Genomic DNA, 57671 nt, shown 5'->3' on the forward strand with positions numbered 1-57671 from the left:
AACTTGTTTACAGTTTATTTTTGTAAACACCCTTTTCCACATCATTAATTTTGCAAAAAGTCAAGATTTACTAACATCTTGGCTTTTATTCACATCTTGTGGAAAACTTTTCTTAACAATGTGAATTTTAAATATTATCTGTGGAAAACTTTTGTTTTTTATGGTACACTATTCTAGTGAATACAAAGTGAGAGGAGGAAACTATGAACCAAGAGCAGTTATTTTGGCAACGCTTTATTGAACTAGCTAAAATAAGTTTTAAACCATCTATTTATGATTTCTATGTTGCAGGTGCAGAATTACTAAGTATTCACCAACAAATAGCAAAAATTTTCTTAAATCGCCCCTTTAAAAAAGATTTCTGGGAAAAAAACTTTGAAGAGCTAATGATCGCTGCTAGTTTTGAAATTTACGGTGAGCCTCTCACCATCCAATACCAGTTTACAGCGGATGAAAAAGAGACAAATAGCATTTCCAATGGAAGAAAGCAGGTAACTCAACAGACTGCTGAAATTTCTGATTCACAAGAAAAACTAAAACCCGTTCATTCTGATATAAAACCTCAATATACCTTTACAAATTTCGTACAAGGTGACAATAACCATTGGGCTAAAGCAGCAGCTTTAGCTGTATCGGATAATCTAGGTGAACTCTATAATCCATTGTTTATTTTTGGGGGACCAGGTCTTGGAAAGACGCATATTCTCAATGCGATTGGTAATAAGGTTTTAGCTGATAATCCTCAGGCTCGAATAAAATATGTTTCCTCAGAAACATTCATCAATGAATTTTTGGAACACCTCCGTCTTAATGACATGGAAAACTTCAAGAAAACCTATCGCAATCTTGATTTGCTTTTAATCGATGATATTCAATCTCTCCGTAGTAAAACTTCTACTCAGGAAGAATTTTTCCATACGTTTAATGCCTTGCATGGGAAAAATAAGCAGATTGTCCTCACCAGTGACCGCAATCCTGACTATTTAGATAATTTAGAAGAACGATTGGTTACACGCTTCAAATGGGGATTGACTAGTGAAATCACTCCTCCAGATTTTGAAACTAGGGTAGCTATTTTACGTAACAAATGTGAGACATTCCCTTATGATTTCACCAATGAGACTTTATCCTATCTAGCAGGACAATTTGATTCAAACGTTCGGGATCTTGAGGGAGCTTTAAAAGATATCAATTTGATTGCCACCATGCGCAACCTGTCCGAGATAACAGTAGAAGTTGCTGCCGAAGCCATCCGTTCCCGAAAACAAACAAATCCACAAAATATGGTTATTCCCATTGAGAAAATTCAAACAGAAGTTGGAAATTTCTATGGAGTTAGCCTAAAAGAATTAAAGGGAGCTAAGCGTGTCCAACATATTGTTCATGCACGACAAATTGCTATGTTTTTAGCACGTGAGATGACAGATAACTCACTGCCAAAAATTGGAAAAGAATTTGGTAATCGTGACCATACAACGGTTATGCATGCTTACAATAAAATAAAATCTTTACTGTTGGATGATGATAATTTAGAGATTGAGATTACCAGTATAAAAAACAAGCTCCGTTAACCTGTGTATAACTTTAAAAAAAGTTTACACTTTTTCCACAAATTGTGAACAAGTCAAGTTACGCTATTCTAAAAGGATTGCATTACTTTTCCACAGAATACACAGATACTACTATTACTATTAACCTTATAGATTAAAATAAAGGAGAATCCATGATTCAATTTTCAATCAACAAAACTGCATTCTTACAGGCGCTTAATATCACAAAACGGGCAATCAGTACTAAAAATGCAATTCCTATTCTTTCAACAGTAAGGATTTCCGTAACGAGTGAGGGAATTACTCTGACTGGTTCAAATGGCCAAATTTCCATTGAACATTTTATCTCAACTCAAGATGAAAATGCTGGTCTATTGATTAGTTCTTCTGGTTCGATTCTTTTAGAAGCTGGTTTCTTTATCAATGTGGTTTCTAGTATGCCTGATTTAGTAATTGATTTTAATGAAATTGAACAAAAACAGGTTGTTTTAACCAGTGGTAAGTCAGAAATTACCTTAAAAGGAAAAGAAGCTGATCAATATCCTCGTTTACAAGAAGTACCAGCTTCAAAGCCTTTGATACTAGAAACCAAAGTACTAAAACAAACTATTAACGAAACCGCTTTTGCTGCTTCCCAACAGGAAAGTCGTCCGATTTTAACCGGTGTTCACTTTGTTTTGACTGATAATAAAAATTTAAAGACAGTTGCGACGGATTCACACCGCATGAGTCAACGTAAATTAGTTTTAGATAAACCTGGTGATGACTTTAATGTCGTTATTCCTAGCCGTTCTTTAAAAGAATTTGCAGCTGTTTTTACAGATGATATTGAAACGGTGGAAGTATTCTTCTCAAACAATCAAATTCTTTTTAGAAGCGAGCATATCAGTTTCTATACACGTTTGTTAGAAGGAACTTACCCAGATACAGATCGCCTGATTCCAACCGATTTTAAAACAACTGCTATCTTTGATACAGCAAAACTTCGTCATTCTATGGAACGTGCTCGTCTACTTTCAAATGCGACACAAAATGGCACTGTTAAATTGGAAATTGCCAATCATGTTGTATCAGCTCATGTAAACTCTCCAGAGGTTGGACGTGTAAATGAGGAAATAGATACTTTGGAAGTTGCGGGCGAAGACTTAATCATTAGTTTTAACCCAACTTATTTGATTGAAGCTTTAAAAGCCATTAGTAGCGAGCAAGTTAAAATCAGCTTTATCTCTTCTGTTCGTCCATTTACTTTGGTTCCAAGCGGTGAAGATGAAGATTTTATACAGTTAGTTACACCAGTGCGTACTAACTAATGAATGTAAGTAAAAACGGCAAGTCTGCCGTTTTTTATGTTATACTTAACAGGAAAGGGAAAGATTTATTTTTGTAAAATGAATTAGTCTAGTAATAAACAAAATTTAGAAGATTTTTTTCTCTTAATCAGAGAAAAAAGAGATAGCAAAGCGCTCAATTAAGAGAATTTATAAGGAGTTAGTATGTATCAATTAGGATCTTTTGTGGAAATGAAAAAGCCTCATGCCTGCATCATTAAATCGACTGGCAAGAAGGCTAATAAATGGAAAATTATTCGTTTAGGAGCGGATATAAAAATTTGCTGTAGCAATTGCGAACACGTAGTTATGATGAGCCGACATGATTTTGAACGGAAGATGAAAAAAGTTTTGTAAAAAAATATGCAACCTGAAAAAATGGTTTTATTTGCTCTTGTTTTATGTCTGACTTGCAGGTTAATCTTGTTTATAGTAAGTATTAAAAAACTTCACATCTCAATGTTTTTCTCTTTGAGGTGTTTTTTTCTTTTCAGGAGACTAAGTATTAAGATTTTATATTTTTTACGAATAAATAGGTGAGGTCATAAGAAGGGAGGAATACAATGAAGCCAATAATTTTGTTTTTTACTCATCGAAGGCATTCTTGCCTGAGTCATTTTAATTAAACATATTTGTTAGATGGAGATAAAAAAAGAGAACTGATATGACAATATTTGAAAAACGGTGCCAAGGCTAAAAGGAAAGGATACTGAGGTGAAAAAGATGACAAATTTTATACAAACAATGGAAAATAAATATCAACAATTGGACTCTTTATATGTTTCTTCACCTCTACTAATAAAATTATTGATAGCAATTGGTGTAGCCGCTATTGTGTTAGCAATTGGTTCGATGATCCTTCCAATTGTATACAAATCAGGGCAAGATTTTGGTGAATTTTTATATAACAATTAAACCACTTAACGAAACATTAGATAGAAACTGAAATAAAAAAGGAGAACTAACATGACAACATTTGAAAAAATGGATAATAATTTTGTAATCCTAACTAATCAAGAATTGACGACAATCAAAGGTGGATCAAATTTGTTTAGCGATATTGGAGGATTTATTAACAAGACTTGGCAGACTTTATATAATTCTGGTCGTGATTTTGGTCGCAGTATTATCAATGGAATTATACGATAAAAAATTTTAATTTTAATAAGGAAGAAAATATGAAACATTTGAATAAATATGAAACACTTGAACAAAATGAACTTGAATATACTCAAGGTGGGGGAGCTGGACTCATTATTGTTGGAATAATCGCAACTCCATTTATCCTTGGTACTATTGCTGGAGGAGCTGATGAGTATGCTCGTAAGAAAGGACATAAATAATGTTACAAAATGCTATTCAATTTTATAATGAACATAGAACTGTCATTATTACAACCATTGCCATCATAGCCTTGTGTACAATCTATCCTCCAGTATTTCGTACCATCTATGAGACTGGTAGGGATTTTGGTAGTAGTGTAGTAAGAGCTTTATTAGCCAAATAATAAAATAAATCTATCATAAAACTGTTATATTGACGACAAAAAAATAACATAAAAATGACTTAGCAATATGACTTAAGTGTTGTATTGCTTTTCATATGCTGTTTTCAAGTAGTTAAAAGTATTCAAGAAGATATGAGCCAGAATAGAGAAAATACAACTAAAATAAAAAAATATAACTGACATGACAACATCTGAAAAAGGTAATATGACTGATTTTATAGAAGAACTGTACAAAAATCGGTTATATATAGTTTGGGGTACGAGTGCAATTGTAGGATTTATTGCAGGCATCGTAGTTGGTTTAAATAGTATTAAGTAGCTATGAGGAGAGCCATTTTCAGATTACTTTGTTTCTTTATATTGATGGCTGGAAATCAGATTATTTTGAAAAATTTTATGTAATTTGTGAAACATAGTTTTTTTAAAGATGTTTTAACTATACTTACTTTTTTGTATTAACCAAGGTAACTTTTTTTGTTGCGTCTTCTATTCTACTATGTTACAATACAGAATATAAACGTTTTATAACTTTAAAAGATATATCCTAATATAAACAATTTCTTAGTTATTTTTTCATGAAAGGAGTTGGTCTTACGAGAATATCTATAAAAAAAGCTATCATAGTGATAGCATTGTTGTTAGGGGTAGTTTCTCCGACTGTTTTATCAAGGGATATACTAGATTATTCCTTAGTTTCTCCACGCATAGGTTCTGTGGCAACAGGTCGCATGATCAAGCAGAATGCTTTAAGGGGTGTTAATCGGAACTACTCTACGGGTGGTGGAAAGACACTGAATACTTCTATCCGAAATGCCTATAGTAGAAATGATATAATACCGGCATATTCCCTGCCATCAGGTAGTAGGATTGTCATGTCTTGTAATGTCAGTGGTAGTAATTACGTAGACGAATCTACTACAGTAGCTATACCAACTCAATTTGGAAATCTAGTTAGAGTGGCAACCAATGGTAATTGGAGTCCAGATGAATATTAAATAATAGTTTTTATTAGGAAATTATTTATTGGGTCTATGGAGCTAGTAGGATTCGTTCTTCTAGCTCCTTATTGTTGTTAGGAGGTAAAAGTGAGATTTTTATTAAAAAATGTAAAAAGAACAGTTTTTTCTAAAAAAATGCTCTTGTCTTTGATGTTAGCTTTTTTTTGTATTCTAATCGGTAATACGATTGCTTTTAATGGCATCTACCAACTAGAAGGACTTTCATTATTTTTTGCAGGTTCCAGTATTAGAGGCTTTTCACCGATTAGTCTTGTGGCAGCAGTCATTAGCACCATTCCAATAGTAGGTCAAGTGATAGAAGATAGTAAGCACCATTTTCTGCGGTTACAATTACAGAGAATACCGTGTCGGAAGTATATGTACGTATTACTCGCAACTGCTGCTATTTCTGGATTTGTAGCGCTTTTTTTACCCTATATGTTATTGTTAGTATCTAATTTGTGTATAACTCCTTACAAAGAAATATATATTGGAGAATACCAAGGAGTTTTTAAGTCTATTTTTGACACCAATCAGCTGCTCTACTGTATGTTGTTAACTACTTGGTATGGAATTTTTGGGAGTGTCTTTTCGATATTTGGTGTGGCCAGTTCTCTTATTTTTCGTCAGAAAATTGTTGGCATATTTTTTCCATGTCTTTATATGATTTTAGGTGGTCTAGTTTTTACCTTATTAAACCTATCCTATTTGGAACCTGTCGGTATAATCTCTTGGGGCTATCAAGGACAATTGAATTTTAACCTTGTTTTTCTCCATCTTTTCTGTATTTTTATCATTAGTCTTGGAGCTATTGTATATCATTTTCATTTTCGGATGGAGGATGATGTATGAAATACTTCAGAATTTTGTTCTTTCAAAGAAAATCAACTATTATCAAATTATGTTCTTTGTTGTTGCTGATTAGTATTATTTTTTCAAATTCTGTATACCAGTCCTTTTCACACCGCTATCAGGTGACACCGAATAGTTTCACCTGGCTAATCATTCTTTTTCAAGATATAACAACTGGTATTTATCTCTTACCGATTATCTATAGTTCCATGTTATTGTTTTGTCTAGAAGCTTTTACAAAAGATACTGTTGTTAGCCTGCGTTTTTTCTCTCTTAAACATAAGCATTACTTTTTATTAAAATATAGCCTGTTACTTCCTTTCTTATTTCTATCGTTCCTCTTACTTTTATCGCTTGTCATGGGACTACTAAATGGTTTTTCCTTCTCTATTTCTTCAGTAATTCAACCAATTTTATCAGAAATTTATGAAGTGAATCATATATCAAGTTGTCGAAGTCTATTCTTGATTCTTTTTTGTTTCCTCTCCTATCTTCTTTTTTTATCCGAAATGACTGTATTCCTTTTTCTTTTCTTTAAAAAAAGAAATATTGTCATCGCAACTCTATTTTCTTTTTTAGTAATACAATCTGTTTTCTGGCTTTATCCCATCAATTTATCAGTTAATCAACTTTTTCCTATTCATCATTATATTTTAAAATCAGAAAATTATGGTGTTGAGATCATTTACTGGCTTAGTCTATTATCCATTTGTTTCTTACTGAACGTATATAAAATCCGAAGTACAAAATGGGAGGAATAGGAAATGAGATGGTCTGTTGATATTAAAAATTCCTTGTTATGGGAATGGCGATGTTTGATCTCTACGAATCAGTTTTATGTTTATCTATGGTTATCAGTTTTTTACTTTGTATTGTTGGCAATATTTAAGTTTCTCGATGCTGAGATGGTTGACTATATTTTAAAAGGTCCAGGTATTAGAGATTTAGAAACCATCAACCTGCTCTTTTATTTATTATTTCAGGCACAAAATGTTTTTCTACTTCATCAAATGTTTTTTGGCTTATCAACAGCTAATTTTAATTTATCTGTCTTGAGAATGGGAAGTATGAAGAATTGGTGTATGATACACATTTTATTTTTGCTTTTCGTATCATTTTCGTTAGGATTTTTACAGACAATTGCTGTATTTATTCTAGGAAATATGGAATGGATATTTTTAGTTCATTTTTTCATAGTCAATAGTGTTAATTTTATTTTATTCAGTTCTTTATTGTTTTTATTGTTTTGCTTAAATGTTTCTGAATTAGCTTCTTTTGGTATTACTTATTCTTTTCTTGTTTTTACTGTTTTTGCAGGTGAAATATTAGGTGAGCATACCAATTATATATTTACTATCTTAGCGAGGGTATACGAATACAATAAAACAGCAACAATGTCCATTTGGATTGGTGTCATCTTCGAGATGATAGTGAGTATATCAATACTCTTATTTGTAAGGCGTAAATGTTCTTGAAAGGGGAAAATATACATGACTGATAGTATCATTAAAATTGAAAATCTTAGTAAAAAATTTAATAACAACGATTTATTTGATCAGTTACATTTTGAATGTTCAAAAGGGAAAATAATAGGTATAACGGGTGTAAATGGTTCTGGAAAAAGTGTTCTGTTTAAACTGATTGCAGGTCTTATGAAACCTGATTCAGGAAGCATTAAAGTATATGGGGAGGATATAGTTGGTAACATTCCTTCTCATCTAGGTGCCTTGATTGAAGAACCGGGGTTTATTCCGAATTACACTGGTTTTGAAAATTTGGAATTTTTAGCAGCAATTCAACATGAAATAGGAAAAGAGGAAATTATTCAAGCTTTAAATCAGGTTGGTTTAGTTGAAGATAAGGACAAAAAAGTAAAAAACTACTCTCTCGGCATGAAGAAGAAACTAGGCATTGCTCAATCTATTATGGAAAAGCCAAAGATTCTCTTATTAGATGAGCCGACAAATGCATTGGACAGACAAAGTGTTTCCAAAATACACACATTATTAAAGGAATTATCAAAAGAAAAAGGTGTTACCATTTTATTAGCAAGTCATAATGAGATGGATATTCAGTGCTTATGTGATGAGGTATATATCATTGAAGATAAAAAATGTATTTTACTTGAATAGGATGTTATACGTTTCCAGAATACTCTTTGTGTTGATTGAAACATAAATAAGGTCTGTTGTAATAAGAAATTTTCTGCTATAATAGTCGTGATCGAATTTTTAGATGGAGAAATAAAATATGGCTTTAACAGCAGGTATCGTTGGTTTGCCAAATGTTGGTAAATCAACCTTATTCAATGCAATTACAAAAGCAGGAGCAGAAGCTGCCAACTATCCTTTTGCGACCATTGATCCAAATGTTGGGATGGTAGAAGTACCAGATGAACGTTTACAGAAGTTGACAGAGTTGATTACACCCAAAAAGACAGTACCGACAACTTTTGAGTTTACAGATATTGCTGGTATTGTAAAAGGAGCCTCTAAAGGGGAAGGTCTTGGAAACAAGTTTCTTGCGAATATCCGTGAGGTAGATGCGATTGTTCATGTCGTCCGTGCTTTTGATGATGAAAATGTCATGCGTGAGCAGGGACGTGAAGATGCTTTTGTAGATCCGATTGCCGATATTGATACGATTAACCTAGAGTTGATTTTGGCAGATTTAGAAAGCATCAACAAGCGCTATGCGCGTGTGGAGAAAATGGCTCGTACTCAGAAGGACAAGGATTCGGTTGCAGAGTTTGCAGTCCTTGAAAAAATCAAACCTGTTCTTGAAGATGGAAAATCAGCTCGAACAGTTGACTTTACAGATGAAGAGCAAAAAATTGTCAAGCAGCTTTTCCTATTGACAACAAAGCCAGTTCTTTATGTTGCTAATGTTGACGAAGATAAGGTTGCTGATCCAGATAGCATTGAGTATGTTAAACAGATTCGCGAATTTGCAGCTACAGAAAATGCAGAAGTAGTTGTTATTTCGGCGCGTGCGGAAGAAGAAATTTCTGAGCTTGACGATGAAGACAAGGGTGAGTTTTTAGAGGCGCTTGGTTTGACTGAGTCTGGTGTAGATAAATTGACTCGTGCAGCCTATCATTTGCTCGGTCTTGGAACTTATTTTACAGCAGGTGAAAAAGAAGTTCGTGCTTGGACATTCAAACGAGGAATCAAAGCACCGCAGGCAGCAGGCATTATTCATTCGGACTTTGAAAAAGGTTTTATTCGTGCTGTGACCATGTCCTATGATGATTTGATGAAATATGGAAGCGAAAAAGCAGTTAAGGAAGCTGGTCGCCTTCGTGAAGAAGGAAAAGAGTACATTGTTCAGGATGGAGACATCATGGAATTTCGTTTCAACGTTTGATGAGTCAAGCATTTTGGTTTTCTATGTATACCTTATGTCGCAGGTAATGTCTGTGGTTTTGAGGCTTAGATTAAGAATGTTTTATTCTATCAAATAACAGTTAGTATTCGGTTGGAAAATATTTTCCAGCCTTTTGGTATTTAAGGAGAAAGAATGACACGATTGATTATTGGACTGGGAAATCCTGGTGACCGCTATTTTGAGACCAAACACAATGTTGGCTTTATGTTGCTAGATAAGATTGCCAAACGTGAAAATGTAGCGTTTACTCACGATAAGATTTTTCAAGCAGACATTGCGATTACTTTTATAAATGGTGAAAAGATCTTCCTCGTCAAACCAACTACTTTTATGAATGAATCAGGCAAGGCTGTCCATGCACTAATGACCTACTATGGTTTAGATGAAAAAGACATTTTGGTTGTCTACGATGATTTAGATATGGCTGTTGGAAAAATTCGTTTTCGACAAAAGGGATCAGCGGGAGGACACAACGGTATCAAGTCTATTGTTAAGTATATAAAAACTCAAGAATTTGATCGGATTAAAATTGGTATTGGACGTCCTAAGGGGGAGATGAGTGTTGTTCATCATGTTCTATCAGGTTTTGATGTGGAAGACCGTATTGAAATTGATCTGGCACTGGATAAACTTGACAAAGCTGTCAATTTTTATTTACAGGAAGACGATTTTGATACTATTATGAGAAAGTTTAACGGATAATGAATTTATTAGATTTCCTTCACAATAATAAACAAATCAATCAATGGCAGGCAGGATTGAATAAATCGACACGACAGTTATTGCTAGGATTATCTGGGACCAGTAAGTCCTTGGTGATGGCAGCTGCTTATGATAATATAGCTGAGAAAATAGTGATCGTAACTGCAACACAAAATGAGGCCGAAAAGTTAGTTACGGATTTGGCAGTCATTGTAGGGAGTGATAAAGTTTACAATTTCTTTGCAGACGATAATCCAATTGCTGAATTTGTCTTTGCATCGAAAGAACGAATTCAATCTCGGATTGATAGTCTGAATTTTTTAACAGACAGATCATCCTCGGGAATTCTAGTTGTTAGTATAGCAGCCTGTCGAATACTATTACCAAGTCCAGCAGTTTATCAAAAAGCTAAACTTGATTTGGAAGTTGGTCAAGAATATGAAGTTGACACGCTTGTAAAGCATCTAATCAATGTAGGTTATAAAAAAGTTTCTCGAGTTGTAACCCAAGGAGAGTTCAATCAGCGTGGAGATATTTTAGATATTTTTGACATGCAATCAGAGGCGCCTTATCGACTTGAATTTTTTGGTGATGAAATTGATGGTATTCGTATCTTCGATGTTGATCATCAAACATCTTTGGAAAATTGTGAGCAGATTAGCTTGGCTCCTGCATCGGATATTATTTTATCAGCTAGTGATTATGAACGAGCTAGCCAAAAAATTGAAACAGCAATTACCAATTCAAAACAAGAAGAGCAGCGATCCTATCTGAAGGAAGTTTTAGCGGATTTGAATGCTTTTTATCGACATCCGGATATTCGTAAATTTTTGTCATTTTTATATGAAGATACTTGGACTTTGTTGGATTATCTGCCGAAAGGATCCCCATTATTTTTAGATGATTTTCATAAAATTGCAGATAAACAGGCATATTTTGAAAAAGAAGCAGCCGAGTTATTGACAGATGATTTACAAAGAAATAAATCAGTGTCAAGTCTTTGTTATTTTGCTTCAACATATTCTAAATTAAGAAAATACAAACCTGCGACCTTCTTTTCAAGTTTCCAAAAAGGTTTAGGAAATCTAAAATTTGATGCCCTTTATCAGTTTACACAACATCCTATGCAGGAATTTTTCCATCAAATTCCCCTTTTGAAGGAAGAATTGAACCGCTATGCTAAATCAAGCAGCACAGTTATCATTCAGGCGAGTTCTGAGAAAAGTTTACAGAGTTTACAAAAAACTTTACAGGAATATGATATTAACCTTCCGTACTATACACAGGATAAATTAGTTGCAGGTCAACAACAAATCACTGTCGGTCAGTTAGCTATAGGTTTTCATCTGATGGATGAGAAATTAGTGGTGATTACGGAAAAAGAAATTTTCAATAAGAAAATTAAGCGAAAGGTACGTAGATCTAATCTATCCAATGCTGAACGCATAAAAGACTATAGTGAACTATCCGTGGGAGATTATGTTGTTCATCATGCCCATGGCATCGGACGGTATCTAGGGATTGAAACGATTGAAATTTCTGGTATTCACCGGGATTATTTGACTGTCCAATACCAGAATGCAGACAGAATTTCAATCCCCGTGGAGCAGATTGATCTTCTATCCAAGTATCTGGCTTCCGATGGAAAAACGCCCAAGATAAATAAATTGAATGATGGACGCTTCCAGCGAACAAAACAGAAGGTTCAAAAACAGGTTGAAGATATTGCAGATGACCTGATTAAACTCTATGCTGAGCGTAGTCAATTAAAGGGATTTGCATTTTCAACGGATGATGAAAATCAGATAGAATTTGATAACTATTTTGCACATGTAGAAACAGACGATCAACTTCGCTCAATTGACGAAATTAAAAAAGATATGGAAAAAGATTCTCCTATGGATCGCCTGCTGGTGGGAGATGTTGGATTTGGGAAGACAGAAGTTGCGATGCGAGCAGCTTTCAAGGCAGTCAATGATGGAAAGCAAGTAGCTATTCTCGTTCCAACAACTGTCTTAGCTCAACAACATTATACTAATTTTCAAGAAAGATTTGCTGAATTTCCTGTAAACATAGATATTGTGAGTCGCTTTAAAACAAAAGCAGAACAGGAGAAGACACTGGAAAAATTGAAAAAAGGCCAAGTTGATATTTTGATTGGTACCCATCGTCTCTTATCAAAAGATGTTATTTTTGCAGATCTAGGTTTATTGGTTATTGACGAAGAGCAACGTTTTGGTGTTAAGCATAAAGAGCGTTTGAAGGAACTCAAGAAAAAAATAGATGTCCTAACATTGACTGCAACTCCCATTCCCCGTACTCTGCAAATGTCTATGTTGGGAATCCGTGATTTATCCATCATTGAAACACCACCGACAAATCGTTATCCTGTCCAAACTTATGTGATGGAAAAGAATCCTTCTATGATAAGAGAAGCTATTCTTCGTGAGATAGATAGAGATGGCCAGGTTTACTATCTTTACAACAAAGTTGACACAATTGAACAGAAAGTTTCCGAACTAAAAGAGTTGGTTCCAGAGGCTACTATCGGCTATATTCATGGACAAATGTCGGAAATTCAACTAGAAAATACTCTTTACTCGTTTGTAGAGGGAGAGTATGATATTCTGGTGACTACAACAATTATTGAAACAGGTGTGGATATTCCAAATGCCAATACTCTCTTTATCGAAAATGCAGACCACATGGGACTGTCAACTCTTTATCAACTTAGAGGGCGAGTAGGACGCTCCAATCGAATCGCTTATGCTTACCTAATGTATAGGCCAGATAAATCCTTGACAGAGGTTGCTGAAAAACGTTTGGAGGCGATAAAAGGCTTTACAGAATTAGGGTCAGGTTTCAAAATTGCCATGCAGGACTTGTCTATTCGCGGAGCGGGAAATATCTTGGGAGCTGCCCAGTCGGGATTCATTGATTCAGTGGGCTATGAAATGTATTCTCAATTACTAGAGCAAGCTATTTTGGAAAAACAAGGAAAGAATACTCAACGTCAGAAAAGCGATTCTGAGGTTAATTTACAGATAGATGCTTATTTGCCAAGTAACTATATTTCCGATCAGCGCCAAAAAATTGAGATTTACAAGCGTATCAAAAATATTGACAATCGTGTAAACTATCGAGAATTACAGGAAGAACTGATTGACCGTTTTGGAGAATATCCTGATGCAGTTGCTTATCTACTTGAAATAGGTCTTCTCAAGTCCTACCTAGATCAGGTTTTTTGTCATACAGCCATCAAACGGCAGCAACAGGTGACGATAACCTTTGAACCCATTGCTGGCCAAATATTTTTGGTACAAGATTATTTTGAAGCCTTGTCAGCAACGAATCTGAAAGCAAAAATTACTGAAAATAAGGGGAATTTGGAAGTCATCTTCACTTTGCATAGGGAAAAGGATTATGAATTACTAGAAGAGTTGATTCATTTTGCTGAAAAACTACAAGAAATTAAGGTAAGAAAAATAGAATAAATTTCTCAAATACGTTGAAAAATGGTAAAATACTTAGTTGAGGTGAGCTTATGAGACTAGATAAATATTTGAAAGTATCTCGCATTATCAAGCGTCGAACGGTTGCAAAGGAAGTTGCTGACAAAGGAAGAATTAAGGTAAATGGTATTTTAGCTAAATCTTCAACAGATCTAAAAGTGAATGACCATATTGAAATTCAGTTCGGCAATAAATTATTGACTGTAAAAGTACTTGAAATGAAGGATTCTACTAAAAAAGAAGATGCATTAAAAATGTATGAAATTATCAGTGAAAAAAAGGTAGAAACAGATGAAAAAATCTAATATCCTACAATTAAATAATGCCTTTATCCGGTCAGAACGCAAAAAAATCCAAAATAAGTTGGAAGAACGTCAACAGAAAAATCGCTTTATGGGAACTATTTTGATATTGGTCATTTTTCTTTTCATGTTACCAGCCTATAATCTTGTAGGAACATATACAAATTTGCAGCAACAAGAAAAGAAGCTTGTTGAGTTGGAAAAAAATTATGAAGCACTAACCAAAGAACATAAAAAAGAGGCTGAAATGGTCGCAAAATTGAAAGATGAAGAATATGCTGCCAAGTATGTTCGAGCCAAATATCAGTATTCTAAGGAGGGGGAATTTGTTTATAATATTCCCGGTTTGCTCAAATGACACAGACAATTTTTAACATTGTAGAGCAATTTTTACAACACTCTGATGAAAAGCTAGAAGAGTTAGCTCAAAAAAATAGGGATTTGAAACTAGAAGAAAAAGATTCGTAGAAAGGAGGGAATATGCAGAAAAAACTGTTCGTATGGTTACTGCCAGTCTTATTTGGATGGCAGATGGTTGATAGTACAGAGATACCATTTGAACTCACAACGCAAGAAAAATATGAATTGACACGGGCTATATATGATCAGTATTTTCATGAAATTCCCAAAAATCCAAATATTTTTAAGACGGAGATTCTATATGATGATGTGGAGCTAACAAAAGTGGTGGGAGAACTGCAGCCAAATCAGCATTTCACTATCACAGGTGTACTAGTAAATAATAGGGAAGAGCTTGTCTTTCAGATTGACAACAATCGCTATATCCTTGCTCATATAAGTCTTATTTTTGATGATGTCATAGTTAATGAAACAGATGTAGATCAGATTTATTGGATCAGAGAAAACTTCACACTATTATCGTCACCAATTGCAAATCAATCCAAGAAGAAAGAGACTGATTTACAAGCCTATCAGCCTGTTTTAGTTTCTAAAATCGTTAGGACCCCTAAGGGAGAATTTGCTTATCTTGCTGAGAAGGGGTGGATTGCTATGGAGGATTTATCCGAAGTGGACAATAGAATGGAAGCTGTTCAAAAATTACTGACTACCAAATATTTAAAAAATACTATTGGAATTTATGTCAAGCAATTGTCTACTGGCCAAACAGCAGGTTTGAATCAAGATAAGATTTTTTACTCTGCCAGTATTGCCAAACTACCTATCCTATACTATGTTCAGGAGAAAATGAATGCTGGACCAGAAAACTTGACTACCAAGGTAAGATATACAGCAGAATCTATTTCTTTCCCTGGAGCTTACGTGGTTAATGGAAGTGGTTCGTTACCAAAGATACCTGATAATAAAGAGTATTCATTGGAAGAGTTGATCAATAAAACGGCAAAAGAATCTGATAATGTGGCTAGCAACCTACTCTCCTATTACATTGCAAATAAATTTGATGATGATTTTTACAGGGTAATTTTAGATGTGACAGCAAGTAAGTGGGATATGGTTACACGTGAAACATCTGCTCAAGTAGCAGGGGTTATGATGGAAGCTTTGTATGAACAGAATGGATATGTTTTAGAAAGTCTTTCTTCTACACAGTTTGATAATCAACGAATTTCAAAAGATATTTCGGTTCCAGTTGCACATAAAATTGGCGATGCAGACGATGTAAAACACGATGTAGCTATTGTCTATGCAGAATCTCCATTTGTTTTATCCATTTTTACGGATAAATCAAGCTATGAGGAAATTACACAAATAGCAAACGATATTTATAGGATTTTGAGGTAAATGAAAGATAGATTTTTAAAAGTGACGCAGGATAGTCACTTTTTTGATAAACATAAAAATGTTTTAGTAGCCTTGTCGGGTGGTTTGGATTCTATGAATCTTTTTTATCTGCTTTATGAGTGTCGTCAACAATTAGAAATTGAGATTGGAATTGCCCACGTAAACCACAAGCAACGAAAAGAATCTATTGATGAGGAAAACTATCTAAAACAATTAGCGAAGAAATACCAAGTTCCTTTTTATATATCCCATTTTAGAGGAAAATTTTCAGAAAATGCTGCACGTCAATGGCGATATAATTTTTTTGAAAATGTGATGAAACAAGAAGGGTATACAGCATTAGTTACGGCCCATCACGCTGATGATCAGGCAGAAACAGTTTTTATGCGATTGATTCGTGGGAGTCGCTTTCGTCATCTATCAGGCATTCAGCCTGTCCAGCCTTTTGGAACTGGTGAGCTTATCCGACCGCTCCTATCTTTTAAAAAATCTGATTTTGATGAGTTGTATCATTTTGAAGACAAGAGCAACGCTGGTTTAGATTATTTTCGCAATCGAGTAAGAAATCAATATTTACCACAATTAAAAAAGGAAAATCCTAAAATTGAAGCAGCCTTCGTCCATCTTGCGGCTGAAAGCAGGAATCTGATTCAAGCTCTACGAGATTTAACAAAGGATTTACCAATCACTGATTTAATGACTTTTCAGCAACAGACAAAGGCAGTTCAAATTTACTTATTAGAGGAGTATCTAGAAAGGTTTCCTGACCTGCAATTGTCACGTCCTCAGTTTGATGAGCTTTTACATATTTTGCGCTCAAAGGCCAATTATCATCATTTGTTAAAGAATGGCTACATGCTTGAGAAAGATTATCACTGTTTTAGCATCTATAAAATACAACCAGAGACGGATGGGCAGCAAGCAAAAATTGTGATAGAATCAGAGGGTATTTTTTTATATGGTTCCTATATCTTTGCACTTAATCAACCATTGGAGAATGCAGATCAGATTTTGTATTTTTCATCGGATGAACCAATTACACTAAGAGGACGACAGGAAGGGGACACCATTTTGAGCAATGGTGTTCATAAAAAGCTTCGTCGATGGTTTATTGATCAGAAAGTATCCCAAAAAAGTCGTCAGAAAGCGATTATAATTGAGCAAGCTGGAGAAATTTATGGAATTGCTAATCTTGCTAGCAGTGATTTGAGTAAATCATTAAAAAATGGTATAATTAAAGCTACCTTATATATTAAAATGAAAGAGTAGAACAACTATGTTGGACAAAGATATTAAGAAAATTCTTGTTTCAGAGGATGAAATTGTTGCTAAAAGCAAGGAATTAGGCAAGCAATTGTCTGAGGATTATGCTGGTAAAAATCCACTTCTTGTGGGAATTTTAAAAGGTTCCATCCCATTCATGGCTGAATTGATGAAACACATTGATACGCATGTTGAAACGGATTATATGGTTGTTTCAAGCTATCATGGTGGTACAGAGAGTAGTGGAACAGTTAAGATTATTAAGGATTTGGATAATAGTGTAGCTGGGCGTCATATCATCTTTATAGAAGACATTATTGATACTGGCCGTACTTTGAAAGAACTAAAAGAACTTTTTGCTTTACGTCAGGCTGCTTCTATCAAGATTGCTACTTTACTTGATAAACCAGAAGGTCGTATTGTTGAAATCAAACCAGATTACACCTGTTTCACTATACCAAATGAGTTTGTAATTGGTTTTGGATTGGATTACAACGAAAATTATCGTAATCTTCCTTATGTAGGTGTACTCAAAGAGGAAGTTTATACAAAATAGAAAAAGGTCTCCTAATTATATATGAACAATCAACCAAATAAAGGATTTATAAAAAATCCTTTTCTCGTTATTCTCGTTATCGCAACTCTTGTTACAGCTTTCCAGTTTTTCAATGCCGGTCAGCAAATAGCTACTCAAGAAGTTAGTTATTCACAAGTTGTCACAGAACTGAAAAATGGTAATGTTTCAGAGATTACCTACCAGCCTAGTTCGCATGTAATTGAAATTACAGGAAAGTACAAAAAGGAACAAGAAGCGAACAATGAACTAGCTTCGTCTATCAAGTTGTTCCAAATTTCTAACAAGGTTAAGTATAAAAATTTCAAATCGCTTGCTCTGTCATCAGAAGCAAGTTTGTCAGAATTGCAAACCCTTGCAAATGAAAAAGGGGTTAAGGTAACTATCAAACCAGAAAGTTCAAACGGACTCTGGTTGAATATTATTTTTAACCTACTTCCTCTCATCATTGTTGGTGTATTCTTCATGATGATGATGAACCAAGGGAGCGGTGCTCGTGGTGCCATGAACTTTGGACGAAATAAGGCTAAGGCTTTAGAGCAAAATAATATTAAGGTACGCTTTTCAGATGTTGCTGGTGCCGAAGAAGAAAAGCAAGAACTAGTAGAAGTTGTTGAATTTTTGAAGGATCCAAAACGTTTTACAAAACTTGGAGCTCGTATTCCTGCAGGAGTACTTTTAGAAGGGCCTCCAGGAACAGGTAAAACTCTGCTTGCTAAAGCTGTTGCGGGCGAAGCAGGAGTACCTTTCTTCTCTATTTCGGGTTCTGATTTTGTCGAAATGTTTGTGGGTGTCGGTGCGAGTCGTGTTCGCTCTCTTTTTGAGGATGCTAAAAAAGCGGCGCCAGCCATCATTTTTATTGACGAAATTGATGCTGTTGGTCGCCAACGTGGTATTGGTATGGGAGGCGGAAATGATGAGCGTGAGCAAACTCTCAACCAATTATTGATCGAAATGGATGGTTTTGAAGGCAATGAAGGGATTATTGTTATTGCTGCAACGAACCGTAGTGATGTACTTGATCCAGCTCTCCTTCGTCCAGGACGTTTTGACCGTAAAGTGTTGGTGGGTCGACCAGACGTTAAAGGTCGTGAAGCTATTCTCAAGGTTCATGCTAAAAATAAACCACTTGCAGCTGATGTAGATTTGAAGTTAGTCGCTCAGCAAACACCTGGTTTTGTTGGAGCAGACTTAGAAAATGTTCTCAATGAAGCAGCTTTGGTTGCTGCTAGACGCAATAAGACTGTTATTGATTCATCTGATATTGATGAGGCAGAAGATCGTGTCATTGCTGGTCCCTCTAAGAAAGATCGGCAAGTGTCAGTTCGAGAACGTGAAATTGTTGCTTATCATGAAGCAGGACATACAATTGTTGGACTTGTTCTGTCAAACGCTCGCGAAGTTCATAAAGTGACGATTGTTCCACGTGGTAGAGCAGGTGGCTACATGATTGCTCTACCGAAAGAAGATCAAATGATTCTTTCCAAAGAAGACATGAAAGAGCAGTTGGCAGGACTCATGGGAGGGCGTGTTGCAGAAGAAATTATCTTCAACATACAAACTACTGGTGCTTCTAATGACTTTGAACAGGCAACACAAATGGCGCGTGCAATGGTTGCAGAATATGGTATGAGTGAAAAAATGGGACCAATGCAATATGAAGGTAGCCATGCAATGTTTGGAGGTCGTACGCTTGAGAAGTATATTTCAGACCAGACGGCATATGAACTGGATAATGAAGTGCGCAATCTTCTCAATGAGGCACGTGATAAAGCAGCTGAGATTATCCAGGACCATCGAGATACTCACAAGCTTATAGCCGAAGCTCTTTTAAAATACGAAACATTGGACAGTGTTCAAATCAAGTCACTTTATGAGACAGGTAAAATGCCAGCAAACTCAGAAACTGAAGAAGACGTGCATCCTCTTTCATTTGATGAAATAAAAGAAAAGATGAATACAACTCCTTAGTCACATTATTTATAAAACTATAGACACTTAGAGAGAACGAAAATAGACAATTCGTTCTCTTTTCTTGCTTATTATTCTCTTCTAAGTCTCTGAGGCAGTTTGTATAGTTTGTCACATAAGCAATTATTCCGATCTGACTGTGTAGTGCTTAAACAATAAACTGACAAAGATGTCCTGTTCATCGTATGTCTATTCCTGTTATAGTATCTACTAGTAGGAGGAACCAAAGAATAATGAAAAAAACGTCCCCAAAACAAGTCATTGAAGGCTATCATATTATGAAGAGCAGAAGAATTGTAGCTCTTCCCTCGTCACGAAAAGCTACAGATTCCAAGATACTCACAGATTCGAGCTTTATAAAATTGCGTCAAAAACTACGTCAATTTAGCGCCAATTTAAGTCCTGAAGAAGCAAAAGAATACAGCAAAATTATTAGCGGACAATCTTCACCAGCTCAAGCATCCATACTCCATTCACTTTATGAGTATCTTGAACAAGAAGATTAACACGCATACTGGACGAAATATAAAAAAACCAGGCGTAAGGTATTGACAGGAGCTTAATAAGGTGATAGAATGAATGAGTTGTCACGAGGAGTAATTCATAGTGTCAGATATCAAAATTGAAAAAAAGCAAAAAAAAGTAAAAAAAGATATTGACAAAGTTAAGTAGACGTGATAAACTAAGATAGTTGTCTCGTGAGAAGCGAGGACAAGTAATAAGACCTTTGAAAATTGAAGAAGACGAACCAAACGTGCAGGGTGGACTTTTAAAGATAGAAGTCCGTCAATGAACAAAAACAATAAGTCAGTCAAGACTGACCAGAAAAAAACTTTATATGAGAGTTTGATCCTGGCTCAGGACGAACGCTGGCGGCGTGCCTAATACATGCAAGTGGAACGCAACTTTTCATCCGTTTCTTCGGAAACATCTGAGAAGTTGAGTCGCGAACGGGTGAGTAACGCGTAGGTAACCTGCCTGATAGCGGGGGATAACTATTGGAAACGATAGCTAATACCGCATAAGAGCTTTAGTGGCATCATTGGAGCTTAAAAGGAGCAACTGCTTCACTATCAGATGGACCTGCGTTGTATTAGCTAGTTGGTGGGGTAAAGGCCTACCAAGGCAACGATACATAGCCGACCTGAGAGGGTGATCGGCCACACTGGGACTGAGACACGGCCCAGACTCCTACGGGAGGCAGCAGTAGGGAATCTTCGGCAATGGGGGGAACCCTGACCGAGCAACGCCGCGTGAGTGAAGAAGGTTTTCGGATCGTAAAGCTCTGTTGTAAGAGAAGAACGTGTGAGAGAGTGGAAAGTTCTCACAGTGACGGTATCTTACCAGAAAGGGACGGCTAACTACGTGCCAGCAGCCGCGGTAATACGTAGGTCCCGAGCGTTGTCCGGATTTATTGGGCGTAAAGCGAGCGCAGGCGGTTTCGTAAGTCTGAAGTAAAAGGCTGTGGCTTAACCATAGTACGCTTTGGAAACTGCGGAACTTGAGTGCAGAAGGGGAGAGTGGAATTCCATGTGTAGCGGTGAAATGCGTAGATATATGGAGGAACACCGGTGGCGAAAGCGGCTCTCTGGTCTGTAACTGACGCTGAGGCTCGAAAGCGTGGGTAGCGAACAGGATTAGATACCCTGGTAGTCCACGCCGTAAACGATGAGTGCTAGGTGTTGGGTCCTTTCCGGGACTCAGTGCCGCAGCTAACGCATTAAGCACTCCGCCTGGGGAGTACGGCCGCAAGGCTGAAACTCAAAGGAATTGACGGGGGCCCGCACAAGCGGTGGAGCATGTGGTTTAATTCGAAGCAACGCGAAGAACCTTACCAGGTCTTGACATCCCAGTGACCGCCCTAGAGATAGGGTTTCTCTTCGGAGCACTGGTGACAGGTGGTGCATGGTTGTCGTCAGCTCGTGTCGTGAGATGTTGGGTTAAGTCCCGCAACGAGCGCAACCCCTATTGTTAGTTGCCATCATTCAGTTGGGCACTCTAGCGAGACTGCCGGTAATAAACCGGAGGAAGGTGGGGATGACGTCAAATCATCATGCCCCTTATGACCTGGGCTACACACGTGCTACAATGGCTGGTACAACGAGTCGCAAGTCGGTGACGGCAAGCTAATCTCTTAAAGCCAGTCTCAGTTCGGATTGTAGGCTGCAACTCGCCTACATGAAGTCGGAATCGCTAGTAATCGCGGATCAGCACGCCGCGGTGAATACGTTCCCGGGCCTTGTACACACCGCCCGTCACACCACGAGAGTTTGTAACACCCGAAGTCGGTGAGGTAACCGTTAAGGAGCCAGCCGCCTAAGGTGGGATAGATGATTGGGGTGAAGTCGTAACAAGGTAGCCGTATCGGAAGGTGCGGCTGGATCACCTCCTTTCTAAGGATAAGCAAGTAATGAGAACGTTACGAAATCCGTATGAAGATGGGAAATTCGTGTAGAAGTCAGTAGACTTCAAGGGAATTTATCATTTTCACTAGGAATTTAGTTCGAATACACTTGCTCGGAATCCTGTACGTAGTCTTCTTCAATTTTGAGAGGTCTGTGGGGCCTTAGCTCAGCTGGGAGAGCGCCTGCTTTGCACGCAGGAGGTCAGCGGTTCGATCCCGCTAGGCTCCATCGGTAACGAAAGTTACCAAACAGAATACAAAGGTTCAAGTAGTTGAACACGACCTCATTTTCTAGGAAAAGAGATAAACTTCCTAGTGTGCAAGGCACACTTCGTCAGTTTCCTATTTTTCTACAAAAATGTCCCATTGTGGGAATGGTCTTTGTATCCTATCTTTGTCCATTGAAAATTGAATATCTATATCAAATTCCATTTATTTTAAGAAATAAATGAATAGTAACAAGAAAATAAACCGAAACGCTGTGAATTAATGAGAATTCTAGTTAAAAGAACTAGGTTAATAAGGTTAAGTTAATAAGGGCGCACGGTGGATGCCTTGGCACTAGAAGCCGAAGAAGGACGTGACAAACGACGAAATGCCTTGGGGAGCTGTAAGTAAGCATTGATCCATGGATATCCGAATGGGGGAACCCACTAGCTAGATGGCTAGTATCCACATCTGTTAAGGATGTAGGAGGGAAGACGCAGTGAACTGAAACATCTAAGTAGCTGCAGGAAGAGAAAGCAAAAGCGATTGCCTTAGTAGCGGCGAGCGAACCGGCAGGAGGGCAAACCAGAGAGTTTACTCTCTGGGGTTGTAGGACTGCGATGTGGACTTATGATTGATAGACGAATGACTTGGGAAGGTCAGCCAGAGGAGGTAATAGCCCTGTAGTCGAAATCGATGATATACCTAGCAGTATCCTGAGTACGGCGAGACACGCGAAATCTCGTCGGAATCCGGGAGGACCATCTCCCAACCCTAAATACTCTCTAGTGACCGATAGTGAACCAGTACCGTGAGGGAAAGGTGAAAAGTACCCCGGAAGGGGAGTGAAATAGAACCTGAAACCGTGTGCCTACAAGAAGTTCGAGCCCGTTAATGGGTGAGAGCGTGCCTTTTGTAGAATGAACCGGCGAGTTACGTTATGATGCGAGGTTAAGTTGAAGAGACGGAGCCGAAGGGAAACCGAGTCTGAAAAGGGCGCATTAGTATTATGACGTAGACCCGAAACCATGTGACCTACCCATGAGCAGGTTGAAGGTGCGGTAAGACGCACTGGAGGACCGAACCAGGGCACGTTGAAAAGTGCTTGGATGACTTGTGGGTAGCGGAGAAATTCCAAACGAACTTGGAGATAGCTGGTTCTCTCCGAAATAGCTTTAGGGCTAGCGTCGACATAAAGATTCTTGGAGGTAGAGCACTGTTTGGATGAGGGGGCCATCTCGGTTTACTGATTTCAGATAAACTCCGAATGCCAAGTAATTATGGTCGGCAGTCAGACTGCGAGTGCTAAGATCCGTAGTCGAAAGGGAAACAGCCCAGACCACCAGCTAAGGTCCCAAAATAACTATTAAGTGGAAAAGGATGTGGGGTTGCACAGACAACTAGGATGTTAGCTTAGAAGCAGCTATTCATTCAAAGAGTGCGTAATAGCTCACTAGTCGAGTGACCCTGCGCCGAAAATGTACCGGGGCTAAAATAGTTTACCGAAGCTGTGGATGACCTTTGAGGTCATGGTAGGAGAGCGTTCTATATGCGGTGAAGGCATACCGTGAGGAGTGCTGGAGCGTATAGAAGTGAGAATGCCGGTATGAGTAGCGAAAGACAGGTGAGAATCCTGTCCACCGTAAGACTAAGGTTTCCAGGGGAAGGCTCGTCCGCCCTGGGTTAGTCGGGACCTAAGGAGAGACCGAACGGTGTATCCGATGGCCAACAGGTTGATATTCCTGTACTAGAGTATGAAGTGATGGAGGGACGCAGTAGGCTAACTAAAGCGGGCGATTGGAAGTGCCCGTCTAAGCAGTGAGGCTTGGTATGAGTTAAATGCTTGTATCTTTAAGGTTGAGCTGTGATGGGGAGCGAAGTTTAGTAGCGAAGTTAGTGACGTCACACTGCCAAGAAAAGCTTCTAGCGATGTATCATACTCTACCCGTACCGCAAACCGACACAGGTAGTCGAGGCGAGTAGCCTCAGGTGATCGAGAGAACTCTCGTTAAGGAACTCGGCAAAATGACCCCGTAACTTCGGGAGAAGGGGTGCTGTCTTATGGACAGCCGCAGTGAATAGGCCCAAGCAACTGTTTATCAAAAACACAGCTCTCTGCTAAATCGTAAGATGATGTATAGGGGGTGACGCCTGCCCGGTGCTGGAAGGTTAAGAGGAGTGCTTAGCGTAAGCGAAGGTATGAATTGAAGCCCCAGTAAACGGCGGCCGTAACTATAACGGTCCTAAGGTAGCGAAATTCCTTGTCGGGTAAGTTCCGACCCGCACGAAAGGCGTAATGATTTGGGCACTGTCTCAACGAGAGACTCGGTGAAATTTTAGTACCTGTGAAGATGCAGGTTACCCGCGACAGGACGGAAAGACCCCATGGAGCTTTACTGCAGTTTGATATTGAGTATCTGTACCACATGTACAGGATAGGTAGGAGCCTAAGAGAACGGGACGCCAGTTTCGTTTGAGGCGCTGTTGGGATACTACCCTTGTGTTATGGCTACTCTAACCCAGATAGGTAATCCCTATCGGAGACAGTGTCTGACGGGCAGTTTGACTGGGGCGGTCGCCTCCTAAAAGGTAACGGAGGCGCCCAAAGGTTCCCTCAGATTGGTTGGAAATCAATCGCAGAGTGTAAAGGTATAAGGGAGCTTGACTGCGAGAGCAACAACTCGAGCAGGGACGAAAGTCGGGCTTAGTGATCCGGTGGTTCCGTATGGAAGGGCCATCGCTCAACGGATAAAAGCTACCCTGGGGATAACAGGCTTATCTCCCCCAAGAGTTCACATCGACGGGGAGGTTTGGCACCTCGATGTCGGCTCGTCGCATCCTGGGGCTGTAGTCGGTCCCAAGGGTTGGGCTGTTCGCCCATTAAAGCGGCACGCGAGCTGGGTTCAGAACGTCGTGAGACAGTTCGGTCCCTATCCGTCGCGGGCGTAGGAAATTTGAGAGGATCTGCTCCTAGTACGAGAGGACCAGAGTGGACTTACCGCTGGTGTACCAGTTGTCTTGCCAAAGGCATCGCTGGGTAGCTATGTAGGGACGGGATAAACGCTGAAAGCATCTAAGTGTGAAACCCACCTCAAGATGAGATTTCCCATGATTTTGAATCAGTAAGGACCCTTAGAGAAGATGAGGTAGATAGGTTGGGAGTGGAAGTGCTGTGAGGCATGTAGCGGACCAATACTAATCGTCCGAGGACTTATCCAAACTAAGTAACGAGGGCGTCAAATCCGCCTGAAAAATAGGAACCTAACGCAGTATGCTTGCATACAAGGCAGGTTATCTTTTTTCCAAGGATTTAGCCCGAGTACAATTACTCACGAGTCAATATTGACAAGCGATTGGTTTCTTGTTAGAATATAGATATTCAATTTTGAATGGACAATATGAGTAATGAGAAATTTTTTCTCATACGAATTCATTCACAGTTAAGTGACGATAGCCTAGGAGATACACCTGTACCCATGCCGAACACAGAAGTTAAGCCCTAGAACGCCTGAAGTAGTTGGGGGTTGCCCCCTGTGAGATACGGTAGTTGCTTAGCACTATTGGAGAGAGATCTCCAGAAGGGAGTTTAGCTCAGCTAAGGAGGATTTTATCCGACTTTGTCGAAGCGTTAGCGCACGACAGGGGAACCCACTGAGTTAAGCTGCCAGATATGGGAGTTTAGCTCAGCTGGGAGAGCATCTGCCTTACAAGCAGAGGGTCAGCGGTTCGATCCCGTTAACTCCCATTTTTGTAGAAATACAATAGGTCCCGTAGTGTAGCGGTTATCACGTCGCCCTGTCACGGCGAAGATCGCGGGTTCGATTCCCGTCGGGACCGTTTGTTCAAGGATGCAAGAGTTGTGTTTTTGGATTGAAGAATTAACAGACTCGTTAGCTCAGTTGGTAGAGCAATTGACTTTTAATCAATGGGTCGCTGGTTCGAGCCCAGCACGAGTCATATGCGGGTTTGGCGGAATTGGCAGACGCACCAGATTTAGGATCTGGCGCTTTCGGGCGTGGGGGTTCAAGTCCCTTAACCCGCATAGGAATATATTAGGCCGGCTTAGCTCAGTTGGTAGAGCATCTGATTTGTAATCAGAGGGTCGCGTGTTCAAGTCATGTAGCCGGCATAGTGAAAGGATGCGAACGTAGTTCAGTGGTAGAACACCACCTTGCCAAGGTGGGGGTCGCGGGTTCGAATCCCGTCGTTCGCTTAGGAGAGGCCGGGGTGGCGGAACAGGCAGACGCACAGGACTTAAAATCCTGCGATGGCAACATCGTACCGGTTCGATTCCGGTCCTCGGCATGTAGGATATGATAGAGCACCCTTAGCTCAACTGGATAGAGTACCTGACTACGAATCAGGCGGTTAGAGGTTCGAATCCTCTAGGGTGCATCACTCGCTTAATGGAGACGTTAGGGGAGCTTTATTTTTAATGATAACGGGAAGTAGCTCAGCTTGGTAGAGTACTTGGTTTGGGACCAAGGTGTCGCAGGTTCGAATCCTGTCTTCCCGATTATGATTTATTTTTATTTGGCGGTGTAGCTCAGCTGGCTAGAGCGTCCGGTTCATACCCGGGAGGTCGGGGGTTCGATCCCCTTCGCCGCTATATTCTTGTTTGCTGGACCTTTAGCTCAGCTGGTTAGAGCTCTCGGCTCATAACCGAGCGGTCGTAGGTTCAAGTCCTACAAGGTCCATATTGGAGGATTACCCAAGTCCGGCTGAAGGGAACGGTCTTGAAAACCGTCAGGCGTGTAAAAGCGTGCGTGGGTTCGAATCCCACATCCTCCTTGAGTTACGAAGACTTTAGGAAGTCCATCTTATTAGGCTTTTTGTCTGAGTACGATTATATTGTTGTCGCGGGATGGAGCAGCTAGGTAGCTCGTCGGGCTCATAACCCGAAGGTCGTAGGTTCAAATCCTGCTCCCGCAATTGTTTAAGAATTCGGCTCGGTAGCTCAGTTGGTAGAGCAATGGATTGAAGCTCCATGTGTCGGCGGTTCGATTCCGTCTCGCGCCATGTTTTGACTTTGTCCTTTGTCCAAGTTTTATTATCTTGGGCGCGTAGCTCAGATGGTTAGAGCGCACGCCTGATAAGCGTGAGGTCGGTGGTTCGATTCCACTCGTGCCCATATATAATAGTGGAGAATTACTCAAGAGGCTGAAGAGGACGGTTTGCTAAATCGTTAGGTCGGGTAACTGGCGCAAGGGTTCGAATCCCTTATTCTCCGTAATGAACGAGATTATCACTTGATATTCTCGTTTTATTGTATCTTAGTGAAGAGGCTATTATGAATAAATTTTCAAAATTAGTTGTTGTTATTTCAGTTTTTATACTACTTTCTTTTTCCCTTTTGTTTGTGACTTTTTCAAAGGGAGTACAAATTCCTTTGTTGAATAATGTTATAAATGCAGTTGTTGCCCCTATACAGTCTGCTATTTCTATTCCGACTAGATTTTTTTCTGAACAAAAGGAAGTTCTGAATGATTTGTTGGACACTTATAAAGAAAATAAACAATTAAAAATAGCGGTCATGAATTTAGAAAGAATGGCGGCTGAAAATGCTAATTTAAAAGCAGAGAATGAATCATTGAGGAACAACTTAGGAATTACATCATCTTTTCCTGAGAAAAAATTTATTTCGGGTTCTGTCTTGGTGCGAACACCCTCATCTTGGTCTGAGCATGTTACGATCAATGTTGGTAAGGTTGACAGTGTAATGGAGAATGCTCTTGTAATTGCCAATGGAGGATTGATTGGTGTGATTAGTTCAGTAAATACTAATTCTTCTGTCGTAAAATTATTTACGAACTCCGATGAGTTTTCAAAGTTACCCGTTAAAATTTCAGCTGGTTCTAAAGAGCTATATGGTATTTTAGCAAGATATGATATGGATTCTAATAGTTTTGTTATCAATCAATTAAACTCTGCAGATGAAATTGCGGTGGGAAGTAACGTTGTTACAAGTGATTTAGCTGGTGATACTCCTGCTAATATTCAGATTGGTAAGGTTTTATCAGTTAAATCAAGTAGTAATAATTTTAATAGGGAAGTTTATGTAAAACCAACAGCTAGTTTTTCATCTATCTATTCAGTTTTAGTGGTAGGGCAGTAAAATGCGCAATAAATTAGTAGAAGTATTTATGTTCCCTGTTTTATTTGTGTTGCTACTAGTTGATGGGCAACTATCGACATTGGTAACAAATTGGTCGGTGGACTTATTTTCTGTTTCAAGTCATTTGGTGTTTATGTTGGCTATCTTCTACGCTAACTATGTTTCAGTCAGATTTTCATTGTTGGTATTTACTCTATTGGGGTTGATATATGATATTAGCTATCTTGGGTTAATTGGTATTGCCATAACAACTTTTCCTCTAGTTGGTTACTGCATCTACTTTTTCTTTCAAGGGTCTGATAGGAAGCGTGGACTTAACGCTCTGATTTTATTGGTGGTAGTTTTTCAATTTGAATTTATTAGCTACTTGTTTGCTCGTATTTTTCATATGACGAACTTATCAGTATTTATTTTTGTTTTCAACAAGCTGCTCCCAAGTTTAGTATTTAATTTGTTGTTATTTTTAGTTTTACAACCTTTACTAGAACGCTTATTTGGGATAACAAACAAGACATAAAAATGTAATAATTGCGTAATATACTTACCTAATTATTTTGATAAAATGAGAGAGTCAGAAAGTATAGAGGGGTTGCGTTTGTTTATGAAGAAAAAAATCTTAGCTACATTGATGTTAAGTTCAGTCGTTCTGTCAAATGTGAATGGTGTGGCTGTGATTGGTGCAAACGATGTAGACAGTCAAATTGCAGCGAAAAATCAACAGATTAACGAACTTACGGCTCAGCAAGCTGCAGCCCAGCAACAAGTTGATGATATTCAAGGGAAAGTTGATGCAATTGTTGCTGAACAGGCAAAATTGACAGAAGAAAATGCCCGTTTAGAGGCAGAGTCAAGAACCTTGGCTGCCGATATTGAGCGACTATCTGCTGATATTGTGTCGCGTGATGATGCTTTGAAAAAGCAGGCTCGGAGCGCTCAGATTGATGGTTCTGCTTCAAGTTATATCAACACTATTTTAGATTCAAAGTCAATCGTTGATGCTGTTTCTCGTGTCAATGCGATGCGTGAAATTGTTTCTGCTAATAACCGTATGTTAGAACAGCAGAAGGCTGATAAAGAAGCGATTATTGTAAAACAAAAAGCCAATCAAGAAGCGATTACTACATTAGCTGCTAATCGTCAAAAATTAGCAGATGATGCTCAAACACTTCAAGTTCGTCAGGCAGAGTTAGAAGCAGCAAAGTTAAATTTGGCAGCTGAAAAAGCGACTGCTGAAGGTGAAAAGAATGCATTGCTTGAGAAAAAGGCAATTGCAGAGGAGGCTGCTCGTCAGGCTGCTGCTCGTCAAGCAGAGTATCAGGCGCAACAAGCTGCCTTAGCTCAGCAACAAGCTGTTTCAGTAGTAGCACCGGTTGCATCAGCTCCTGCAGCTGCTATGTTAGCTCAAACTATTGCTACATCTGCTCAGTCGGTATCAGCACCAACTGCTTCTGCATCAACTGGTGTTAGTCGTTCAGCAGCTGTAAGTAATGCGCGTTATGATGCTTCTTCTTATCCAGTTGGTGAGTGTACATGGGGAGTTAAGTCACAACTTTCATGGGTTGGTCCATTTTGGGGTGATGCCCAGAACTGGGCAGCTAGTGCACGTGCGGAAGGTTTCCGTGTAGACACAACTCCGGCCGTTGGTGCAATAGCTGTTTGGTCAGGTGCTAATGGTTATGGTGGTGGTTACGGGCACGTAGCAGTTGTAACTGCTGTAGAAAGCTCAACCAATATTCAAGTTACAGAGTCAAATTATATGGGTAACCGCTATGTCGGGAACTTCCGTGGGTGGTTCAATCCAGTAGCCGATGGTGTGACTTGGTATATTCACGCAAGATAATGAAGACCCTAGGAAAAATCTTAGAATAAAAATAGGAAGTAAACAATTATAGTTTTCTGGGAACCAGATTTCTATGTTTGTTTGCTTTTTTATTTTTATGTGCTAAGATATGAAGCTACTGATGAAGAATTTATAAAAATAAAACTATTCCTGTTTCAAGATTTTTGATGTGTCAGTATTTTCTTATCTGATTTCGTTTGAAAAATGGAGTAAAAAGCGTTAAAATAATAGAGGTAGAAATATAGAGGAGGCTGTCATGGCGTTTACTGACTTAAAATTGTTCGCTCTTTCGTCAAATCAGAAATTAGCTGAACAAGTGTCGAAAAAAATAGGAATTCCTTTGGGAAAATCAAGTGTTCGTCAATTTTCAGATGGTGAGATTCAGGTAAATATTGAAGAATCTATTCGTGGAACTCAGGTATATATTCTTCAGTCGACTAGTTCACCAGTTAATGACAATTTAATGGAAATTTTGATTATGGTTGATGCTCTTAAACGTGCATCAGCAGAATCAGTAAACGTAGTAATGCCTTATTATGGTTATGCACGTCAGGATCGTAAAGCTCGTGCTCGTGAGCCTATTACTTCAAAACTAGTGGCTAATATGCTGGAAACTGCAGGAGTTGATCGTCTGTTGACGATTGATTTACACGCTGCTCAAATTCAAGGCTTTTTTGATATTCCTGTAGATCATTTGATGGGAGCTCCGCTGATTGCTGATTACTTTGAACGTCGTGGCATGATGGGTGATGGTTACGTGGTTGTGTCACCGGACCATGGTGGTGTTACTCGTGCTCGTAAATTAGCTCAATTTTTAAAGACTTCCATCGCAATTATTGATAAACGCCGGAGTGTTGATAAGATGAACACCTCAGAAGTTATGAACATTATCGGAGACATTAAGGGCAAAACGTGTATCCTAATTGATGATATGATTGATACTGCGGGTACGATTTGTCATGCTGCCGATGCTTTAGCGGAAGCAGGTGCAACAGCTGTCTATGCTTCATGTACTCACCCAGTATTATCAGGACCTGCTATGGATAATATTAGCAAATCAGCTATTAAGAAATTGGTGGTATTGGATACGATTGAAATCGCTGAGGAGCGCTTGATTGATAAAATTGAGCATATTTCGACTGCAGAATTATTGGCAGAAGCAATCATTCGTATTCATGAAAAGCGTCCATTATCGCCTTTATTTGAAACAAGTTGTGTCAAATAAGTATAGGGAAGGGTCGGGTGGCTCTTCTTTTTTACATTTATTTTTAAAATATATTATAATAGTTTTATATATTTTTGAGGTGTAGGATGAATTTATTGAATCGTTTTAATAAAAATTTAAATCGGATTGAGGTTTCAATGATTCGTCAATTTGATCAGTCAATTTCAGATATACCTGGTATTTTAAAATTGACCCTGGGAGAACCTGATTTTACAACGCCAGATCATGTAAAGGCTGCTGCTAGAGCTGCTATTGAGGCCAATCAAAGTTATTATACGGGAATGGCTGGACTTTGGGAACTGCGTCAGGCTGCTGCCGAATTTGTAGCAGAAAAATATGGGTTGTTCTATAAGCCTGAGAGTGAGATTTTGTCCACAATTGGAGCAACGGAGGCTCTATCAGCTAGCTTACTTGCTATTTTAGAGCCTGGGGATACTGTCCTTTTGCCTGCTCCTGCTTATCCAGGCTATGAGCCGATTGTTAATATGGTAGGAGCCGATGTTGTTGAAATGGATACAACGTCAAATAATTTCGTCTTGACACCTGAGACGTTGGAAGAGGCAATTATTGAACAAGGAGATAAACTCAAAGCAGTTATTCTTAACTATCCTGCCAATCCAACTGGTATAACCTATTCGCGTGAACAGATTAAAGCTTTGGCAGATGTATTGAGTAGGTATCCTGTGTTTGTTTTATCTGATGAAGTTTATGCTGAGTTGACTTATACAGGTCAGGCACATACATCAATAGCTGAGTTTTTACCAGAGCAGACTATTTTAATTCAGGGTCTATCCAAATCTCATGCTATGACAGGCTGGCGGATTGGTTTGATTATGAGTCAGGCTCCAATAATTGCTCAGATTATTAAAAGTCATCAGTATCTTGTAACAGCAGCGGCAACAGCTATGCAATATGGTGCGGTTGAAGCTTTAAAAAATGGTAAGGATGATGCTCTACCGATGCGGGCGGAATATATTAAGCGCAGGGATTATATCATTGAGAAAATGACAGAGATGGGCTTTGGAATTATTAAGCCTGATGGGGCGTTTTATATCTTTGCTAAAATTCCTACGGGTTACAACCAAGATTCTTTTAGTTTTTTACAAGATTTTGCGAGAAAGAAAGCGGTAGCCTTTATTCCAGGTGCAGCCTTTGGCCAGTATGGTGAAGGTTATATACGGATTTCTTATGCGGCAAGTATGGAGAATATTCAAGTAGCCATGATCCGTTTGAAAGAATATTTGGAAGAAAATGGAACGAATTGAAACGAGAGGCTTGGTCCTTTACAATCGGAATTTCCGAGAAGATGATAAGCTAGTTAAGATTTTTACGGAGAAGTCTGGCAAGCGAATGTTTTTCGTAAAACATGCTTCTAGGTCTAAGTTGATGGCTTCTATACAACCCTTGACTTGTGCGGATTTTATTGTCAAAATCAATGATGATGGGCTATCTTATATCGAAGATTTTCATCAAGTGCAGCCTTTTAAATCTATCAATGGAGATATTTTCAAGCTTAGCTATGCAACCTATATTTTGGCTCTAGCGGATGCTGCTTTGCAGGATAAGGTTTATGATCCAGCTCTCTTTGTTTTTTTAGTCAAGACCTTGGACTTGATGGAGTTGGGATTGGACCATGAGGTGCTGACCAATATTTTTGAGATTCAGATTCTAGGGAGATTTGGGATTCATTTAAATTTTCATGAATGTGTCTTTTGTCATCGGATTGGTTTACCCTTTGACTATTCCTACAAGTATAGTGGTGTCCTATGTCCACAGCATTATCAAGAGGACGAGCGACGGGCCTATCTGGATCCAAATGTTCTTTACCTGCTTAATCAATTTCAGGCTATTTCCTTTGACGATTTGGAAACAATCTCGATTAAGCCTGACATGAAGCGGAAGTTACGACTTTTTATTGACCAATTGTATGAGGAGTATGTGGGACTCCATTTGAAATCCAAGAAATTTATTGATAATTTGCCTGCTTGGGGACAAATTATGAAAACAAGAAGAGAGAATGAGGAAGTAGAATGAAACGTATTGCAGTAGATGCCATGGGTGGGGATCATGCCCCTCAGTCTGTTGTCGAAGGTGTCAATCAGGCTTTAGTTGCTTTTCCAGATATTGAAGTTCAACTCTATGGAGATGAGACAAAAATTAAACAGTATTTGACAGCGACAGAACGGGTAAGTATCATCCATACAGATGAGAAAATTAGCTCGGATGATGAGCCAGTAAGGGCCATTCGTCGAAAGAAAAATGCTTCTATGGTGCTAGCAACTAAGGCTGTAAAAGAGGGTACGGCAGATGCGGTTTTATCAGCTGGTAATACTGGTGCTCTTTTGGCAGCAGGTGTCTTTGTGGTTGGACGTGTTAAAAATATTGATCGTCCTGGTCTTATGTCTACTTTACCGACCATGGATGGTCAGTGTTTTGATATGATGGATTTGGGGGCAAATGCTGAAAACACAGCTCATCACCTTTATCAATATGGTATTCTTGGGTCATTTTATGCAGAACATGTTCGGGGTGTTAAAAATCCTCGTGTTGGTCTTTTAAACAATGGAACAGAGAATACCAAGGGAACACCTATTCATCAACAAGCTTATACCCTCTTGTCTGAGGATCCCTCTATTCATTTTATCGGTAATGTAGAGGCGCGTGAGCTGTTAAACAGTGTGGCAGATGTCGTTGTAACGGATGGTTTCACGGGAAACGCTGTGCTGAAAACTATTGAGGGAACTGCGAAGTCGATTGTTGGTCAGCTAACAGGCTCCATAAAAAATGGTGGCTTTCTGGCAAAATTGGGGGGGCTCTTGGTTAAGCCAACTTTGAAAAAAGCACTAAGTGCTATGGACTATAAGAAGGCTGGTGGTGCAGTCTTGCTTGGGCTGAAGGCACCGGTCATTAAAGCTCACGGTTCCAGCGATGCCCAGTCCATTTTCTATACAATCCAGCAGACTCGTTCTATTTTGGAGGCTGATATTGTAGAAAAATCTGTTAAGAAGTTTTCGGTAGTGGAGGAAAAACATGACTAAAGAGCAAGTTTATCAGCGAATTGTTGATTTAATTCAAGATGAAAAGGGGGATGATTTTATTGTTGAGCCCAGTTCTTCTTTAAATGATACTATTGCGCAGGATTCGGTTGAAGTCATGGAATTTGTTCTCGATTTGGAAGATGAGTTTAGCGTAGCTGTTCCAGATGAGGCTATTGAGCACTTTGAAATCTTATCTGATATTGTTGATTTTATTTATGATAAAATAGAAAAACGTTCGTAAATTACGGACGTTTTTCGTTATTTTCACAATAGTTACAACAAGTTTGTTGTAAACGCGAATTATATATGTTAAAATAAACGAAAAAATTAGAATTTTTAACGAAAGACGAACATTCTTATGAAAACAAACTGCATCTATTCAGGAAAAGCTAAAGATATTTATGCCACGATTGATGAACGGAAAATTGTGGCAGTTTACAAAGATCAAGCAACAGCCTTTAATGGAGAGAAAAAGGAACGGATCATTGGAAAGGGGAGACTCAATAATCTGATTTCTTCTTTGATTTTTGAAAAGATGAATGCTGCTGGTATTAAAACTCATTTTATTAAGCGCCTTTCTGATACTGAACAGCTCAATCAGAAAGTGGATATTATTCCTCTGGAAGTTGTTTTGAGAAATGTGGCGGCAGGGTCATTTTCTAAGCGATTTGGGATAGCGGAAGGAATGGAGCTGGTTAGTCCTATTGTGGAGTTTTATTATAAAAAAGATGAGCTAAACGATCCTTTTATCAACGATGAACATGTAGCTTTTCTAAAGTTGGCCAGTCAGGAAGAAGTTGCTTATATTAAAGAAGAGACGCGACGTATCAATCGCTTTTTGCAAGATTTATTTGCGCAGATTGGTCTGAAATTGGTGGATTTTAAGTTAGAATTTGGGATTAATCAGACTGGGCAAATCTTATTGGCAGATGAGTTTTCTCCTGACAACTGTCGCTTGTGGGATGCGGATGGTAATCATCTAGATAAAGATGTTTTTCGTAGGGGGCTCGGACAATTGACTGATGTTTATGAGGTTGTATTGGAAAAGTTAGAAGAATTGAAATAGGGAGTGATATCTTGTATGGCTAAGCGGATTTTTGTTGAGAAGAAGGCAGATTTTCAGATTAAGTCGAAGGTTTTACTGAAGGAACTGATAGATAGTTTGCAACTGACTAGTCTATCTAGTCTGCGCTTGGTGCAGGTTTATGATGTTTTTAATCTTGAGGATGACTTGCTTGAAGAGGCTGTTAAGCATATTTTTACTGAACAAGTAACAGACAAGGTCCTAACTGAGACGGAATTGGACCTAGATAATGCAATTTATTTTGCAATTGAAGCTCTTCCGGGGCAATTTGACCAGCGCGCGGCAAGCAGTCAAGAAGCTCTACGCTTATTGGGCAGTCGTCAGAATGTGCGTGTTCATACAGGTCAGCTCTACATCTTGAATGAAAGTGTGCAAGAAGAAGAGCTAGTTGCCATTAAGAAATATCTTCTCAATCCTGTAGACTCTCGTTTCAAGGATATGGATTCTTCCTTAGTAGCCCAGGAATTTTCAGCATCAGATACCATCATTCCAGATTTAGACTTTTTTACAAGCTATACGGCAGAAGATTTTGTAGTCTACAAGCGTGAGGTTGGCTTAGCTATGGAAGTGGAAGACCTGCTCTTTATTCAGGATTATTTTAAGTCCATTGGTCGGGTACCGACAGAAACGGAGCTTAAGGTTCTAGATACGTATTGGTCAGATCATTGCCGCCACACTACTTTTGAAACAGAGCTAAAATCCATTGATTTTTCTGCTTCAAAATTCCAGAAGCAGTTGCAGGCAACTTATGACAAGTATTTAGCGATGCGGGAAGAATTAGACCGTATAGATAAGCCACAAACTCTCATGGATATGGCAACGATTTTTGCCCGTTATGAGCGAGCAAATGGTCGTTTGGATGATATGGAAGTTTCAGATGAAATCAATGCTTGTTCCATTGAAATTGAAGTAGATGTGGATGGTGTTAGGGAACCTTGGCTTCTTATGTTCAAGAATGAGACTCATAACCATCCAACAGAAATTGAACCTTTTGGTGGTGCAGCGACCTGTATCGGTGGTGCTATCCGTGATCCGCTTTCTGGTCGTTCTTATGTCTATCAGGCTATGCGAATTTCTGGAGCGGGTGATATTACTCAGCCTCTATCGGCTACCCGTGAAGGGAAGTTGCCGCAGCAAATCATTTCAAAGACAGCGGCTCAAGGATACTCGTCTTATGGGAACCAGATTGGACTTGCAACAACTTATGTACGTGAATACTTCCATCCGGGCTTTGTTGCTAAGCGAATGGAATTAGGAGCTGTAGTAGGCGCCGCTCCAAAAGAAAATGTAGTCCGTGAAAAACCGGTAGCTGGTGATATGGTTATCTTACTTGGCGGGAAGACAGGACGAGATGGCATTGGTGGAGCAACGGGTTCATCAAAAGTTCAGACGATTGAGTCAGTAGAAACAGCTGGAGCAGAAGTTCAAAAAGGAAATGCCATTGAAGAACGTAAGATTCAACGCCTTTTTCGTAAAGGGGAGGTGACTCGTCTCATTAAAAAATCGAATGACTTCGGCGCAGGTGGTGTTTGTGTTGCAATTGGTGAACTGGCAGATGGTTTGGAAATTGATTTGAACAAGATTCCACTTAAATATTCAGGATTGAATGGAACAGAGATTGCTATTTCTGAATCTCAGGAACGAATGAGCGTAGTGGTTGCTCCAGAAAATGTAGAAACATTTATTGCAGCTTGTCAAGAAGAAAATATCTATGCAGTAGTAGTGGCAAAGGTTACCGAAAAACCGAATTTGGTCATGATTTGGAATGGACAAGTTATTGTTGATATCGAACGTTCTTTTCTAAATAGTAATGGCGTCCGTGTAGAGGTTGAAGTCAAGGTGATTGACAAGAGTGTCAACCTTCCAGAAGTACGTAGAACTTCGGTCAAAACCTTACAAGTTGATGTAGAGGATCTTCTTTCTGATCTCAATCATACTAGTCAAAAGGGGTTGCAAACGATTTTTGATAGTTCTGTTGGTCGATCAACTATCAATCATCCAATCGGTGGTCGCTATCAGTTGACACCGACGGAAAGTTCTGTTCAGAAGTTACCAGTAGAACACGGTGTGACAACAACCGCTTCAGTTATTGCTCAGGGCTATCATCCTTATTTAGCCGAGTGGTCTCCATACCATGGTGCAGCTTATGCGGTCGTTGAAGCGACAGCTCGCTTGGTAGCAACAGGAGCTGAATGGTCTAAGGCACGTTTTTCTTATCAGGAATATTTTGAACGTATGGACAAGCAAGCAGAGCGTTTTGGTCAACCGGTGGCAGCTCTTCTTGGTTCTATTGAGGCTCAGATTCAGCTTGGCTTGCCGTCTATTGGTGGTAAGGATTCAATGTCTGGTACTTTTGAGGAGTTGACCGTTCCACCAACCTTGGTTGCATTTGGTGTGACAACAGCAGATAGTAGCAAGGTCCTTTCACCGGAATTTAAAGCAACGCAAGAATATGTCTATTACCTTCCAGGCCAAGTTTTATCAGAAAATATTGATTTTAACCTTATCAAATCAAATTTTGAGACTTTTGAAAAATGGCAGAGCGCTTATCGGATTACGGCTGCGAGTGCAGTTAAATATGGTGGAGTTCTAGAAAGTTTAGCCCTCATGTCTTTTGGGAACCGAATTGGTGCAGAAGTTGAATTGGATTCTTTAGAAAATTGTTTAACAGGTCAATTGGGAGGTTTCGTTTTTACATCGTCGGAAGACATTCCAGAGGCAGTGAAAATTGGACAGACAACAGCAGACTTTACATTGCTTGTCAATGGTGTCAAGTTAGAAGGAAGTCGCTTACAGGCAGCTTTTGAAGGTAGGTTAGAAAATATTTATCCAACAGAGTTTCAACAGGCTGAAAAGCTACAGGCAGTTCCTACAGTAGCAGTAAGTACAGTGAGTAAAGCCAAGGAAAAAGTTGAGCAACCTCTGGTTTATATTCCAGTCTTCCCAGGAACAAACTCGGAATATGATTCAGCCAAGGCCTTTGAACAGGCCGGTGCTAGGGTCAAATTAGTGCCATTTTTAACTTTAAATATGGAAAGTATTGAACAATCAGTTGACAGGATGGTTGACAATATTGACAAGGCAAATATTCTCTTCTTTGCAGGTGGATTCTCGGCTGCGGATGAACCAGATGGATCTGCTAAGTTTATCGTGACCATCTTACGAAACAGTAAAGTCCGCTCTGCTATTGACCGCTTCATCGAAAAAGGTGGACTTATCATCGGTATCTGTAATGGTTTTCAAGCTCTTGTTAAATCAGGCCTACTGCCGTATGGCAACTTTGAGGAGATAGGGGAAACGAGTCCTACTCTCTTCTACAATGATGCCAATCAGCATGTAGCTAAAATGGTGGAGACAAGAATTTCAAACATCAATTCACCATGGTTGGCAGGTGTGCAGGTGGGAGATATTCATACCATTCCCGTTTCTCATGGGGAGGGGAAATTTGTCGTAAGCGATGAAGAATTTGAGATATTACGAGACAATGGACAAATCTTTAGTCAATATGTTGACTTTACAGGGCGACCTAGCATGGACTCTAAGTACAATCCAAACGGTTCCAGTCATGCGATTGAAGGAATCACTAGCCGAAACGGTCAAATAATAGGGAAAATGGGACACTCAGAACGTTATGAAGAAGGACTATTTCAAAATATTCCAGGGAACAAAGACCAAGGATTATTTGTTTCAGCAGTACGCTACTTTACAGGGAAATTAAGATGACATACGAAGTAAAATCACTCAATGAAGAATGTGGAATTTTCGGTATTTGGGGACATCCTCAGGCCGCACAAGTTGCTTATTTTGGTTTGCATAGTTTGCAACATCGTGGACAAGAAGGGGCAGGAATTCTGTCTAATGATGCAGGATATTTGAGACACCATCGTGATATGGGCTTGATTGCAGAAGTTTTTAAGAACTCTGAGGACTTGGAACGTTTGACAGGAAGAGCAGCTATTGGTCATACTCGCTATGCAACGTCAGGGTCGGCTTCTATCCGTAATATTCAGCCCTTTCTCTTTGATTTTTCAGATATGCAAGTCGGGTTGGCTCATAATGGAAACTTAACCAATGCTGTGAGCTTGAAGGCTGAGCTAGAAAAGACTGGTTCGATTTTCTCCAGTTCATCAGATACGGAAATTCTTATGCATTTGATTCGTCGTAGTCGTAATACAGATGTGATGGGGAAAATTAAGGAAGCATTGAATACAGTCAAGGGGGGCTTTGCTTACTTGATTATGCTAGAAGATCGGCTGGTTGCAGCCTTGGATCCAAATGGTTTTCGTCCTCTTTCTATTGGTAAAATGAAAAACGGGGCTTGGGTAGTTGCCAGTGAAACCTGTGCCTTTGAAGTCATTGGAGCTGAGTGGGTTCGAGATGTGGAACCGGGTGAAATTGTTATTATTGATGATAGTGGTGTCCATTATGATACCTATACAACAGATACTCAGCTTGCAGTCTGTTCTATGGAGTATGTTTACTTTGCCCGCCCAGATTCTGTTATTCATGGTGTCAATGTCCATACGGCAAGAAAAAAGATGGGACGTCGTTTGGCGCAGGAATTTCAACATGAGGCAGATATTGTTATCGGTGTTCCAAATTCTTCTTTATCTGTTGCTATGGGTTTTGCGGAAGAATCCGGTTTGCCAAATGAAATGGGACTAATTAAAAATCAGTATATTCAACGAACCTTTATTCAACCAACTCAAGAACTACGAGAACAGGGGGTCCGGATGAAATTATCGGCTGTTTCCAGTGTGATCAAAGACAAACGAGTGGTGATGATTGATGATTCTATCGTTCGTGGAACGACCAGTCGTCGGATTGTTCAACTCTTGCGTGATGCAGGGGCAAAGGAAATCCATGTAGCAATTGGAAGTCCAGAACTCAAGTATCCATGCTTTTATGGAATTGATATTCAGACACGCAGAGAGTTGATTTCTGCTAATCACAGTGTAGATGAGGTCTGTGAGATTATTGGGGCGGATAGTTTGACTTACCTTTCCTTAGAAGGTCTGATTGACTCTATCGGCATTGATACGAAGGATCCGAAAGGGGGACTATGTGTAGCTTACTTTGATGGAGAGTTTCCTACCCCACTCTACGATTATGAAGAAGAATATCTTCGTAGCTTAGAAGAAAAAACAAGTTTTTATATTGAAAATGTTAAATAAGATATGGGGTTGTCAATCCAACTTGACAGAGTTGTCAACTTTGTCAAGTATCTGTAAAGTGGCGCAGGGAGGAAATGAAATGACAGAAAAAAATGCTTACGCAAAATCAGGTGTTGATGTAGAAGCTGGTTATGAGGTTGTCAAACGTATTAGGAAACATGTTGCACGGACAGAGCGTCTGGGAGTCATGGGAGCTCTTGGTGGTTTTGGAGGGATGTTTGATCTCACCAATTTAGCTATTACGGAACCTGTCTTGGTATCTGGGACAGATGGTGTTGGCACCAAGCTCACGTTGGCGATCAAGTATGATAAGCACGATACAATCGGTCAAGATTGTGTTGCCATGTGTGTCAACGACATCATTGCAGCTGGCGCAGAGCCCCTTTATTTCCTTGATTACATTGCGACAGGAAAAAATGAGCCTGCCAAGCTTGAACAAGTGGTTGCTGGTGTGGCAGAAGGATGTGTTCAGGCAGGTTGTAGTTTAATTGGTGGGGAGACAGCTGAAATGCCTGGCATGTATGGCGAGGACGACTATGATCTAGCTGGTTTTGCTGTCGGTATCGTTGAAAAATCCCAAATCATTGATGGTTCCAAAGTGACTGAAGGAGACATTCTTCTTGGTCTTGCTTCAAGTGGCGTTCACTCAAATGGTTACTCCTTGGTTCGCCGTATTTTCTCCGATTATACAGGTGAGGAGAGCTTACCAGAGTTGGAAGGAAAAAAACTCAAGGAAGTTCTCCTTGAGCCTACTCGTATCTATGTCAAAGCAGTGCTTCCTTTGGTTAAGGAGGGTTTGATTAACGGTATCGCCCATATCACAGGTGGGGGCTTCATTGAGAATGTCCCCCGTATGTTTACAGATGACCTAGCTGCTGAAATTGATGAGAGCAGGCTTCCAGTTCTGCCAATCTTCAAAGTCATCGAAAAATATGGACAAATCAAGCATGAGGAAATGTTTGAAATCTTCAACATGGGAATCGGTTTAATTTTAGCAGTCAGTCCGGAAAATGTTTCTAAGGTTGCCGAGCTAGCAGATGAAGAAGTTTTTGAAATCGGTCGTATTATTTTTAAAGAAGACAAAAGTGTGATTATCAAATGAAGAAGATAGCAGTGTTTGCTTCAGGAAGAGGCTCTAATTTTCAGGTGATTGCAGAACAATTTGAAGTGGAATTTGTCTTCTCAGACCGTCGAGCAGCTTATGTTTTGGAAAGAGCCAAAAATTTGGGAGTTCCAGATTATGCCTTTGAACTCAAAGAGTTTGAGGACAAAGCGGCCTATGAACAAGCTATCGTCAACTTGCTGGACCAGCACCAGATTGACCTAGTCTGTCTGGCAGGCTATATGAAGATTGTTGGAACGACTTTATTAGCTAAGTATGAAGGTCGGATTATCAATATTCATCCAGCCTATTTGCCAGAATTTCCAGGGGCTCATGGGATTGAAGATGCTTGGAATGCTGGCGTGGCAGAAAGCGGTGTAACCGTTCACTGGGTTGATAGTGGTGTGGATACGGGGGAGATTATCAAGCAGGTGCGAGTTCCTCGTTTACCAGATGATATTCTTGAAACGTTTGAGGAGCGGATTCACGAGGCGGAATATAAACTTTATCCAACGGTATTAGACGATTTGGGAGTGAAGAGGAAAGAATGATGGTTCAAAAAATCATTTTGTTTGTATTGGTATTCATTTTAGTGGCTCTGCTCTTTAATAGCTTTATTTTTGCAAACTTAGAAAATCCTGCACGTTTGATTTTGGCATACGGATTATCTTTGATTTTATCAGGATTTCTTATGACTCAAATCAAGTAATTTGTGAAAAAAAGGGGAAAATATGATAAAACGCGCATTGATTAGTGTATCAGATAAGACTGGTATTGTAGAATTTGCTAAAGAACTAAGAAGTTTAGGATGGGAGATTATTTCAACCGGTGGCACAAAGATTGCCCTTGATGGTGCTGGAGTTGATACCATTGCTATTGATGATGTGACTGGATTCCCAGAAATGATGGACGGTCGTGTCAAGACTTTGCATCCAAATATCCACGGCGGACTCTTGGCTCGTCGTGACTTGGACAGTCACCTGCAGGCTGCTAAGGACAATAAGATTGAGCTTATCGACCTAGTGGTGGTTAACCTTTACCCATTCAAAGAAACCATCCTGTGTCCAGATGTGACCTATGATTTAGCTGTAGAAAATATTGATATTGGTGGTCCTTCTATGCTTCGCTCAGCGGCGAAAAACCATGCCAGTGTGACTGTTGTGGTAGATCCGGCTGACTATTCTATGATTTTAAAAGAAATGGCAGAGCAGGGTGAGACTAGCTATCCAACGCGCCAAAAATTGGCCGCCAAGGTTTTCCGTCATACAGCAGCATATGATGCCTTGATTGCGGACTATTTTACCAAGCAAGTTGGTGAAGAAAAACCTGAAAAATTAACTCTTACTTACGACCTTCATCAGCCTATGCGCTATGGAGAAAACCCACAACAAGATGCTGATTTCTATAAAAATGCCCTTCCAACAGCATATTCCATTGCTTCTGCCAAGCAGTTAAACGGTAAGGAATTGTCTTTCAATAATATTCGCGATGCCGATGCAGCTATTCGTATTATTCGTGATTTCAAGGATCGTCCAACAGTTGTTGCCCTTAAGCACATGAATCCATGCGGTATCGGACAGGCTGACGCTATCGAAACAGCTTGGGATTACGCCTATGAGGCAGATCCGGTGTCTATTTTCGGTGGGATTGTCGTGTTGAACAGAGAGGTGGATGCAGCGACGGCTGAAAAGATGCATCCGATTTTCTTAGAAATTATTATCGCACCATCTTACACGGAAGAAGCGCTAGCTATTTTGACAAACAAAAAGAAAAATCTTCGGATTTTAGAGTTGGCTTTTGATGAGCAAGACATTAGCGAAGTGGAAAAAGAGTTCACAGGTGTAGTTGGTGGTCTTTTGGTGCAGGATCAAGACGTGGTGGTGGAAAGTCCAGTGGACTGGCAGGTCGTGACGGAACGTCAGCCTTCAGAACAAGAGTGGGCAGCTATGGAGTTTGCATGGAAGTCTTCCAAGTACGTCAAGTCAAATGGTATCATCATCACAAATGACAAGATGACCCTAGGTGTAGGGCCAGGACAAACCAATCGTGTGGCTTCTGTCCGCATTGCAATCGAACAGGCCAAGGAGCGTTTGGATGGAGCAGTCTTAGCTTCAGATGCTTTCTTTCCATTTGCAGATAATGTGGAGGAGATTGCTGCGTCTGGTATTAAAGCTATTATCCAACCGGGAGGGTCAGTTCGAGATCAAGATTCCATCGACATGGCTAATAGATATGGACTAACGATGGTCTTTACAGGCATGCGACATTTTAGACATTGAGATATAGTGAGGCGCCTGACAGATGCCGGGTGTATACCTATTCATATTATTGTATTTTTTAACATAATATAGTATACTATAAAAGTAAATATATGATTGGAATAGGTGATGATATGTTTAGATATTTTAAGAAAAACTGGTATGTAATTTTGCTATTAGTTACCCTTATTTTTATATCTGGTCCAATATTTTCACTTTTATTAACTTATGTTCAACAATTTTTAAATAAAAATTTAGGAGATTGGTTGAGTTTTTATGGAGCGATTATTGGTATTGCTATTTCATTTATCGTTTTCCATTTTCAATTATTTATTGATACAGAGAAATTTAGAATAAATCAACGTCCTGAGTTGTTTTTGGATTATAGTTACCAAGTTTTGAAAAGTTCTAGCTATGTCTATTATCTTGATAAATATTGGTACGGTTTAATACAAAGCAATAAGAACACCAAGAATGCTCGGAAATTGGAAGTCGATTCATTCCAGCTTTCATATGCTGCTAGTAACAAACGAGATAAAGCTCTTTCAATTGAAATTGTAAACAACCAACCTTTGTTTAATCTTCAAGTCCAATTTGGAGATTCTCTTGACTATGCTATCATCCCTAAATTATCAGAGGCACAAAAAATTTATATCATTTCGAAAAAACATCAGGATGCAATTTTTAATCATCTTTTGTTAAACAATACAGATTTTAAGCATATTCCTCCAAAATTGACTCTTTTTTATACGACACTTTCAGGTGAAAAGCTTAAAAGAATATATCAAACTGATAATAAGGGACAGTGTTCCATGATAAAAGAAGAGCAAATTGACAGTTATCCTCCGCTTCCTAAAGAAAACTATGTATGCGATTATTTTCTCAAGCAATAGCTCACCTAGTGTGGGCTTTTTCCATTCCCGAACGTTTCTTTGTTTTTTCTATCAAAATCCGTCCATTTCTGCTATACTGTTTGTATAAAATTCGTTTTTGAGGTGTTGAACGTGAAACTATTGGTTGTTGGGTCTGGTGGTCGTGAGCATGCCATTGCAAAGAAATTATTAGAGTCCGAACAGATAAATGAGGTCTTTGTTGCTCCTGGAAATGATGGAATGACTTTAGACGGAATCAAGTTAGTAAATATCGGAATATCCGAACATTCTGCCCTCATAGATTTTGCTAAAGAGAATGATATTGCTTGGACTTTTGTTGGTCCAGACGATGCTCTTGCAGCGGGGATTGTTGATGATTTTGAACAGGCTGGACTCAAGGCTTTTGGTCCCAGTCGTCTCGCTGCGGAGCTGGAGTGGTCAAAAGACTTTGCCAAGCAAATCATGGTCAAATATGGTATTCCAACAGCTGCCTTTGGTACATTTTCTAATTTTGAGGAAGCTAAGACCTATATAGAAAAGCAGGGGGCACCTATTGTGGTCAAGGCGGATGGCTTGGCGTTAGGAAAGGGCGTGGTCGTAGCAGAAACTGTTGAGCAGGCAGTTGATGCAGCGCGTGAGATGCTCTTGGATAACAAGTTTGGTGATTCTGGTGCTCGTGTTGTTATTGAAGAGTTTTTATCTGGTGAGGAATTTTCACTCTTTGCTTTGGTTAATGGAAATCAGTTCTACATTTTGCCAGCAGCTCAGGATCACAAACGTGCTTTTGATGGGGATCAAGGTCCTAATACGGGTGGTATGGGAGCCTATGCACCAGTGCCGCATCTGTCTCAGAGTATGGTAGACACAGCAGTTGAGACTATTGTTAAGCCTATTCTTGAAGGTATGATCACAGAAGGGCGGCCCTATCTCGGCGTGCTCTATGCTGGCTTGATTTTGACCGACCAAGGTCCTAAAGTAATCGAGTTCAACGCCCGTTTTGGTGACCCAGAGACACAGATTATCCTGCCTCGTCTGACTTCTAATTTTGCTCAAAATATTGACGATATTCTCCACAAACGTCCGACAGAGCTGCACTGGTTAGAAAGTGGCGTGACACTCGGTGTAGTTGTAGCCTCAAATGGCTACCCTCTGGACTACGAAAAAGGCGTCAAGTTGCCAGCAAAGACCGAGGGAGACATCACGACCTACTATGCAGGTGCTCGTTTTTCGGAAAATGGCAGAGCACTGCTCTCAAATGGTGGTCGAGTATACATGCTTGTCACCACAGCGGACACTGTCTCAGATGCGCAGGAAAAAATTTATGCCGAACTTGCTAACCAAAATACCGAAGGCTTGTTCTACCGTACTGACATCGGAAGCAAAGCAGTAAAATAAAAACATATTTAGAAGCACAATGAGAGCGAGCTAAAACCATCAGTTGTCACCGTGCTGAAAACCACCAAGCCGGTTTAGACTTGGTGGTAGGGGGGAGAGACTTTGAGCTTGAAAATAAGCAATGGAACGCCAACGGCGGTCGCTTGCGTCCCTCAGCACTTAAGACAACTGACAAAAAGAAAAAAGGGAAAGGAACTGAACACGGGACTAAATTTCTAGGAAAAAGATAAAACTGCCTAGACGCAAGCGTCGTCGTTAGTTTTCCTATTTTTCTACGGAATTTTTCGCAAGCGAAACGTCCCTTTGTATCTTAATTATGAAACCAATTATTTCCATCATCATGGGCTCAAAATCCGACTGGGCAACCATGAAAAAAGCAGCAGATATGCTGGATAAATTCGGCGTAGCCTACGAAAAGAAAGTGGTATCTGCTCACCGTACGCCAGACCTCATGTTCAAGCATGCTGAAGAAGCACGTGGACGTGGCATCAAGGTCATCATTGCTGGAGCTGGTGGAGCAGCCCATCTCCCTGGGATGGTCGCAGCCAAGACTACTCTTCCTGTTATTGGTGTGCCTGTCAAATCCCGAGCTCTTAGTGGACTTGATTCTCTCTATTCCATTGTGCAGATGCCGGGCGGTGTACCTGTGGCAACCATGGCAATTGGCGAAGCGGGCGCAACCAATGCGGCCTTGACTGCCCTTCGTATCCTCTCCATTGAAGACCAAACCATTGTAGCTCAGCTGGCAAACTTTGCCAAGGAACAGGAAAAAATTGCGGAGGCGATGACAGATGACCTCATCTAAGACAATCGGAATTATCGGCGGCGGTCAGCTAGGGCAGATGATGGCTATTTCTGCTATTTACATGGGGCACAAGGTCGTCACGCTGGATCCTGCAGCGGACTGCCCAGCCTCCAAGGTCAGCGAGGTTATCGTCGCTCCCTATCACGATGTGAAGGCTTTGCAACAACTAGCAGACCGCTGTGATGTCTTGACCTATGAGTTTGAAAATGTGGATGCAGACGGTCTTGATGCCGTGATAAAAGAAGGTCAACTTCCGCAGGGGACTGACCTTCTTCGTATTTCTCAGAATCGCATTTTTGAGAAGGATTTTTTGGTAGAAAAAGCTGGTGTGACTGTGGCACCTTACAAGGTGGTGACCTCTACCCTTGATTTGGAACATCTTGACCTGTCAAAAAACTATGTCCTCAAAACAGCAACAGGCGGCTATGATGGACATGGTCAGGTCGTCATTCGCTCGGAAGCAGACCTTGAAGCGGCTAATAAATTAGCCAACTCTGCCGAGTGCGTCTTGGAAGAATTTGTGACCTTTGACTTGGAGATTTCTGTCATCGTGTCAGGCAATGGGCGTGATGTCACCGTTTTTCCTGTGCAGGAAAATATCCACCGCAACAATATCCTGTCTAAAACCATCGTCCCAGCCCGTATTTCAGAGGATTTAAGCGCTAAAGCGCAAGCTATGGCGGTAAAAATAGCAGAGCAGCTAAACTTATCTGGCACCCTCTGTGTGGAAATGTTTGTGGCAGGCGATGAGATTCTAGTCAATGAAATCGCTCCACGCCCCCACAACTCAGGACATTACTCTATCGAAGCCTGTGATTTTTCACAATTTGATACCCATATCTTGGGTGTGTTAGGACAGCCATTACCAGCCATCAAACTCCATGCCCCAGCCGTCATGCTCAACGTCCTCGGCCAACACATGGAACAAGCCCCCGCCTACATCACAGAAAACCCTAGCGCCCACCTCCACCTTTATGGTAAACTAGAAGCAAAGCACAACCGCAAAATGGGGCATGTGACGGTGTTGGGGGAAGATGCGGATAGTGTGGAGGAGTTATAAGAAAAGAGGGTAATTATGGAGATTGGTAAAAAGGTTGATGATACAATTTATGCCGATTTTTCAATTGAAGAATTATTAAAGTTAGTGTTTCAAAAGGGAGATAAGCGGGTTGAAATAAAAAATATTGAAGTTTCTTTAAAACCAATCCGTACAGAAGGAACAATATCATCTCAATACAACTATAGGTATTCTTATAGTACATTTTTTGAAATAAAATTCGACGGTAAATTTGGTGAAAATCCAGAAGTATTACTTGTTTATTCAAAGGATGATACTCCGATAAATTTTGATGAGAGAGAGTCTATAGAGGTAGTTAGTCTTAAAAAGAATACCTTTTTAGGTAATACATATACTTACTTTATGCCTAAAGAATATATTTACTATTCAAATAATAGTCAAGTATTGAAGGAGTATGTGTTTATAATATTTTCAAAACAGGATCCTTCTAGAATTGGTTTTGTAGTCGCGTTGGTTGCAGATAAGAGAGTAGCCCAAGTAGATTCTTATGGGGAAGGACTTGGTGGAGCAATTTCTACGTCTTTTAATCCCTTGGATTTACTAACATCAATTCCCAATGTAAAATACAAAGGTTCTTGGCCTAAAAAGTTATCCTTATCATCAACTTACTTACAGAATGGACAACAAATCAAATTAAAAGAATCAAATATAGAAGCTATAATTGATTTAGAAAATAGAATTACTGGTAATAATTTTCTTTAAATTTAAAAGATTATAAAATAGTTGTTTTTGTGAATTTAGTAAAATAACAAAGGAGTAAAAAATGCTAACACGTTATTCCCGCCCTGAGATGGCGAACATTTGGAGTGAAGAGAACAAGTACCGTGCTTGGTTGGAGGTGGAAATTCTCGCTGATGAGGCATGGGCTGAGTTGGGTGAGATTCCCAAGGAAGATGTGGCCTTGATTCGTGAGAAGGCGACTTTTGACATCGACCGCATTTTAGAGATTGAAGAGGAAACCCGTCACGATGTGGTGGCTTTCACCCGTGCGGTTTCGGAAAGTCTTGGTGAGGAACGCAAGTGGGTGCATTATGGCTTGACTTCAACGGACGTAGTGGACACGGCTTACGGCTACCTCTACAAGCAGGCCAACGACATTATCCGTCGTGATCTTGAAAACTTTACTAATATCATCGCCGACAAGGCTCGTGAGCACAAGTACACCATCATGATGGGGCGGACCCACGGTGTCCATGCGGAGCCAACGACCTTCGGTCTCAAACTCGCGACTTGGTACAGCGAAATGAAACGCAACATGGAGCGTTTTGATGTGGCAGCCAAGGGCGTTGAGGCTGGTAAAATTTCAGGTGCGGTTGGAAACTTTGCCAACATTCCTCCATTTGTGGAAGAGTATGTTTGTGGCAAATTAGGTATCCGTCCGCAGGAAATTTCGACTCAGGTACTTCCTCGTGACCTCCACGCAGAATATTTCTCAGCTTTAGCCTTGATTGCAACGTCCATTGAGCGTATGGCGACCGAAATCCGTGGACTTCAAAAATCTGAGCAACGCGAAGTCGAAGAGTATTTTGCCAAAGGCCAAAAAGGCAGCTCTGCTATGCCCCACAAGCGTAATCCTATCGGTTCTGAGAATATGACTGGTCTGGCGCGTGTGGTTCGTGGCCACTTGGTGACGGCTTTTGAAAATGTGGCACTTTGGCATGAACGTGATATTTCTCACTCGTCAGCGGAGCGGATTATCACGCCGGACACGACCATTCTCATCAACTACATGCTCAACCGTTTTGGTAATATCGTCAAGAACTTGACGGTCTTCCCTGAAAACATGAAGCGTAATATGGAGTCAACTTTTGGTTTGATTTACAGCCAACGTGTCATGCTTAAACTCATTGAAAAAGGCATGACCCGTGAAGAGGCCTATGATTTGGTGCAACCAAAAACAGCTCATTCATGGGATAACCAAGTGGACTTTAAGCCCCTTCTCGAAGCAGATGAGCGCGTGACAGCCAAACTTAACCAGGAAGAACTCGATGAACTCTTCAATCCAGACTACTATGCCAAGAGGGTCGATAATATATTTGCACGACTTGGTTTATAAAGAAATAAAATTCTTTGGGAATTCCAGAGAATTTTTTCTTTTGTTTGAGGGGGTTACCGGTGAAGGATTGTCATCTTTTGGGTACTCGTTCTTTTTTAAAATCGACTAGTTTTACTACAAATTTACGAATAGATAAATGTAGGGGAAGAAAACTCGCCAACTTATTTAAGAAAGGTAAACATTTAAAAATTGAAAATAGTTTACGAATAAGTCAGTGAGAGGGAAAATTCCCCTCAAGGAGATACAAGTTTGTCAAATCGTCCATTTTCAAGAAATGTACGGTTGAACAAGTATCAGAAAAAGAAAGGAGAGAAAAGATGAAAGATTTAGGTTATCTATCACTGACTCAGGAAGAGTTGGCTGAACATCATGGTGGTGCGATTTTTCTACCTGTTTGGTTATTAGGAAAATCAAAACCAGTAGCACCAGGTAAACATCGTATTCCAATTATTCTACTATAGTGGGAAATACGGTTGGTATCAACAATCATAAAAAGACTAAAGGAGAAAAACTATGACAACACTTGAAGCATTGGAAAACAATTATGTAACCCTGACAGAAGCGGAACTGGTGGATACTGAGGGTGGGATTGCACCGGTAATAGTAGCGTTTGGAGTGGCTGCTTTTAAAGGTTTTTCTGTAACTGGAGGAGCAATTATACTGGGGACTAGCTTGTACAAAGCAGGACAAGGTTTAAAATAGCATTTAAGGTTAGGTTCATGAAAAAATTTTTTAAAGGATTATTTGCTGGCAGCCTTTATACATCTTATATCTTGTTGTTAGCCTGGTCACTCTTGCACTTAGAAAAATTACCAGTGGAAAATGGTATTTTACTAATAGTGTTGACCTACTATATTAACAAACAAAACTTATTTAAGAGATTAAAAAATTAAAATACGAAGGAGTAATAAATGAAAACATTGACAATTGAAAATGGATTTGTCGCTTTGAATGAGGAAGAATTGACAGCAGTTGAGGGAGGAATCGGTCCAGCTGTTGTAGCGATTCCGGCTGGAGTTAAAATTGCAGGATATGTTGTTGGAGGTCTCACTGCTGCAGGTATTGCTGCGTGGGGTTACTTTAGTTCACGCTAGAGAAAAATCGTATTCCAATTATTCTACTATAGTGGGAAATCCGGTTAGTACCAACAATAATCAAAAACTAAAGGAGAAAAACTATGACAGCATTTGAAACATTGGAAAACAATTATGTAACCCTGACAGAAGCGGAACTGGGGGATACTGAGGGTGGGATTGACTCGGTAATAGCAGCGTTTGGAGTGATTGCTTTTAAAAGTTTTTCTGTAACTGGAGGAGCAATTATACTGGGGACTAGCTTGTACAAAGCAGGACAAGGTTTAAAATAGCATTTAAGGTTAGGTTCATGAAAAAATTTTTTAAAGGATTATTTGCTGGCAGCCTTTATACATCTTATATCTTGTTGTTAGCCTGGTCACTCTTGCACTTAGAAAAATTACCAGTGGAAAATGGTATTTTACTAATAGTGTTGACCTACTATATTAACAAACAAAACTTATTTAAGAGATTAAAAAATTAAAATACGAAGGAGTAATAAATGAAAACATTGACAATTGAAAATGGATTTGTCGCTTTGAACGAGGAAGAATTGACAGCAGTTGAGGGAGGACTTGCTCCGGTTATCATTGGTGGTGTTGCAATTGGTTGGAAAGTTATTGGAGGAGTGGTAGGAGTTGTTGGAACAGGACTAACGATTGGTGCAGCAGCAGGATATTATGCTAATCGGCCTTAGAGGGGATTGAGAAACTATGAAAGTTTTAAAATTTTGGCCCGAATTCTTTATTTTATTGACATCATTGCTATATTTGACTGTATATATTTTGAACGACTTAAGTGTGTACAAAGTACCAGAGGAAATTATTTCCATTGATATACCTTTTATGTCGCTGATGTTACTATTTGTTGTTTTAATTTATAGGGAAAAGAGAGGATAAAACATGGATAAATATAATAGTTTAACGGAACAAGAGCTTTTTGCTACGGAGGGAGGACTTGAGCCAATAACTGTTGCAATAGGAATCGGAACCTTGTTGGTTTCCTCCATTAAGATTGGTTACGATTTTGGCAAAGATTTAGCACGTCGAAAACGATAATGATTGGGGCTATGTAGACAGCTGTAGAGAAAAAAATAAAAATGGGAGAAAAACATGATTTCCAACATTATTGCCCATATAAATATAAAACTTTTTAGTCTAATTTTGCTAGCTGGCTATTGCTTTCTTTTGGTCAATTATCCAGAAAAAGTTGATTCATTTTTTGCAAAATTTTCCGTATCCTTTCTAGTGACATTTACGATTGTTAATGAACTAGTCACTCTTGTTTATGGGATGAGCGGATAAACCTATAGTTTTAGTACATATTTTTATATTGGGCAGAAATGTCCAATTTCTTTTATTTTTTTACGAATAAACAAGTGGGAGGGAAAGCTTCCCTCAAGGAAAGGAGAAAAACTATGACAGCATTTGAAACATTGGAAAACAATTATATAGCCCTAACAAAAGCAGAACCAATAGATACTGAGGGGGATTGATATTGCTGCACCAATTAAAGCTATCTTTAATGTAGGAAAAGAATTTGGACGTGCTTTAGCAGCAGGAAAAAGGTATGAAATATATTAAAAATTTATATTCACGAGATGTAATTTTAATCGGTATCTTTTTACTAATGTCATGGTTTGCGGTACCAAGTATCATCGCTTCAATTTTTAGTATTGGAAAAGAATTTGGTGAAGCACTTGCAAAATGGTTTTGAAAAGTTAAGATATAAAAGTAAGTAGAAGATAAAATGGTGCAATTTGAGATAATCATAGTATGGAAACTCATTTTGTGGCATTAACCGTACAATAATTATTTAGCAGAAACTTTGGAGTTGTTCCTCTTTTCTATGCAGGAGCGTTTGTAGGATGTACGGAGACCAAACATCTATAAAACACATTGTTTTATTGTACTAAATGGTTTCTTAAATAGTTAACGCATCATTTTTTTTGAAAAATGATGTGTTTTTTGATTTATCTTCATTTTTTTAAATCTTTTTGCGAATAAATGATAATGAGAGGGCTTCCTCTAAAAAATAAAGTTGATTGAAAAGAGAAAGATTATGAAGTTTAGGAAACGGCATTATAGGGCTCAGGTGGATACACGAGATTGTGGTGTAGCCGCTCTTGCAATGATTTTGGAGTACCATCATTCTCATCATTCTTTGGCAAGTCTTCGAGAACTGGCTAAAACAACCATGGAAGGAACGACAGCTTTTGGACTAGTTAAAGTAGCCGAAGACTTGGGGCTTGAAACTCGCGCAATTCGAGCAGATATGTCCTTATTTGAGGTGGGAGATTTAACTTATCCCTTCATAGCTCATGTACTGAAAGATGGCAAGCTCATGCACTACTACGTTGTTACGGGTGCGGATGAGAAGACCATCCATATTGCAGATCCCGATCCTTCGGTCAAGTTAACCAAGTTAACTCGTGAACGATTTGAACAGGAATGGACAGGGGTATCCTTATTCATGGCTCCTAGACCGGAATATCAACCTCACAAAGAGAAGAAGCAAGGCTTGTTGTCTTTTGTTCCCTTGCTGGCAAAGCAAAAGAGATTGATTGGCAATATTATTTTGGCTACTCTTTTGGTGACGCTCATCAATATTGTTGGATCTTATTATCTACAATCCATCATTGATACCTATGTTCCAAATCAGATGAAGACAACTTTGGGAGTTATCTCAATTGGTTTAGTTGTGGTGTATGCCTTGCAACAGTTGTTGTCTTACGCACAAGAGTATCTGCTCATTATACTAGGGCAAAGACTATCTATAGATGTTATCCTATCTTATATCAGACATGTATTCCATTTGCCAATGTCTTTTTTTGCAACACGGCGCACAGGGGAAATCGTTTCTCGCTTTACAGATGCAAACTCTATTATTGATGCTTTGGCAAGTACAATTCTATCTATTTTCTTAGATGTATCCATTATTTTGATTATTTCGGTTGTCTTATTTAGTCAGAACATTTACTTGTTTTTTATAGCTTTGTTGTCATTGCCGATTTATTCTGTCATTATTTTTGCATTTATGAAGCCATTTGAACGCATGAATCAGGAAGTAATGGAAACAAATGCTGTTTTGTCTTCTTCTATTATTGAAGACATCAATGGCATTGAAACAATTAAATCATTGACCAGTGAAAAACAACGTTATCAGAAAATTGATAAAGAATTTGTAGACTATCTGAAAAAATCTTTTGCCTATAACAAGGCAGAAGGACAACAAAAAGTGTTAAAGCGCTTGGCTCAGCTAGTGCTGAACGTGGCTATTTTGTGGTTGGGAGCAACTCTCGTCATGGACAATAAGATGACGCTCGGTCAGCTCATCACGTTCAATACCTTATTGGTCTACTTCACTAATCCTCTGGAAAATATTATCAATCTACAAACAAAACTTCAAACAGCTCGTGTAGCAAATAATCGTCTCAATGAAGTTTATTTAGTTGAATCTGAGTTTGCGGATCAAAAGACAGTCACTGACTTGTCCCTGGTTTCAGGAGATATTGATTTTAGAGATGTTAGTTATAAATATGGGTATGGTGCAGATGTCTTGTCAGACATCAATTTGACAATCAAGCGTGGTGAGAAGATTTCTTTTGTCGGAGTTTCTGGATCAGGTAAAACAACGCTGGCCAAGATGATGGTAAATTTTTATGATCCTTATAAGGGGGAGATTAACTTGAACAATGTAAATCTCAACCAAATTGACAAGCATGCTTTGCGTCAGCACATCAATTACTTACCACAACAACCCTATATTTTTAATGGAACTATTTTAGAGAATCTCTTGCTAGGTGCCAAAGAGGGAACCACTCAGGAGGATGTCTTGCGAGCAGTAGAAATTGCCTGTATCAGAGAAGACATTGAAAAAATGCCTCTGAATTATCAGACGGAGCTGACATCGGATGGATCAGGTATATCGGGTGGTCAACGCCAGCGCATCGCTCTGGCTCGAGCGTTGTTGACAGATGCTCCGATTATGATTTTGGATGAGGCTACCAGTAGTTTAGACATCCTGACGGAGAAGCGAATTGTTGATAATTTGCTCGCCTTGGATAAGACATTGATTTTTATTGTTCATCGTCTAACCATTGCGGAACGAACAGAGCGTGTCGTTGTACTTGATAAGGGAAAAATTGTGGAACAAGGTTGCCATAGAGAACTACTCGATCAACAGGGATTTTATGCACATTTAGTAAATAGTTAGGAGAAATGATGGAACATCAGCTATTAGAGAGTGGGGAATTTTACCATCGGCGTTATCATAATGCGGCAAGTAGAGTTATATTGCCAAGTTTTGCTTTATTAGTCTTTTTGATGATGTTTGCCTTCTTTGCTAAGAAAGAACTGACGGTAGTGACTCGAGCAACTGTTGAGCCACTTCATGTTTTATCCAAAATTCAATCCACAAGCAACAATCCTATTAAGATGAATTATTTGAAAGAAAATCAGGAAGTTGCTGTGGGTGATGTTTTGGTTGAATATCAGTCTTCCAGTGAGCAGATTCAAGAAGAAGGTATTAAGAAAAAAATTACTCTGTTAAAGGAGCAATTATCTCAGCTTGAACTGTTGAAAAAGAGTTTAGAATCGGGAGAAAACCAGTTTCCTCAAGAGGATAAGTATGGTTATTCACAAACCTTTGTTGATTATCGAAATAAATTATTGACATTGGAGAGCAATGTAGAGCAGCAGAATACCACGATTGCTGCTCAGAATGCAGCTATTAGTCAATCGCAGACGGAATTAGGTAATATAGTCAAAACCAGTCAAAAGGCATTGTCAGATTATAAGAATCTCAGAATGGCCATTCAATCTGACGCTGAAATTTCTGAGGATAATGCAGGTTATTCACTCTATGTGGGATATACAACTCAATTATCTCAAGTAACTGGTATAGCTGAAAAAACAACTCTTAAACAACAGATGTTAACGCAGGTAGATAACCAAATTAGTCAATTAGAAAATCAGTTGGCTACTTATCGGGTACAGTATGCTGGGGCGGGAGCTCAACAAGCCTATGCCACTAATTTAGATAGTCAGTCTGCATCGCTCAAATCCCAATATTTGACCAAGGTCGCCCAAGAGTGGACTTCTCTATCAAGTCAATTAGGTGAACTTGAAGGGACATTGGGGTTACAAGAAAATATGAGAGCTAAGACAAAGATTGTAGCCAATCAAGCAGGAATTATTCATCTAAATAGTGAAGTTGAGGGAGCATCTATGATTGCAGAAGGTACGATCATTGCTCACATTTATCCGAGTTTGGCTGAGATTAAAAAGGTAAAAGTTACCGCCTATGTATCCTCGAAAGATGTTGCCAGCCTGTCTGAGGGAGATGTGATTCATTTTTCTGCTCAAGCTAGTCAAGCAGGACAGATTCGCCTGACTTCTACCATCACTTCTATTGCAACCAGTGCGACCAAGACAGAAGCAGGAAATTTCTTTAAGATTGAAGCGGAGGCAGACTTATCAAAAGCATTTGCTGAGAAAATACGGTATGGATTAGAAGGGAAATTTGTGGTAATTACAGGAGAGAAGACTTATTTTCAGTATATTGTAGATGAATTTTTAGGGAAAAAATAATTTTTCTCTACTAGAGTAAAACTTTTTTGATAAGCTGGAGAAGTTTTTCAGTTTTCTTTAAGTTTTTTAAGCTATAATTTAATCAAGCTAGAAATGGCGTAATCTTTTTCATACTAATCTCCTGAAAATACTGAACTCGTTGGGTTCAGTATTTTCATTTTATGCTGTATTAGTTACTACTTCAAACATACCAATATAACACATTAGAGATGCGCCATTTTTGTAATCATGAGATGGAAAAATAATAAATCATCAAAAAGGTTGAAAGATACTCAGTCCAGGTCTCATTGTGGAGAGGAGATAGGTATTTTCTGTGTTTTGTAGAACTTATAAAGCCAAAAATAACGGATTTTGGAATTTTTATCCTTGTAAGCGGTTCTTTTATTTTCTCAATTGGACTGCTGCCAAAGCTGTGTTATAATAGTTTTATGAGTAGAATGTTGGATATGGAACAAATGCCGGATGAAGAATATGTTGAACGTACTCTTCGTCCGCAAAAGTTAAACGAGTATATTGGACAGGATAAGGTTAAAAATCAGTTAAAAATTTTTATCGAAGCAGCCAAACTTCGAGACGAAGCCTTGGATCATACATTGTTGTTTGGACCACCGGGTCTTGGTAAGACTACTATGGCCTTTGTTATTGCC

53 protein-coding genes, 17 tRNA genes and 3 rRNA genes (1 of these 73 running past the window's edge) are annotated in these 57671 nt (G+C 39.3%); all 73 read left to right on the plus strand.

Features of this window, described 5'->3' with window-relative positions; genetic code table 11:
- The first annotated feature begins 203 nt into the window (after positions 1-203).
- Positions 204-1571 carry a chromosomal replication initiator protein DnaA gene (gene dnaA / locus SR187_RS00005; protein WP_024531471.1) on the plus strand — a complete coding sequence of 456 codons (1368 nt, stop codon included), beginning with the start codon at positions 204-206 and terminating at the stop codon, positions 1569-1571.
- Positions 1572-1723: 152 nt separating this feature from the next.
- Positions 1724-2860: a DNA polymerase III subunit beta gene (gene dnaN, locus SR187_RS00010; RefSeq protein WP_120171116.1), complete on the plus strand. Its 1137-nt coding sequence runs from the start codon at positions 1724-1726 to the stop codon at positions 2858-2860.
- A gap of 183 nt (positions 2861-3043) precedes the next feature.
- The gene (locus SR187_RS00015; protein ID WP_024531469.1) at positions 3044-3235 is read left to right on the plus strand and encodes a DUF951 domain-containing protein; all 192 of its coding nucleotides are present in this window, start codon (positions 3044-3046) and stop codon (positions 3233-3235) included.
- 366 nt (positions 3236-3601) lie between these two features.
- Positions 3602-3793, plus strand: coding sequence for a hypothetical protein (locus tag SR187_RS00020; RefSeq protein ID WP_145981827.1), 192 nt, complete (start codon positions 3602-3604; stop codon positions 3791-3793).
- Positions 3794-3844: 51 nt separating this feature from the next.
- Positions 3845-4027 carry an alcohol dehydrogenase gene (locus SR187_RS00025; protein ID WP_227985570.1) on the plus strand — a complete coding sequence of 61 codons (183 nt, stop codon included), beginning with the start codon at positions 3845-3847 and terminating at the stop codon, positions 4025-4027.
- A gap of 29 nt (positions 4028-4056) precedes the next feature.
- Positions 4057-4221 carry a hypothetical protein gene (locus tag SR187_RS09870; protein WP_155963391.1) on the plus strand — a complete coding sequence of 55 codons (165 nt, stop codon included), beginning with the start codon at positions 4057-4059 and terminating at the stop codon, positions 4219-4221.
- 787 nt (positions 4222-5008) lie between these two features.
- Positions 5009-5380: a hypothetical protein gene (locus SR187_RS00035; protein ID WP_227984799.1), complete on the plus strand. Its 372-nt coding sequence runs from the start codon at positions 5009-5011 to the stop codon at positions 5378-5380.
- A 90-nt stretch (positions 5381-5470) separates the two neighbouring features.
- Positions 5471-6235 (plus strand): hypothetical protein, encoded by a 765-nt coding sequence (locus SR187_RS00040; RefSeq protein ID WP_120171122.1) that lies wholly within the window; start codon positions 5471-5473, stop codon positions 6233-6235.
- A 764-nt stretch (positions 6236-6999) separates the two neighbouring features.
- Complete coding sequence (locus tag SR187_RS00050; protein WP_120171127.1) at positions 7000-7710, plus strand: hypothetical protein; 711 nt, start codon at positions 7000-7002, stop codon at positions 7708-7710.
- Positions 7711-7725: 15 nt separating this feature from the next.
- Complete coding sequence (locus tag SR187_RS00055) at positions 7726-8367, plus strand: ABC transporter ATP-binding protein (protein WP_120171129.1); 642 nt, start codon at positions 7726-7728, stop codon at positions 8365-8367.
- 118 nt (positions 8368-8485) lie between these two features.
- Positions 8486-9601 (plus strand): redox-regulated ATPase YchF, encoded by a 1116-nt coding sequence (gene ychF, locus SR187_RS00060; protein ID WP_024531464.1) that lies wholly within the window; start codon positions 8486-8488, stop codon positions 9599-9601.
- A 153-nt stretch (positions 9602-9754) separates the two neighbouring features.
- Positions 9755-10324, plus strand: coding sequence for an aminoacyl-tRNA hydrolase (pth, locus tag SR187_RS00065; protein WP_024531463.1), 570 nt, complete (start codon positions 9755-9757; stop codon positions 10322-10324).
- Entirely contained in the window at positions 10324-13818 is a 3495-nt protein-coding gene (gene mfd, locus SR187_RS00070) for a transcription-repair coupling factor (protein WP_120171132.1), read from the plus strand. Before pth ends, mfd begins: the two co-directional genes overlap by 1 nt.
- A 50-nt stretch (positions 13819-13868) precedes the next feature.
- Entirely contained in the window at positions 13869-14141 is a 273-nt protein-coding gene (locus SR187_RS00075; protein WP_024531461.1) for an RNA-binding S4 domain-containing protein, read from the plus strand.
- Positions 14128-14496 (plus strand): FtsB family cell division protein, encoded by a 369-nt coding sequence (locus SR187_RS00080; RefSeq protein ID WP_024531460.1) that lies wholly within the window; start codon positions 14128-14130, stop codon positions 14494-14496. Before SR187_RS00075 ends, SR187_RS00080 begins: the two co-directional genes overlap by 14 nt.
- Positions 14493-14606: an SP_0009 family protein gene (locus SR187_RS10165; protein ID WP_032537830.1), complete on the plus strand. Its 114-nt coding sequence runs from the start codon at positions 14493-14495 to the stop codon at positions 14604-14606. Before SR187_RS00080 ends, SR187_RS10165 begins: the two co-directional genes overlap by 4 nt.
- A 12-nt stretch (positions 14607-14618) precedes the next feature.
- Positions 14619-15899, plus strand: coding sequence for a serine hydrolase (locus SR187_RS00090; protein ID WP_120171134.1), 1281 nt, complete (start codon positions 14619-14621; stop codon positions 15897-15899).
- Complete coding sequence (tilS, locus tag SR187_RS00095) at positions 15900-17168, plus strand: tRNA lysidine(34) synthetase TilS (protein WP_120171136.1); 1269 nt, start codon at positions 15900-15902, stop codon at positions 17166-17168. It begins immediately after the preceding gene.
- Positions 17169-17175: 7 nt separating this feature from the next.
- Positions 17176-17718 carry a hypoxanthine phosphoribosyltransferase gene (gene hpt, locus SR187_RS00100; RefSeq protein WP_024531457.1) on the plus strand — a complete coding sequence of 181 codons (543 nt, stop codon included), beginning with the start codon at positions 17176-17178 and terminating at the stop codon, positions 17716-17718.
- A gap of 21 nt (positions 17719-17739) precedes the next feature.
- Complete coding sequence (gene ftsH, locus SR187_RS00105) at positions 17740-19707, plus strand: ATP-dependent zinc metalloprotease FtsH (RefSeq protein ID WP_120171138.1); 1968 nt, start codon at positions 17740-17742, stop codon at positions 19705-19707.
- 233 nt (positions 19708-19940) lie between these two features.
- Positions 19941-20213 carry a hypothetical protein gene (locus tag SR187_RS00110; RefSeq protein WP_120171140.1) on the plus strand — a complete coding sequence of 91 codons (273 nt, stop codon included), beginning with the start codon at positions 19941-19943 and terminating at the stop codon, positions 20211-20213.
- Between the two features lie 328 nt (positions 20214-20541).
- A 16S ribosomal RNA gene (locus tag SR187_RS00115) occupies positions 20542-22100 on the plus strand.
- Between the two features lie 167 nt (positions 22101-22267).
- Positions 22268-22340: transfer RNA gene (locus SR187_RS00120), tRNA-Ala, on the plus strand.
- Between the two features lie 294 nt (positions 22341-22634).
- Positions 22635-25537, plus strand: a 23S ribosomal RNA gene (locus SR187_RS00125).
- Positions 25538-25758: 221 nt separating this feature from the next.
- A 5S ribosomal RNA gene (rrf, locus tag SR187_RS00130) occupies positions 25759-25874 on the plus strand.
- Together the 16S, 23S and 5S rRNA genes with 17 tRNA genes alongside form the textbook arrangement of a ribosomal RNA operon.
- Positions 25875-25990: 116 nt before the next feature.
- Positions 25991-26063: transfer RNA gene (locus SR187_RS00135), tRNA-Val, on the plus strand.
- Positions 26064-26082: 19 nt separating this feature from the next.
- Positions 26083-26155 (plus strand) — tRNA-Asp (locus tag SR187_RS00140).
- Positions 26156-26202: 47 nt separating this feature from the next.
- Positions 26203-26275: transfer RNA gene (locus SR187_RS00145), tRNA-Lys, on the plus strand.
- A 3-nt stretch (positions 26276-26278) separates the two neighbouring features.
- Positions 26279-26360: transfer RNA gene (locus SR187_RS00150), tRNA-Leu, on the plus strand.
- Positions 26361-26374: 14 nt separating this feature from the next.
- Positions 26375-26447 (plus strand) — tRNA-Thr (locus SR187_RS00155).
- A 12-nt stretch (positions 26448-26459) separates the two neighbouring features.
- Positions 26460-26531, plus strand: a tRNA-Gly gene (locus tag SR187_RS00160).
- Between the two features lie 8 nt (positions 26532-26539).
- Positions 26540-26623, plus strand: a tRNA-Leu gene (locus tag SR187_RS00165).
- Positions 26624-26639: 16 nt separating this feature from the next.
- Positions 26640-26713, plus strand: a tRNA-Arg gene (locus SR187_RS00170).
- 47 nt (positions 26714-26760) lie between these two features.
- Positions 26761-26834: transfer RNA gene (locus SR187_RS00175), tRNA-Pro, on the plus strand.
- Positions 26835-26853: 19 nt separating this feature from the next.
- A tRNA-Met gene (locus SR187_RS00180) sits at positions 26854-26927 on the plus strand.
- 14 nt (positions 26928-26941) lie between these two features.
- Positions 26942-27015: transfer RNA gene (locus tag SR187_RS00185), tRNA-Ile, on the plus strand.
- Positions 27016-27019: 4 nt separating this feature from the next.
- A tRNA-Ser gene (locus SR187_RS00190) sits at positions 27020-27109 on the plus strand.
- A gap of 67 nt (positions 27110-27176) precedes the next feature.
- Positions 27177-27250 (plus strand) — tRNA-Met (locus tag SR187_RS00195).
- Positions 27251-27264: 14 nt separating this feature from the next.
- A tRNA-Phe gene (locus SR187_RS00200) sits at positions 27265-27337 on the plus strand.
- Between the two features lie 38 nt (positions 27338-27375).
- Positions 27376-27449 (plus strand) — tRNA-Ile (locus SR187_RS00205).
- Positions 27450-27460: 11 nt separating this feature from the next.
- Positions 27461-27548 (plus strand) — tRNA-Ser (locus tag SR187_RS00210).
- Between the two features lie 60 nt (positions 27549-27608).
- Entirely contained in the window at positions 27609-28433 is an 825-nt protein-coding gene (mreC, locus tag SR187_RS00215) for a rod shape-determining protein MreC (RefSeq protein ID WP_029751473.1), read from the plus strand.
- A gap of 1 nt (position 28434) precedes the next feature.
- A complete protein-coding gene (gene mreD / locus SR187_RS00220; protein ID WP_120171143.1) occupies positions 28435-28950 on the plus strand; it encodes a rod shape-determining protein MreD in 516 nt (171 codons plus the stop codon).
- An 84-nt stretch (positions 28951-29034) separates the two neighbouring features.
- The gene (pcsB, locus tag SR187_RS00225; RefSeq protein WP_120171145.1) at positions 29035-30273 is read left to right on the plus strand and encodes a peptidoglycan hydrolase PcsB; all 1239 of its coding nucleotides are present in this window, start codon (positions 29035-29037) and stop codon (positions 30271-30273) included.
- 256 nt (positions 30274-30529) lie between these two features.
- Positions 30530-31498, plus strand: coding sequence for a ribose-phosphate diphosphokinase (locus SR187_RS00230; protein ID WP_024533088.1), 969 nt, complete (start codon positions 30530-30532; stop codon positions 31496-31498).
- Positions 31499-31584: 86 nt separating this feature from the next.
- Positions 31585-32763 carry a pyridoxal phosphate-dependent aminotransferase gene (locus tag SR187_RS00235; RefSeq protein ID WP_024533087.1) on the plus strand — a complete coding sequence of 393 codons (1179 nt, stop codon included), beginning with the start codon at positions 31585-31587 and terminating at the stop codon, positions 32761-32763.
- On the plus strand, positions 32750-33532 hold the full coding sequence (gene recO / locus SR187_RS00240; protein WP_024533086.1) for a DNA repair protein RecO: 783 nt from the start codon (positions 32750-32752) through the stop codon (positions 33530-33532). The genes SR187_RS00235 and recO overlap by 14 nt, the downstream gene beginning before the upstream one ends.
- Positions 33529-34536 carry a phosphate acyltransferase PlsX gene (plsX, locus tag SR187_RS00245; RefSeq protein ID WP_120171147.1) on the plus strand — a complete coding sequence of 336 codons (1008 nt, stop codon included), beginning with the start codon at positions 33529-33531 and terminating at the stop codon, positions 34534-34536. Before recO ends, plsX begins: the two co-directional genes overlap by 4 nt.
- The gene (locus tag SR187_RS00250) at positions 34529-34777 is read left to right on the plus strand and encodes a phosphopantetheine-binding protein (protein WP_024533084.1); all 249 of its coding nucleotides are present in this window, start codon (positions 34529-34531) and stop codon (positions 34775-34777) included. The genes plsX and SR187_RS00250 overlap by 8 nt, the downstream gene beginning before the upstream one ends.
- 117 nt (positions 34778-34894) lie before the next feature.
- On the plus strand, positions 34895-35602 hold the full coding sequence (gene purC, locus SR187_RS00255; RefSeq protein WP_024533083.1) for a phosphoribosylaminoimidazolesuccinocarboxamide synthase: 708 nt from the start codon (positions 34895-34897) through the stop codon (positions 35600-35602).
- Positions 35603-35617: 15 nt separating this feature from the next.
- A complete protein-coding gene (locus tag SR187_RS00260) occupies positions 35618-39343 on the plus strand; it encodes a phosphoribosylformylglycinamidine synthase (protein WP_120171150.1) in 3726 nt (1241 codons plus the stop codon).
- Positions 39340-40794, plus strand: a complete 1455-nt coding sequence (gene purF, locus SR187_RS00265; protein WP_120171152.1) for an amidophosphoribosyltransferase — start codon at positions 39340-39342, stop codon at positions 40792-40794. The genes SR187_RS00260 and purF overlap by 4 nt, the downstream gene beginning before the upstream one ends.
- Positions 40795-40873: 79 nt before the next feature.
- Complete coding sequence (purM, locus tag SR187_RS00270) at positions 40874-41896, plus strand: phosphoribosylformylglycinamidine cyclo-ligase (protein WP_120171154.1); 1023 nt, start codon at positions 40874-40876, stop codon at positions 41894-41896.
- A complete protein-coding gene (gene purN, locus SR187_RS00275) occupies positions 41893-42447 on the plus strand; it encodes a phosphoribosylglycinamide formyltransferase (RefSeq protein ID WP_120171155.1) in 555 nt (184 codons plus the stop codon). Before purM ends, purN begins: the two co-directional genes overlap by 4 nt.
- A complete protein-coding gene (locus SR187_RS00280; RefSeq protein ID WP_227984918.1) occupies positions 42444-42605 on the plus strand; it encodes a phosphoribosylaminoimidazolecarboxamide formyltransferase in 162 nt (53 codons plus the stop codon). The genes purN and SR187_RS00280 overlap by 4 nt, the downstream gene beginning before the upstream one ends.
- Positions 42606-42627: 22 nt before the next feature.
- Positions 42628-44175, plus strand: coding sequence for a bifunctional phosphoribosylaminoimidazolecarboxamide formyltransferase/IMP cyclohydrolase (gene purH / locus SR187_RS00285; RefSeq protein WP_120171157.1), 1548 nt, complete (start codon positions 42628-42630; stop codon positions 44173-44175).
- 92 nt (positions 44176-44267) lie between these two features.
- Positions 44268-45047 (plus strand): hypothetical protein, encoded by a 780-nt coding sequence (locus SR187_RS00290; protein ID WP_050579631.1) that lies wholly within the window; start codon positions 44268-44270, stop codon positions 45045-45047.
- A 111-nt stretch (positions 45048-45158) separates the two neighbouring features.
- Positions 45159-46421 carry a phosphoribosylamine--glycine ligase gene (purD, locus tag SR187_RS00295; RefSeq protein ID WP_120171161.1) on the plus strand — a complete coding sequence of 421 codons (1263 nt, stop codon included), beginning with the start codon at positions 45159-45161 and terminating at the stop codon, positions 46419-46421.
- 316 nt (positions 46422-46737) lie between these two features.
- Positions 46738-47226, plus strand: a complete 489-nt coding sequence (gene purE / locus SR187_RS00300; protein WP_120171163.1) for a 5-(carboxyamino)imidazole ribonucleotide mutase — start codon at positions 46738-46740, stop codon at positions 47224-47226.
- Positions 47213-48286, plus strand: coding sequence for a 5-(carboxyamino)imidazole ribonucleotide synthase (purK, locus tag SR187_RS00305; protein ID WP_120171165.1), 1074 nt, complete (start codon positions 47213-47215; stop codon positions 48284-48286). Before purE ends, purK begins: the two co-directional genes overlap by 14 nt.
- A gap of 15 nt (positions 48287-48301) precedes the next feature.
- On the plus strand, positions 48302-49006 hold the full coding sequence (locus tag SR187_RS00310) for a hypothetical protein (protein ID WP_024533073.1): 705 nt from the start codon (positions 48302-48304) through the stop codon (positions 49004-49006).
- Between the two features lie 61 nt (positions 49007-49067).
- On the plus strand, positions 49068-50360 hold the full coding sequence (gene purB, locus SR187_RS00315) for an adenylosuccinate lyase (RefSeq protein ID WP_120171167.1): 1293 nt from the start codon (positions 49068-49070) through the stop codon (positions 50358-50360).
- 317 nt (positions 50361-50677) lie between these two features.
- The gene (locus SR187_RS09875; RefSeq protein WP_155962526.1) at positions 50678-50821 is read left to right on the plus strand and encodes a hypothetical protein; all 144 of its coding nucleotides are present in this window, start codon (positions 50678-50680) and stop codon (positions 50819-50821) included.
- Positions 50822-50873: 52 nt separating this feature from the next.
- Entirely contained in the window at positions 50874-51062 is a 189-nt protein-coding gene (locus tag SR187_RS00320) for a class IIb bacteriocin, lactobin A/cerein 7B family (protein WP_024533071.1), read from the plus strand.
- A 209-nt stretch (positions 51063-51271) separates the two neighbouring features.
- On the plus strand, positions 51272-51454 hold the full coding sequence (locus SR187_RS00325; protein ID WP_024533150.1) for a class IIb bacteriocin, lactobin A/cerein 7B family: 183 nt from the start codon (positions 51272-51274) through the stop codon (positions 51452-51454).
- 83 nt (positions 51455-51537) lie between these two features.
- Positions 51538-51726 (plus strand): class IIb bacteriocin, lactobin A/cerein 7B family, encoded by a 189-nt coding sequence (locus tag SR187_RS00330; protein WP_120171169.1) that lies wholly within the window; start codon positions 51538-51540, stop codon positions 51724-51726.
- A 209-nt stretch (positions 51727-51935) separates the two neighbouring features.
- Positions 51936-52130, plus strand: coding sequence for a class IIb bacteriocin, lactobin A/cerein 7B family (locus SR187_RS00335; RefSeq protein ID WP_024533168.1), 195 nt, complete (start codon positions 51936-51938; stop codon positions 52128-52130).
- A 205-nt stretch (positions 52131-52335) separates the two neighbouring features.
- Positions 52336-52491, plus strand: coding sequence for a class IIb bacteriocin, lactobin A/cerein 7B family (locus tag SR187_RS00340; RefSeq protein ID WP_024533167.1), 156 nt, complete (start codon positions 52336-52338; stop codon positions 52489-52491).
- A 54-nt stretch (positions 52492-52545) separates the two neighbouring features.
- Positions 52546-52737 carry a hypothetical protein gene (locus SR187_RS00345; RefSeq protein ID WP_120171171.1) on the plus strand — a complete coding sequence of 64 codons (192 nt, stop codon included), beginning with the start codon at positions 52546-52548 and terminating at the stop codon, positions 52735-52737.
- A 265-nt stretch (positions 52738-53002) separates the two neighbouring features.
- Positions 53003-53149, plus strand: coding sequence for a hypothetical protein (locus tag SR187_RS09880; protein WP_155962530.1), 147 nt, complete (start codon positions 53003-53005; stop codon positions 53147-53149).
- Between the two features lie 345 nt (positions 53150-53494).
- Complete coding sequence (comA, locus tag SR187_RS00350; RefSeq protein WP_120171173.1) at positions 53495-55648, plus strand: peptide cleavage/export ABC transporter ComA; 2154 nt, start codon at positions 53495-53497, stop codon at positions 55646-55648.
- A 5-nt stretch (positions 55649-55653) separates the two neighbouring features.
- Complete coding sequence (locus tag SR187_RS00355; RefSeq protein ID WP_323131747.1) at positions 55654-57024, plus strand: bacteriocin secretion accessory protein; 1371 nt, start codon at positions 55654-55656, stop codon at positions 57022-57024.
- 428 nt (positions 57025-57452) lie between these two features.
- Positions 57453-57671, plus strand: the 5' portion of a protein-coding gene (ruvB, locus tag SR187_RS00360; protein WP_024532316.1) for a Holliday junction branch migration DNA helicase RuvB. The gene runs 780 nt beyond the window's last position; the window shows 219 of its 999 coding nt (coding positions 1-219); the start codon lies at positions 57453-57455; its stop codon lies beyond the right edge, outside the window.

It is taken from the genome of Streptococcus ruminantium, from assembly GCF_003609975.1.
In the GTDB taxonomy this organism is placed as follows: domain Bacteria; phylum Bacillota; class Bacilli; order Lactobacillales; family Streptococcaceae; genus Streptococcus; species Streptococcus ruminantium.

Excerpts from the sequence above, each read along its gene's own strand:
- mreD (WP_120171143.1), top strand. The coding sequence starts at position 28,435 with ATGCGCAATAAATTAGTAGAAGTATTTATGTTCCCTGTTTTATTTGTG.
- dnaA (WP_024531471.1), top strand. The coding sequence starts at position 204 with ATGAACCAAGAGCAGTTATTTTGGCAACGCTTTATTGAACTAGCTAAA.
- purE (WP_120171163.1), top strand. The coding sequence starts at position 46,738 with ATGAAACCAATTATTTCCATCATCATGGGCTCAAAATCCGACTGGGCA.
- SR187_RS00260 (WP_120171150.1), top strand. The coding sequence starts at position 35,618 with ATGGCTAAGCGGATTTTTGTTGAGAAGAAGGCAGATTTTCAGATTAAG.
- SR187_RS10165 (WP_032537830.1), top strand. The coding sequence starts at position 14,493 with ATGACACAGACAATTTTTAACATTGTAGAGCAATTTTTACAACACTCT.
- tilS (WP_120171136.1), top strand. The coding sequence starts at position 15,900 with ATGAAAGATAGATTTTTAAAAGTGACGCAGGATAGTCACTTTTTTGAT.
- ftsH (WP_120171138.1), top strand. The coding sequence starts at position 17,740 with ATGAACAATCAACCAAATAAAGGATTTATAAAAAATCCTTTTCTCGTT.
- purK (WP_120171165.1), top strand. The coding sequence starts at position 47,213 with ATGACCTCATCTAAGACAATCGGAATTATCGGCGGCGGTCAGCTAGGG.
- SR187_RS09880 (WP_155962530.1), top strand. The coding sequence starts at position 53,003 with ATGAAATATATTAAAAATTTATATTCACGAGATGTAATTTTAATCGGT.
- pth (WP_024531463.1), top strand. The coding sequence starts at position 9,755 with ATGACACGATTGATTATTGGACTGGGAAATCCTGGTGACCGCTATTTT.
- SR187_RS00345 (WP_120171171.1), top strand. The coding sequence starts at position 52,546 with ATGATTTCCAACATTATTGCCCATATAAATATAAAACTTTTTAGTCTA.
- SR187_RS00230 (WP_024533088.1), top strand. The coding sequence starts at position 30,530 with ATGGCGTTTACTGACTTAAAATTGTTCGCTCTTTCGTCAAATCAGAAA.
- SR187_RS00110 (WP_120171140.1), top strand. The coding sequence starts at position 19,941 with ATGAAAAAAACGTCCCCAAAACAAGTCATTGAAGGCTATCATATTATG.
- SR187_RS00310 (WP_024533073.1), top strand. The coding sequence starts at position 48,302 with ATGGAGATTGGTAAAAAGGTTGATGATACAATTTATGCCGATTTTTCA.
- purM (WP_120171154.1), top strand. The coding sequence starts at position 40,874 with ATGACAGAAAAAAATGCTTACGCAAAATCAGGTGTTGATGTAGAAGCT.
- SR187_RS09870 (WP_155963391.1), top strand. The coding sequence starts at position 4,057 with ATGAAACATTTGAATAAATATGAAACACTTGAACAAAATGAACTTGAA.
- pcsB (WP_120171145.1), top strand. The coding sequence starts at position 29,035 with ATGAAGAAAAAAATCTTAGCTACATTGATGTTAAGTTCAGTCGTTCTG.
- mfd (WP_120171132.1), top strand. The coding sequence starts at position 10,324 with ATGAATTTATTAGATTTCCTTCACAATAATAAACAAATCAATCAATGG.
- SR187_RS00325 (WP_024533150.1), top strand. The coding sequence starts at position 51,272 with ATGAAAACATTGACAATTGAAAATGGATTTGTCGCTTTGAATGAGGAA.
- purB (WP_120171167.1), top strand. The coding sequence starts at position 49,068 with ATGCTAACACGTTATTCCCGCCCTGAGATGGCGAACATTTGGAGTGAA.
- comA (WP_120171173.1), top strand. The coding sequence starts at position 53,495 with ATGAAGTTTAGGAAACGGCATTATAGGGCTCAGGTGGATACACGAGAT.
- SR187_RS00235 (WP_024533087.1), top strand. The coding sequence starts at position 31,585 with ATGAATTTATTGAATCGTTTTAATAAAAATTTAAATCGGATTGAGGTT.
- mreC (WP_029751473.1), top strand. The coding sequence starts at position 27,609 with ATGAATAAATTTTCAAAATTAGTTGTTGTTATTTCAGTTTTTATACTA.
- SR187_RS00075 (WP_024531461.1), top strand. The coding sequence starts at position 13,869 with ATGAGACTAGATAAATATTTGAAAGTATCTCGCATTATCAAGCGTCGA.
- SR187_RS00340 (WP_024533167.1), top strand. The coding sequence starts at position 52,336 with ATGGATAAATATAATAGTTTAACGGAACAAGAGCTTTTTGCTACGGAG.
- SR187_RS00025 (WP_227985570.1), top strand. The coding sequence starts at position 3,845 with ATGACAACATTTGAAAAAATGGATAATAATTTTGTAATCCTAACTAAT.
- SR187_RS09875 (WP_155962526.1), top strand. The coding sequence starts at position 50,678 with ATGAAAGATTTAGGTTATCTATCACTGACTCAGGAAGAGTTGGCTGAA.
- SR187_RS00320 (WP_024533071.1), top strand. The coding sequence starts at position 50,874 with ATGACAACACTTGAAGCATTGGAAAACAATTATGTAACCCTGACAGAA.
- SR187_RS00250 (WP_024533084.1), top strand. The coding sequence starts at position 34,529 with ATGACTAAAGAGCAAGTTTATCAGCGAATTGTTGATTTAATTCAAGAT.
- SR187_RS00330 (WP_120171169.1), top strand. The coding sequence starts at position 51,538 with ATGACAGCATTTGAAACATTGGAAAACAATTATGTAACCCTGACAGAA.
- hpt (WP_024531457.1), top strand. The coding sequence starts at position 17,176 with ATGTTGGACAAAGATATTAAGAAAATTCTTGTTTCAGAGGATGAAATT.
- SR187_RS00015 (WP_024531469.1), top strand. The coding sequence starts at position 3,044 with ATGTATCAATTAGGATCTTTTGTGGAAATGAAAAAGCCTCATGCCTGC.
- plsX (WP_120171147.1), top strand. The coding sequence starts at position 33,529 with ATGAAACGTATTGCAGTAGATGCCATGGGTGGGGATCATGCCCCTCAG.
- purF (WP_120171152.1), top strand. The coding sequence starts at position 39,340 with ATGACATACGAAGTAAAATCACTCAATGAAGAATGTGGAATTTTCGGT.
- SR187_RS00055 (WP_120171129.1), top strand. The coding sequence starts at position 7,726 with ATGACTGATAGTATCATTAAAATTGAAAATCTTAGTAAAAAATTTAAT.
- SR187_RS00355 (WP_323131747.1), top strand. The coding sequence starts at position 55,654 with ATGATGGAACATCAGCTATTAGAGAGTGGGGAATTTTACCATCGGCGT.
- recO (WP_024533086.1), top strand. The coding sequence starts at position 32,750 with ATGGAACGAATTGAAACGAGAGGCTTGGTCCTTTACAATCGGAATTTC.
- SR187_RS00050 (WP_120171127.1), top strand. The coding sequence starts at position 7,000 with ATGAGATGGTCTGTTGATATTAAAAATTCCTTGTTATGGGAATGGCGA.
- SR187_RS00280 (WP_227984918.1), top strand. The coding sequence starts at position 42,444 with ATGATGGTTCAAAAAATCATTTTGTTTGTATTGGTATTCATTTTAGTG.
- SR187_RS00020 (WP_145981827.1), top strand. The coding sequence starts at position 3,602 with ATGACAAATTTTATACAAACAATGGAAAATAAATATCAACAATTGGAC.
- purC (WP_024533083.1), top strand. The coding sequence starts at position 34,895 with ATGAAAACAAACTGCATCTATTCAGGAAAAGCTAAAGATATTTATGCC.
- SR187_RS00090 (WP_120171134.1), top strand. The coding sequence starts at position 14,619 with ATGCAGAAAAAACTGTTCGTATGGTTACTGCCAGTCTTATTTGGATGG.
- dnaN (WP_120171116.1), top strand. The coding sequence starts at position 1,724 with ATGATTCAATTTTCAATCAACAAAACTGCATTCTTACAGGCGCTTAAT.
- SR187_RS00080 (WP_024531460.1), top strand. The coding sequence starts at position 14,128 with ATGAAAAAATCTAATATCCTACAATTAAATAATGCCTTTATCCGGTCA.
- SR187_RS00335 (WP_024533168.1), top strand. The coding sequence starts at position 51,936 with ATGAAAACATTGACAATTGAAAATGGATTTGTCGCTTTGAACGAGGAA.
- purN (WP_120171155.1), top strand. The coding sequence starts at position 41,893 with ATGAAGAAGATAGCAGTGTTTGCTTCAGGAAGAGGCTCTAATTTTCAG.
- ychF (WP_024531464.1), top strand. The coding sequence starts at position 8,486 with ATGGCTTTAACAGCAGGTATCGTTGGTTTGCCAAATGTTGGTAAATCA.
- purH (WP_120171157.1), top strand. The coding sequence starts at position 42,628 with ATGATAAAACGCGCATTGATTAGTGTATCAGATAAGACTGGTATTGTA.
- SR187_RS00290 (WP_050579631.1), top strand. The coding sequence starts at position 44,268 with ATGATTGGAATAGGTGATGATATGTTTAGATATTTTAAGAAAAACTGG.